Source organism: Lyngbya confervoides BDU141951 (assembly GCF_000817775.3).
Classification (GTDB): Bacteria; Cyanobacteriota; Cyanobacteriia; order Thermosynechococcales; family Thermosynechococcaceae; genus Lyngbya; species Lyngbya confervoides.
In genome coordinates this window covers 1-40,423 of record NZ_JTHE03000058.1, presented here as the reverse complement: position 1 = coordinate 40,423, position 40,423 = coordinate 1, and the positions used below count along the sequence as shown (strand labels likewise).

The following is a 40,423-nucleotide window of genomic DNA, read 5'->3' as shown; positions in this document are numbered from 1 at the left end:
TCGCAAATTCGAATGAATTCCAGGGCTGATTCCACCATACCCTCGGGAGTATCTCCATAGGTAAAGAGCATGCGCTCCGCCAGGGACCCATGGTTGACCCCAATACGCATGGATTTGTTTTGATCCCGCAGTGAAAGAACTAAGGGCTCTAGGGTGGAGCGAATTTGTGCCCCAATTTCCTCAAACTCGCTTTGGCTGTATTCGGTGCGATCGCTTTGGGCCTTCTCAAATACATACAGCCCAGGATTAATGCGCACCTTGTCCACATGCTTAGCCACCTCTAGGGCAATCTTCATGCCGTTGTGATGCACATCGGCTACCAACGGGACCGCCTGATAGGTCTGGGCGAGTTTGGCTTTGATTTGGGCGAGGGCCTTGGCATGGGCCATGCTGGGCACGGTAACGCGCACAATTTCGCAGCCGATTTCGTGAAGGCGGCGGATAGCGGCCACTGAACCGTCAATATCCAGGGTATCTTCGTTGATCATCGACTGAACCACCACCGGGTGGCCGCCACCGATGGTGATACTGCCTACGGGGACTGGACGAGTTTTCCGCCGAGGCAGGCTGGTTTCAGTGTGAGTCAGTGGATTCGGAAGACCTGTCGTTCCGGGGTTTGAGATCGTCTGCATAGTCAGTAAGGTCAGGGTTTGACGGTATCCAAAATCATACTGCATTATCCTGATGGGATCTGGGCGGGATCTGCGATCCACCCAGGCCAGGGGATCGGCGCAACGCTGGGCTACTCCTGGCTAACAATGCCGGACCACTGCACTTTTTTTAGGCCATCTCGCCGGTAGGAGAAAAATTGGTGGGGGGCTTGGTAGGTGCAGTGGGGGGCAATGGAAATCTGCCCTGCATCCAGGCCTAATAACTCTAGCTGCAGGGCATTGACCCGGCGCACATCTAGCTTGACCCGTCCTGGCTGATCATCGACGCCTAGGGGAGAGTTTTCCATGGCCAGCAGTGCGGCAGTGAGCGAGGCTGTCCTGGATGCGGCAGGCCCGGCGACCCAGTCTTGAATAGAGCGCGCTACCGTTTCGGCCACCTCCTGGGTGACCTGATAGACTCGGCCCTCAATCGCCGGTCCCATGGCCACAAGCAAATGTTCCAGCTGACTTCCCTGGTCCAGCAGACGAGCGATCGCCTCTGGGACAATGCGGGCTGCGGTTCCGCGCCAACCGGCATGTACGGCGGCCACCCGGCCCGTTCGGGCATCGGCAATCAGGACAGGCGTGCAGTCCGCGGAGCAAACCCAGAGGGACTGATGCTGAGCATCGCTGTAGACCCCATCGGCATCGGGGTAGGAAAAATCCTCAGGAACCCGCTGGGCTTTGACCTGGCTGGCACTGAGCACCGTATTACCATGCACCTGCTTAACCCGCAGCACCTCGGCGGTGGGGTGGACCTTCTCCACCAGTTCATGGGGGGTCTGGGGCCAGGCCTGGCGTGTAAAAAATCCATGGGGCCAGCGATCTAGCAGATCACAGGTGAGAAACTGGGTGCCGTTGCGAGTTCGCCATTGCCATTGATGCATTGCGCCTTGAGACCGTCCCGGAAAGAGTATGATTTCCCATACTCTAGCTTGCTTCGCCTGCGGGGAGAGGGAAACATGGGAAAAGAAATCCAGGGGACGGGGAAACAGGCATGGGCGCAAATTTAGAGTTTGACCGCCAACGCTTCAGCCAGTTGCTGCCAACGGCATCTGCAAGTCGATCGATCTATTGCTATCCCACGGTGGATTCCACCAATCGTATCCTCTGGGATCACCTACAAGCGGGCGCCGCGACCGGAACAGTGGTCCTGGCGCAGCAGCAAACAGCAGGACGGGGGCAGTGGGGACGCCCCTGGGTGTCTGCCCCAGGCGGACTCTACTGTTCCTTGGCGATCGCACCTCAGCTGCCAGTGGCCAAGGGGGGACGCATCACCCTGGCCAGCGCCTGGGGGGTTGCGCGCCAGTTGAGGAGCCTGGGGGTTCCGGTGGCGCTGAAATGGCCCAACGATCTTTACCTGCACAGCCGCAAACTGGGCGGAATTTTGACCGAAACTGCAGTTCGGCGAGGAGTGATTCACCAAGCCGTCATTGGAATCGGAGTCAACTGGACCAACCCGGTGCCCCCCAACGCCATCGCCTTGGGAACGGTGAGCAGGGCGGTGGGGGGATTGGAACACCTAGCGGCGCTGGTGATTCTGGGCCTGGAAGAGGGCTGTGACGCGATCGCCTCTCCCCAAGGGTGGTCGGAGGTCTTGCAGGACTACCCACGCTGGCTGGGAACGCCCCTCTCTCCCGAGATAGATTTAGATCAATTGTGAGTCCGCAGACCGCGACTTGATCCCCTGGATTGGGCACTGTATTGAAAGTGACTCGATGCTGTCCCTGGTTATCTGCTATGTTGCTAAAAATGTGGGTTTGCTCCGAGATCGGCTGGCCTACCGTGTGAGCCTAGGATGTGTCGTTAAAAAGCTTAGCCGTGAATGCCAAACGGCTGAAACTCAATTGCTGAACTAGTGTTTGCGGGGAATTTTTTCGGATGCAACCAAATTGCAAAACTGTGCCTCTTCAAATGAAACGTTGGGTGGCCCTTGGCCTGTTAACCAATCTGGGGGTTTCCATGGGCCTGATGTCCTGGAGGCCCCTTCCGGCCCTGGGTGAAGAGCAACCGGGGGAGTCCTCTGCCCACCTGCTGATTGAATCAAGGGAGGCCCCCCCCCTGCCCACGGCGTCTGTCTTTGAGCCCATCATTGAGCAGTCCAACTGGGATGAAAAGTTTTTGTCAGCCGAGCCGGACCCTGGGCCAGAAGCCGAGACGCCTGCCGTAACCGACGAGTATGGGCCAGACCCTGCGCCGGTCTATGAAGGGCCAGCCTACACAGAGCCAGCCTACACAGAGCCAGCAGCCCTACCCGCTGCGCCCCCTCCATTAGACTCCAGGGTGGAACCGTCCGTGGCTCCTGCCCTGAACCTGCCCCGAGGCTGCGCAGCCCAGCTTGACCCGACGGCGACCTCCTCGGTCTGTGCGGCGCCACCTGCGGTGGCTGACCTGGCGCCAGCTTCGGCCCCATCGCCCAGCCAGAGCGCCCAGGAGAAGCCTCCGGTCCCAGTATCACCGGCGCGGATGACGACGCCTCCGGCACGCCGTTTAGCCGCGCCAGTGGCTGCCTCGACGCCTCCGGCGCGGCAAGTGAGCCTTGCCCCGCCAAGGGAAGTGGGATCTGTGGGGACCTCGAATCACAGATACGTGCCGTCTCCTCCGGTCCTGCTAGCTGATCGGGGAGGCAATCCCGCTGGCACCACGGTACCGGGAACTGTGTCCTTGCCAATCTCTGCTCCCTCTCCAGGGCTAACCAGCTGGAAACTGCAGAACTATAAGCTTAAGCCCCTCACTGGCAGCAACCCCTTGCAGTGGATTTTAAATGGGAAATCCATGCTCTTTCCCCTTCCGATGCCGGTCGTGGTCAGTTCTGCCTTTGGGTGGCGTCTACACCCTATTCAGCAACATTGGCATCTGCACTCTGGCATTGATTTAGCTGCGCCCCAGGGCACTCCAGTGATTGCGGCCTTTGATGGCACCGTGGCCATCGCCGATTACCTGGGCGGCTATGGCCTCTCAGTGCTCCTAGACCATGATCAGGGACAGCGTCAAACTCGCTATGCTCACCTTTCGGAGCTGTTGGTGAAGCCAGGTCAGCGGGTGAAGCGTGGTGATGTCCTGGGGACGGTGGGCAGCACCGGCAATTCCACCGGGCCGCATTTGCACTTTGAACTGTTGCAGCGCACCGCGGACGGGATGCAGGTGGTCGACCCTACAGCGGATCTTCAGATCGCGCTCACCAATCTCATTCAAAGCATGCAGCAAGCGGCGATCGCCACACTGCCCCCCGCGTTTCCTGTCCCAGCATCGGCTTCTGCATCCTCTGCGGCGGCGTCCTCTGCGGCAGCATCCTCTCCAGGGACATCCTCCCAGAGGGGACGATCTCCGTCGGTTGCACTGCCCAAGATCCCGACGATGACGGCATTGCGCCCGAGTCCAATGGAGCATCTCGATGTGCGGATGGAACCTTAACGGGTGAGGTCCACCGGCAGCAGGCTTGGTTCTAGAACTGCCTAGGGGTGGATTCTGGCGAAGCGTCCACCGATTGCGATACCCAGTAAAGGGGCTACAGAGGGGGGCCGCCCAGGGCTAACCCTCTGTAGCGGTCATCCCAATCCCTGATTTATCTTGTTTGGATAAGGGTATTAGCGATAGGCAGCCATGCGACAGCGAAAACGTTCGATTAACTCCCTTGCGATCGCCATCTTCGTAGGGATGCTGATTATTTTCGGGGCCACCCGAAATTTTTTGACGCCCACCTATCGGCCCTCCTCGCCCGCCATTGAACAACTGGCCATGGCCACCACTATGACCCCAAAAGCTCAACAGCTTTTCTACGGGCAAGATCCTAAAATTGAACCCAAAGCGCAATTTCATCAGCTTTGCCGGAGGTCGGGCCGAGCGGCTGAGGCCAGGATTATTTTGGGGTGCTATACCAACGATGGCTATCGAGGACAGATTGTGATCCAGTCCGTAACCGACCCACGTCTGCAAGGCACGATGGAAGTGGTGGCCGCCCATGAAATGCTCCATGCGGCCTATCAAAATCTCAGTCTCTTTGAGCGCGATCGCCTAGCGCCCAAACTGAAGCAGGCGGCTAGGCGGGTGCAGGACCCTCTCCTGGCAGGGATCTTAGCAGACTACGCGAAGGGTGACCCCGCCATCTATCTCAACGAATTGCATTCCCATTTGGGCAGTGAACTCGGGAATCTGGATAATCCTGACCTTGAACGGCACTACCAACAATATTTTCGCGATCGCCAGCGTGTGGTAGCCTTTGCCCGACAATCCAGCCAAACTCTCTCCCAACTGGATACAGAGGCCGATCTTCTGGTTCAGGAAATTGATCGCCTAGAAGCCGACCTCAAAGCCACAAAAGCTGACCTTCAGCGATCGGCAGAGGCCTTAGATGCCAGTCAGGATCGCCTGAATACCCTTAAAGCCGATTTGAATCGGCTGAAAAGCGAAACCGAACTCGCCCTGGCCCAAGGGGACCCCAGCTTAATCTCTCAATTTGAACAGGCGAGGGTAAACCTCAATGAAGCGGTTGTTCGGCACAATGACAATGTGCGCAGCCACCAGGCCCAGGTGGCGGCCTTTAATCAGGAGGTTGACACCTATCAGAATAAAGTGGCCGCCTATAATCAACTCGCTCGGGAAAGGCGATCCATCTTACAACCGCTCCAGGCGGATCAGCCCGAGGAATCGGCAAACCCCAGCGAACCTTGAGGATAATCCCTTACGCTTTTCTGGAATTTAGGGAACTGGAATTTAGGGAACTGGAAGACTATCCACCAGATCGGCAATGATGTCTCGGGCGGCATGTCCCCGCGCCGGAATCATCCGGTGCGCCAGGACGTAGGGGGCCAGAAACTTGACATCGTCTGGCAACGCATAGTCTCGCCCACAGAGCAGCGCAATGGCTTGGGTGGTGCGCTGGAGGGTCACCACCCCCCGTGGGCTGATGCCCAGCTTCACCCCAGCATGGTCACGGGTAGCCCGGGCCAGATTCAGCATATATTTCTGCACCGGTGGGGCCACACGCACCTGCTGCGTGGCCTGCTGAAGCGATCGCACATCCTGAAGTGAAATACAGGGGTCCAGCTGACTTAAATCTCGCTTGTCCTGGGCTCGTTGCAGCATCTGCAATTCCTGCTCAGCAGTGGGGTAGCCCAGGCTCAGAGCCACAGCAAACCGATCGAGCTGCGCTTCGGGGAGCACAAAGGTTCCCTGATACTCAATGGGGTTTTGGGTGGCAATGACGAAAAACGGCTGGGGAACAGGATGGGTAACCCGATCGAGGGTGACCTGGAATTCCTCCATCACCTCCAAGAGGGCGGACTGGGTTCGCGGGGTTGAGCGATTAATCTCATCCGCTAGGAGCACATTGGCAAAGATGGGACCTGGCACAAACTCAAACTGGGCCTCCTGGGGATTCCAGATGTTCGTTCCCGTTAGATCGCCTGGCATGAGATCGGGCGTGCATTGAACCCGATGAAACCGGCCCTGGACAGAGCGAGCCAGAGATTTCGCCAGCAGGGTTTTTCCCACGCCGGGAACATCTTCCAAGAGCGCATGGCCCCCAGACAAAAGCGCTGCCAAAACCAAGCGGACTGCCTCTTCTTTACCGACGATCGCCTGGTTCATATTCTCCAGGAGTCGGACCAGGGGAGCGCTCAGGGACGTTTCTTGTAATAGCATCCGATTTCACACTGAGGTTAGTTGGGCACGGGCCGTGTCGCAATCTCGCTGAATTTGAGCCTGGAGTTCCGCCAGGGAGGAAAACTTCTGCTCCGGACGCAAAAACTGCTGGAGAGACACAGTTAGAGTTTGCCCATAAAGATCCCCGGACCAATCGAGCAGGTGAACTTCAATGGAGTGATGTTGGCCGTTCACCGTGGGGCGATCGCCTAAATTCATCACCCCCCCATACCGCTGCGGATCTTGACCCAGCTGCACCGAGACCCGGTAGACCCCGTATCGGGGTAAAAATTTGTTCCCTGGCACCTCGACATTGGCCGTGGGAAACCCCAGGGTTCGCCCCAGGGCCTCGCCATGCACAACGGTGCCGGTGAGGGCATAGGATCGCCCCAAGAGTTGGTTAGCACGCGTCAGATCTCCAGTTTCCAGGGCCGTGCGAATTAAAGAGCTACTCACGGGCTCACCAGCGAGCCGATGGGGATCTGCCACATGGACCTGTATTCCAAAGCGTTGCCCCAATTCCACCAACAGGTCTGGATTTCCACTGCGATCGCGACCAAAGTGGAAATTAAAGCCAACGCTCAGCTGCTGCACCCGCAACCGGGTGATCAAGATATCGCGCACAAAGGCTTCCGGGGTCAACGAGGCAATGCGTTGATTAAAGGGCAGCAACACCAGTTGAGCTACCCCGAGGGCCTGCAGCAGCGTCGCTTTTTCCTGCACGGGCGTGAGCAGCTGCCGCATCTGCCCAGAAAAATATTCGTGGGGGTGGGGGTCAAACGCCACAACAGTGGGATAGATATTCTCCGCACTGGCCGACTGAATGGCCTGGATAACCCGTTGATGCCCTAGATGGAGACCATCAAAATTCCCTAGGGCAGCAGCCGTTGGCTGTAAAACTTGGTTCAATGATGAAGTGACCCACACGCTTCACATTTTTACACAATTTGCCCACTGTCGCATGGTCAATCTCCCGAACAGATTGGTGGGAAGGGGAGCAGTGATTTAAGCTGAAGTGAATTTCCAATGTTCACCTCTTCAAGTTTGCGGGCGTTATGGTCATCTTGCGTCGAACTCTTACCTTGCTACTCGTCGGTGTCTTGATCCTCGCCCTAGGCGGATGCAGCCTCAAGCAGTCGGAGGGAAAAATTCCCACGCGGGTGATTAGCACCCTAAGCGACCCAAAAACGTTTAATACGGTCACCAGTCAGGAAGTTAACCCCGTGTTTGGCTTTGTGGAGGAAGGACTAATTACCTCCGATGGGGACGGCAATATTCAGCCAGCCCTGGCTGAATCCTGGGAATTTGCGGATGAGGGCAAGCGGATTACCTTTACCCTGCGCGAAGGCTTGCGGTGGTCCGATGGTCATCCCTTGACCGTCGATGACGTTCTGTTTACCTATAACGATATCTATCTGAATGAAGCCATTCCGGCTGACTTTCGGGATCTGCTGCGCATTGGACCGGAGGGCAAACTCCCCACCGTCAAAAAGATCGATGAGCGCCGGGTAGAATTTAGTATTCCTGAACCCTTTGCCCCCTTTTTACGCTATACCGGCATTGGACTGATGCCGAAGCACAAGCTTGAAAAAGCAGTAAAAACCAAGGATGGGAAGGGTAATCCGGAGTTTTTGTCCCTGTGGGGGGTGGGGACCGATCCCCGCGAGATTGTCGTTCCTGGCCCCTTTCAACTGGATCGCTATCTGACGGGGGAGCGCGTCATCTTGAAAAAAAATCCCTACTATTGGCGCAAAGATGATCAGGGGCGATCCCAACCCTATATTGACCGGATTGCCATTCAAATTGTGGAAAATCAGGACACTGGCCTACTCCAGTTTCGCACCGGGGGCCTCGATTCTACCGCGGTGGCCCCGAGCTACTATTCCCTGCTCAAGCGCGAAGAGGAAGAACGCAACTTCAAAATTTATAACGGTGGGCTTGCCCTCAGTTCCTCCTTCATCTCCTTTAATCTCAATACGGGCATTCGCAACGGCAAACCGCTGGTGGACCCCGTTAAGGCCGCCTGGTTTAACAATCCGGAGTTTCGCAAAGCGATCGCCTACGGCATTGATCGCAAGAAGATGCTGGTAAATATTTACCAGGGGCTAGGAGAACCGCAGTATTCCTATATTCCCGTTCAAAGCCCTTACTATTTGTCCCCAGAAGATGGCTTACCAACCTACGATTACGATCTCGATCGGGCGAAATCCCTGTTGCAGCAGGCGGGTTTTACCTACAATGGGCAAAATCAGCTCCAGGATGGCAGCGGCAACCAGGTGCGATTTACCCTGTATACCAATGCCGGAAACCAAATCCGGGAGGCCATGGGGGCGCAGATTAAGCAGGATTTGGCAAAATTAGGGATTCAGGTAGACTTTGCCCCCATTGCCTTCAATACGCTCGTGCAAAAGCTCTCTGAAACTCTGGAGTGGGATGCCTACCTGCTCGGGTTTAGCGGGGGAGGCGTGGAACCCCACAGCAGTGCTAACGTGATTCTTTCGGATGGGGGACTGCATACCTTTAACCAGAAGCCGCGTCCCGGTCAGGCTCCCTTAGAAAACCGTGAAGTGCGCGATTGGGAGCGGGAAATTGATCGGATCTGGATTGAGGCCTCTCAGGAAATTGACGAGGCCAAGCGGCGGGATCTCTATGGCCAGGTCCAAACCATCTTGCAAGAGCAGCTTCCCTTTATCTTTATGATTAATCCACTGGTGTTTGAGGCGATTCGCAATCGAGTTCAAGGGGTGGAATTTACGGCCCTCGGCGGATCCACCTGGAATATCTATGAACAGTCCCTGGTGGAGTAGCCCATGAATCCTAGGCGATCGCTGGGGTGGACAGGATGCCTGGCCTTGTTTCTGCTGGGCGGACTCTGGGGCTGTCGGTCCTGGCTGAACACCACCCGACCCCCAGGATCACAGCTGGTGCTAGCTACCCTCAGCGATCCCAAAACCTTTAACTATGCCCTGAATCAAGAGTTTCCCAACGTTTTCCTGTTCACCTACGCAGGCCTTACGGGTCAAAATGGAGCCACCGGTGAAATTGAGCCTGCTCTGGCTGAATCCTGGCAAATATCTGAGGATCGAACCCGAATCACCTTTGTCCTGCGTCAGGGGTTGAAATGGTCTGATGGAACCCCTCTGACCGCAGCAGATGTGGTATTTACCTACGAGTCCATCGTGTTTAACCCGCGCATCCCCACCGACATGGGGGACAGCCTGCGGATTGGGCCACAGCGCCAGTTTCCCACCGTGCGTCAGCTAGACGACCATCGGGTTGAGTTTACAACCTCTGAACCCTTTGCGCCCTTCCTCCGCACCACCGTTGGTCCGCCTGAGGGCGTCGCCATTTTGCCCAAACATCGGCTCTCGAAGGCTGTGAATACCTTGGACCCCAACGGAAATCCTCAATTTATCTCCACCTGGGGCACCGACACCAATCCCCAGGAGATTGTGGGGAACGGCCCCTATGTCATCCAGCACTATGACCCCGGTCAGCGGGTGGTCTTTCGGCGCAATCCTCACTATTGGCGACGAGATGATCAGGGCACTCCGCTTCCCTATATTGATCGAGTCATCTGGCAGATCATGGAGAGCACCGACACTCAGCTACTCAGCTTCCGGGCCCAGGACCTGGATGTGATGGGAGACTCGCGGCCCCTACGTCCGGAATATTACTCCCTCCTCAAGGCCGAAGAAAAGATCCGTAATCATCGCATGCTGGTGGGTGGCCCCTGGTCCGGCACAACTTTTTTGGCCTTTAACCTGAACCAGGGACGCACAGCCCAGGGAAGGCCCCTCGTCGATCCGGTGAAGTCAGCCTGGTTTCAAGATCGTCGCTTTCGCCAAGCGATCGCCCACGGGATTAACCGACCGAAAATGCTCAATAATCTATTTCAGGGGATTGGAGTGGTTCAAAACTCTCCCATTTCGGTGCAAAGTCCCTACTATCGATCCCCCGAGCAGGGCCTGAAGGCCTACGATTACAACCTGGAAACAGCAAAGTCGCTGCTGCAAGCGGCTGGCTTTACCCCTGATGATCAGGGACGATTGCGCGATAGGTCCGGCAATCGGGTCCGGTTTAGCCTCTTAACAAACAGCGGCAACAAGCTGCGCGAAGCAATGGGCGCTCAGGTCAAGCAGGATCTGAGTGAACTTGGCATTCAGGTTGATTTTGCGCCCATTGCCTTTAACGCTCTGGTCAACAAGATTACGGTGACGCGGGACTGGGAAACCCACATCCTGGGATTTTCCGGGGGCCTTGAGCCGCATAACGGTGCCAACCTGTGGACCAGTCAGGGTGGATCTCACCTATTTAATTTGGCGCAGCAGCCGGGTCAACCGCCGCTGGCCGGCTGGGTGGCCACGCCCTGGGAACAGCGGATTGATCAGCTGTTTGTCGCCGGGGCACAAACCTTTGAGGAATCTCAACGCCGTCAGATTTATGGCGAATTTCAAGCCATTGTGCAGGAACAGGTGCCCATGGTGTATCTGGTGAACGAAATGGCCCTGATGGTGGCGCGCGATCGCGTCCAAGGCCTTGAATATTCTGGATTGCCCACCTGGGGCCTTTGGAATATTGCCCAATTGCGCGTCACCGAGGCGCGACCTACGGGAAAACGGCCCTAGATCCAGCAGCGCGGCAAGCGATCTCTAAACCCGCACACGATCTCGTAGGAAATGGTTTGAAGCAGATGCGCCCAGTCCTCCACCCGAATCCCTTGATCTCCATCGCGTCCAATGAGCGTGACCTCATCCCCCACCTGCACCTGCGGCACCTGAGTGACGTCAATCATCAGCTGATCCATGGTGACATTGCCAATTTGAGGGACTCGCTGACCCTGGACCAACACCTGCATCCGGTTGGAGAGCGATCGCGGAACCCCATCGCCATAGCCAATTCCCACCACGGCTAAAAGGGTAGGGCGATCCGTGACAAAGGTGTGCCCATAACTAACCCCCGTAGCCGTGGGCAGCAGCTTGACCTGCTTGATTTTGGCCTTCACCGCCATAACCGGTCGCAGGTGGAGGGCCGGATAGAAGCTGGGATGAGGATAGAGACCGTAGAGAGCCAGGCCAACGCGCACCCAGTCAAAGTGGTAAACCTGCCCCAGCATTACCCCGGCGGAGTTGGCCAGGTGAAAAGACACATGCTGCATCCCGCAAACCTTGAGCTTCTGGGCCAACTCCTGGAAGCGAGCCAGTTGAAGGGCTGTAAATTCAGAGTGGGGGTCATCTGCGGTGGCCAGATGCGAATAGACCCCCACAATCTCCAGATTGGCAAGCCCCTGAACAAATTTGACAAAGGCCTCGCCCTGCTGCCAGATTGGGCCAAGACGTGACATGCCCGTATCAATATTGAGGTGCACCTGCAGAGGACGCGGCATCTGGCGTGAAAAGTTAAGGGCCTGCTCCGGAGAACAAAGGGTGGGCTGCAGTCGCCACTGGGCAATGGCGGTGATTTCCTCAGGGCGGTAGGTGGCTCCCAGGACTAAAATGGGAGCGGTAATGCCAGACTGGCGCAGCTGAATGCCTTCGGGAATGGTGGCCACCGCCAGAGCCGCCACCCCCTGGGACAGGGCCAGTCGCGCCACGGCGATCGCCCCATGGCCATAGGCATCGGCCTTGACCACAGCTATGAGCTTGGTCCCAGGGGCAAGCTTTGCCTGGACCTGCTGGATGTTGTGGAGCAGGGCCGAGCGATCCAGGGCGATCCAGGCCCGTTCTTGGGCCAACGCCTCCAGCTTTTGCTTTCCTTTGGCATCACTCATAATGGGCCAGGTAGGCTGCATGACCCAGGTCCGCAAGTTTCGCCTGTTTGTCTTGCACCTTCTGAGCCAGGGACTGGCGATAGCCCAGGACGGCCTCCAGCAATGCGGGCCGCTGCGCCGCTAAGATTTGGATCGCCAGGAGCCCGGCATTTTGAGCATTGCCAATGGCGACAGTGGCGACGGGAATACCCGCTGGCATTTGCACAATGGAATAGAGCGAATCTAGGCCTTGTAAACTCCGGCTTTTAACGGGCACCCCAATCACGGGCAGCGGCGAGATGGCCGCAACCATACCGGGTAAGTGGGCCGATCCTCCCGCTCCGGCAATGATAACTTTGATCCCCAGTCGGTGGGCCTGCTCGGCAAATTCCACCATTCGGTGGGGGGTGCGATGGGCTGAAATGATTTCCACATGACAGGGCAGATCAAAGGCTTCACACACTTGAATGGCAGCCTCCATGGTGGGCAGATCAGAATCGCTCCCCATGATGATGGCAATCTCAGGGACGACGGTCATAGCACGCTTTTCTCCAATGATGCACTCAGGGATATTTCCCCATCATGCAGGATGAGCATCCCTGAATCAAAGATGTCGTTTTGTTGCGGTATACAAAGGCGACAAACCTAATTGTTTAAAATATTTCTCAAAGCATCTTATTTCTTAAGTAGGGCGACGCTCTTGTTTTGATAGCTTGAATACAAGCTATTGAGCATCTCTTGTCAGCTTTGGCAGGAGATGTTTTGCAAGCATACCCGATGAAGGGGGGTGCTGTTCGCTATTCCTGTCGGACTTCGGAGAAGATATCCATGATTTCGCCGCAAAAATATCGCTTTTCCTGCACCCTGACCTTTGGTGATATCTATGGTCAGGTGATGGTGTGGCTAATTGTGATTTTTGTGAGTCTGGCCGCGGCGATCGCCATGTATCAAAATCCAGTCTATGCCTTTCTCACCGGCGGATTAATCCTGGTTTTATCCCTGCCTTTTCTGCTGTTTGCCTTTGTGACGACCCTTCTCAACAATATTGAGATGATGCCCCTCGATGCCACCGCGCAGCCGGTGTCTTCTGCCACCAATGCCAAGCAGCAGGGTCCAGAACTGGTTCAGCCTGGTTAGGTCCGCTCCCGGTTGAATCTCTATCTCGCCCTGACCTCACGATCGCAGGGGACGGCCCTTGGCGACCGGCGTCTGATTCACCCCCCGGCTGGGGAACGCTAGGGGTAGCTGCTGAAGTTTGTTAACCTAGTCTTAACTAACCTGGACCCCTGCGTTTACCTTTTTGTTGAACCCAGGTCTTTGTTAGAGCGGGCTGTTCTTCAGCCTAACGGCTCTTGTTGTGAGTTGGGCATCCATGGTGCTTTTTTCCCCATTCCGCGTCAGGGTCAGAGATGCGGATCATTTGTTGCGTTTGCTAATTCTCTGGGAATGCCTTCTGGCGGGGGTGTATTTGCTGACCACCCTGACAGGCATGACAGGACCTATCCAGCAGCTTTTTGATTTGGACCGCGAAAAGACCATTCCCGCCCTTTTTTCCGCCTTGCAACTCCTGGGGATTGGGGTGGCCTTTTGGTTTTCCGGCCTCTGGTCCCAAAGTTACCGCGTTTCATATGCTGGTTTTTTGAAGTTTGCGGGATTGGGCTTTGTGTTTTTGGCTCTGGATGAAGCTGCCGCCATTCACGAGCGCATTGGCAAGTACCTCCGTCATTTTGACTGGATTCCCCGCCTGAGCGGTGCCCATGGAGGAGTCTGGATCTGGGTGTATCTCTCACTAGCCCTGGTCATTCTGGTGATCACCCACCGTCGCATCCTGGCCCTTTGGCGAGAGCATCCCAAAATTGTGCTGCTGCTGGCGGCAGGCCTTGGGATTTTCCTGCTGGGGGCCGTGGGAATGGAAATTCTGAGCTATTTGTTCTTCCGCCAGGCCGAACAGTCATGGCTTTACATCCTGCAGGTAGCCCTCGAAGAACTTTTGGAAATGATTGGCGCAAGCGTGGTGCTCTACGCTGTGGGTGTCTTAATGATTCGTCTGCGAAATCCACATTACCGCGCCAGGCAGCCCCTAAGGAACTGATTTCGCCGGGGAGAGCCAGTTCAAGAAGGGCTGGGAAAACTGAGACAGGCTAAGCGGGTGAATAGGGGCCTGGTTGGCCAAGGCGTGATCCTGGGGACGGTTGTACCCCCATGTGGCAAGGAATAAGGCCACATGGTGCAGTTCTGGTGTATCTTGAACCGCCCGCAGCGCAGCCAGACGATCTTCGATGAACCAGATGGGCTGGGGCAACTGAAGTTGCTTCAGGGTGTCCGGCTTGGGTCGCTGACAATCCTTGCCAAAGATGCCCCCGTCCAGGTTGATGCCTTCACGGATCAAGAGCTGCTGGACGAAGCGACTTTCTTTGGTGGTGATAATCACCACCGGCATTGCCTCCGCTAGACACTGCCGCAGACGCGGGACGATGCCGGGATAAAATTCATGGTGATCCAGCCAGCCCTCCAGATCCGACTGAATCCAGCGATCGCGGGTTCGATCCACAGCCTGACCTAACTCAGCGGGATGAAGATGCTCTTGAGCCACCAGCCGGTCTCGCACAGCAGGCCATTGGGCAAAAATTTCGGCATCGGACATCCCTCGCTGTACCGCTCGAAGAACCAGGGGCATCTCCCAGCCTACCTCCACCACGGGCCGAAGGCGATAAAACCGCTGCTCTAAATCCTCTAGAGCAGGGTCCCCCCCCCAGAACTGCTGATAAACGGACCAGGCAGTGGCAAAATACTCCCGCAAGCCGTTACACAGAACTCCATCGAAGTCGAAGGCTAAGGACTGGGGAAGTGACGTCATGGATTTTACCTAAAACTGGGGCGGGAGGATTCGAACCTCCGAATGGCGGAACCAAAATCCGCTGCCTTACCGCTTGGCGACGCCCCAACGCGCCGAATTGCACTCAAGCTTTGCTATCTTAGCAGCTTAAATCCAGGATCTGTCAAGGGGAGCACCTCAAATTTGTCCTGGATGTTGTGCAAATCGATCGAGGGCGAGTTTAGCAGCTCCAATCATACCGGCTCGATTGCCCAGGGCAGCCTGTAAAATCTGCAGATTCTCGCGGCTGCTCCAGAGAACACGCTGTTCGAATTCTTGGCGCAGAGTGGGATAAAATCGCTCAAAACTCGCAGAAACGCCACCGCCTAAAATGATGGCTTCGGGAGAGAAGGCATAGGTGAGGCTGGCTAAACCAATGCCCAGGTTGCGGCCGTAGTCTGCCCAGAATTGCAGAGCCGCTGGGTCTCCGGCATCAGCCCGTTGGGCCAGCACCGCCGGCGAAAATCCGGTCTGGCGCACAATCGCAGTGGCCGAGAAATACTGCTCTAGGGACCCGCGATTGCCGCTATTGCAGGGGGGGCCTTCGGGATTAAAGATTGTCAGGCCTAGGTCGCCTGCGGCCCCTCGCTTACCCACATAGAGCGTTTTATCGAAAATAATGGCTCCGCCAACGCCGGTCCCCAGGGTCAAGAGCAAAAAATCCGAGAAGGGAATTCCTGCCCCTAGCCAGGCCTCACCTAGCCCCGCACAGTTGGCGTCATTGGCCAGGGTGGTTGGATAATGAACGGCCTGCTCCAGTAGATCGGCCAAGGGCACCTCCACCCAGCCTTCCAGATTAATGGCAATGCGAGCCACTCGTGCTGCGGCATCGGCTGGGCCGGGCATCCCCACCCCCAATCCAATGGCCTGATGATGCGGGTCAACCTGGGGAATCGCCGCTGCGATCGCGGTCACCACCGCCTGGGGATAGGCCGGATGCGGAGTGGCGAGGGTCCCGTGGGCCAAGCAGTGGCCATGGCAATCAAAGCGGCCCAGCTTGATGGCGGTGCCCCCAATATCCAGTCCTAAAACTTGAGCCTCGTTCACGCGATGAACTGTATGATTCAAAATTATTCAATCTGCTCTAAAAGCGCCACAGCGTAGGAAACAATGGCGCGCTCTTCTCCCACGGGGCCTAGCTGTTCGTTGGTGGTTGCCTTAATGCCAATCTGGGTCGGATTGAGTTGGAGAACCTCCGCTAGGCGATCGCGCATGGCAGCAATGTGGGGTTTGAGCTTGGGGCGCTCCGCAACCACGACCGAATCAATGTTCCCCACCTGCCACCCCTGGGCGTGAAGGAGATCGTTGACCTGGGCAAGCAGGTCTAAGCTGTTAGCCCCAGCCCACTTGGGGTCACTGGGGGGAAAATAATGACCAATATCGCCCAGGCTCAGAGCCCCGAGCAGCGCATCCATAATTGCATGGGTTAAAACATCGGCATCGCTGTGTCCCAAAAGTCCCAGGCAATGGTCAATCTGAACCCCCCCTAAAATCAGAGGGCGACCTGCAACAAGCTGGTGAAGGTCATAGCCGTTACCGATCCGGATTGCGCTCATGGTCGATTCCAGGTTGTGTAGGGATGCTGTACCAAATAGGAATTGTAGTATCGATTGTCCCCGGAGACTTCCTGGTCAACCCAACTGGGAAGATCAACAGGCTGGGCCGGATCCGATAGCTCCACTTCGGCTAGAATGAGCCCTTGATTCGGGCCTAAAAACTCATCAACTTCCCAAATTAAGCCCGCAAAGGGAATCCGGTAACGGTTTTTTTCAATAATTTGGTCGCGACACCAGTGACGGAGCATCTGCCGCGCATCCTCTCCAGGAATTTCATACTCATATTCCGGGCGGGTGAGATTGACCACGGGCCCCTTCACTGTGAGATATCCCACCTCTCCAACCAGACGAATCCGAACCGTAACGGCTGGAGAACGGGTGAGATAGCCCTGGCGGTAGCGAACTCCTGAGGCTTGGTGCTTCCACGCATCGCCCGCTACTAAAAACTTTCGCTCGATTTCAATACCCATGTGAAGTGGACTGCGACCTAGGCGTCCCTAGGGGGCCGTCTGAGCCTTCAGCAGAGAGCTGACCGTGGCCAACATTTCCTTTCCTTCAAAGGGTTTGGTAATGTAAGCATCGCTGCCCTGGCGCTTGCCCCAGTGCTTATCAAAGTCTTCTCCCTTTGTGGTGCACATAATCACGGGCACCTGGGTAGTGGTGGGATTGTTTTTCACCCAGCGACAAAATTCATACCCATTCATGTTGGGCATGACAATATCCGTAATGACAAGGTCTGGGACGATATTGCTATCGCTCAGCAACTGCTTGGCGATCGCGCCATCTTCCGCCTCCAGCGTTTTCATGCCATGGGACTTAAGCAGTTCAACAATCATGGCTCGAATTGTAGGACTATCGTCAACCACCAACACCGTTGTCATGTCAATTTACCTTAACTGAGGCTATCCTGCTGTTTTAAACACTTTACGCGAAGCACCGACAGAGTTCAGACTTCAAATCTACCCTGACATTAATTATTCTGCCCCAATCCTCTCCCAAATATGAATGGCTTTGACGCATGATTCTCAAAAATATGTTCCGTGGAACTGCGCTAGCTTGCGGGTGCTTGGGAACGGCACTGGGCTGTCCCTGGGCCTATTGTAGCCAACACTTTGGGAAGTGAACCAGGGCAATGGCCATCGCGGGACTTCAAGGGGCAAGACGAAGAAACTTTTTTTTGCCAACCTGCAGGACTTTACCCGTAAGACCGCTTTTGTCAGGGGCGACCCAGTTGGCATCTAGTATTTTCTCTCCATTGAGTCGCACCGCTCCCCCCTGAATCTGACGGCGGGCCTCGCTACTGCTGCTACACAGTCCACTGGCGCTTAACAGGTAAAAGAGTTTGGCTGGAAACTCAATGCTATCTAAGGAAAATTCAGGAATGAGATCGCTGTGACGGGTCTGTCCCTGGGTCACCATCGCCTCCACCGAGGCCTGGGTCTGTTGGGCAGTTTGCGCTCCCCAATATTGGGAGACGATATCGCGGGCTAATAACTTTTGACACTCGCGCGGATTGATCGGGAGGGCATCGAGGTCTTGGTGGGTTAACAGCTCAAAATACTGGGGGAGAATTGCATCGGGGATTTTTTCCAGCTTGGAGTACATCGAAACGGGATCTTCCGTCAGTCCAACGTAATTATTTAAAGACTTGGACATTTTCTGCACACCATCGGTTCCCGGTAAAATCGGCATCAACAGTCCAAACTGTGGGGACTGACCAAAGTGACGTTGTAGATCTCGACCCACGGCAAAGTTAAATTTTTGATCGGTGCCGCCTAGCTCGATGTCTGCTTGCACCGCCACCGAATCGTAGCCCTGCATCAAGGGATAGAGAAACTCATGTAAAAAAATGGGAGTTCCCCGTCCATAGCGATCTGCAAATCCCTCCTTGGCTAACATCTGCCCCACCGTCATGGTGGCGAGAAGATCCAGAATCTCCGAGAGATTAAGCTGGCTAAGCCATTGGGAGTTATAGCGAATTTCTAAGCGACCTGGGGTATCAAAGTCGAGAATGGGACGAATTTGGTCAAGGTAGGTTTGCACGTTGGTTCGAACTTCGGCCTCTGTGAGCTGGCGCCGCACCTCGGCCTTGCCGGTGGGATCGCCAATTCTGGCAGTGAAGTCCCCTATGATCAGCACAGCGGTGTGCCCTTGGTCTTGAAAGGCTCGGAGCTTGCGGATCGGGATGCTATGTCCCAGGTGGACCTCAGACCCAGTGGGGTCAATCCCAAACTTGACCCGCAAGGGACGCTGGGTAGTCGCCAGGGCGATCGCGAGATTTTCCTCAGGACGGTCGCTCTCCGCATTGTGGGGAAAAATCTCGGTGACACCTCGATCAAGGAGGTCCGGCAGAGTGTTCATGGTGGCGTTTCGGCGACGGTAAACGATGGAACAAAATAGAATGGAGACCTGCAAACAAGATTGCAATCCCCGCGCTGGGCCGCAGATCTTCTTCAGCCCTATCTACTGTACTAGACCCCTGGAGCCAATCCAGACCTAACCTAGCCGCCCTCATCTAGGCCGACAAATCCTGGCCCAACCTGCAGGTTGGGCAGAGATCGGCAAGATATAGGTTTTTTCCTCTGGTCCTAGCGTTGGAGAACCTTCTTCGCAAGGGCCCAGTCCCCGGCGACCTAGACGTGGATCCTCAGATCATCTAAGCTATGCTAAATCTAAACGGCTCAGTGATTAAATGATCGAGGAAAACAGCGGCGGTTAATTCTAGGATAGGCTTACCTATAAGAAAGGCTCAAAGAACGTCAAGGATCCGTCTAGATCCAAAGCAAATGTCTTAGACCCTTACCCGTGCGTTGAATGAACTCTGTTGATCGGTAGGCATAGGGAAAATTTGCACAGTGTCCTCAAGAACGCTTCGCCATCAGTCTGAAAAAAGTTATCGCAAGCCGATGGGCTTTTTCTCCGGGGTTTTAAAGGCCACAGGCTCAACCATATTGATCACCTCAATGTTGGGGAGCACAGCGGTGGCCGGAGCCCTGGTGGGGTTGGCCATTAGCTTTCGAGATTTGCCGAATGTTCGCAGCCTGAAGGGGTATATTCCCAGCGAAACCACCTACATCTACGACGTCAATGGCAAAGTTCTGGCTAGCTTTCATGGGGAAGAAAATCGTGAAGTTGTCACCCTCGATCAAGTCTCGCCAGAGATGAAGTTGGCCGTCCTGGCCATGGAGGATAGCAACTTTTACCAGCACAACGGGGTGAACCCGATTGGCATCGCGCGCGCTGCCATCATTAACTTCAGCCAAGGGGAGACCGCTCAGGGCGCTTCCACCCTGACTATGCAGCTCGCCAAAAATCTGTTTCTTTCTCCAAAACAGGTTCTCTCTCGCAAGGTTTCGGAAGCGGTCCTGGCCATGCGCATGGAGAAAATGTTTTCTAAAGATGAAATTTTAGAGATGTACCTCAACCAGGTGTACTGGGGACACAACACCTACGGGGTACAAACCGCAGCCAAAAGCTACTTTAAAAAGTCGGCGGCAGATTTAAATCTTGCAGAGGCCGCGATGATGGCCGGCATTATCCAGGCCCCGGAAGCCTACAGTCCATTTCTGGATTTCCCAGAGGCTAAAACCCGTCAGGGCTTAGTCCTCGATCGAATGGTGCGCCTGGGCTGGGCGAGCGCAGCCGAAGCCGAAGCGGCTAAGCAGGAGCCTCTAACACTGGGAAACATCACCTCTTTTCAGCGCAGTCGATCGCCCTACGTGACTAACACGGTGGTCAAGGAACTAGAAAAGCGATTTGGCCGCGATTCTCTAAACCGCGGCGGGATGCGGGTGCAGTCTACCGTTGACTATCGGATGCAGGAGGCTGCAGAGGAAACGATTCAGTATTGGCACAGTCATTCCCTTCGCTACTACGCCGACCAAATGGCGCTGGTGGCGGTGGACCCCAGAACCCACTACATCAAGGCGATTGTGGGCGGGGTGGATCGCGACAAGAGTGAGTTCAACCGGGCCACCCAAGCGATGCGTCAGCCCGGATCGTCTTTTAAGCCGTTTGTCTATTACACGGCCTTTGCCTCGGGGCGCTACGACCCTAGTACGGTGGTGAACGATAATCCCGTCAGCTTTGATGATGGGAGTGCAGAACGCTATGTGCCCCAAAACTACGATCGCACCTTTGGTGGTTCGATGACCATTCGAACCGCCCTGTCTCAGTCTCGGAATATTCCGCCGATTGTAATTGGTCAAAAAATCGGGCTGGAGAAGGTCATTGACGTCTGCCGGGTTCTGGGGATTGAAAGCCCCATTGCACCGGTCATTTCTCTGCCCCTGGGGTCTGTAGACTTAACCCCCCTAGAAATCACCTCTGCCTATGCCACCTTTGCCAACAATGGCTGGCAGTCGGAAACCACCTCGATTGTGCAGGTTACCGATAGCAGCGGTCATATCTTGCTAGATAATAAGCCCAAGCCGCGGCTTGTTCTAGATCCTTGGGCGGCAGCCTCCCTGAATGTGACCTTAACCAGCGTTGTAGAGGGGGGCACGGGAAAAGCGGCCGATTTTGGACGTCAAGCGGCGGGGAAAACGGGAACGACGTCCTCTGAACGGGACGTGTGGTTTGTGGGCTACGTGCCTCAACTGGCCGCAGCCGTATGGGCCGGAAACGATGACTATACCCGGATGGGAGGTGGAGCTACAGGGGGTGGTCTTGTGGCGCCCGTCTGGCGAGACTTTATGCAGCAGGCGCTTCGAGATGAACCGGTGGAGTATTTCACCTCTCCCTCCAAGTTTTCCCAACCGCGACCCCAGTAATTCCGGCCTATGCCTCGCCAAATGAGCCAGAGCTATCCACTGGCAGATCTGCCGGGAATATCAGCGGACGTGCTGCACCTTCTCTGTGATCGGGGTCTGGTGACCACCCTTGATCTTTTGCATGAAGCATCCTCTCGGTCAGCCCAGCAGCAACTGGCGAGGTCGCTACAGCTACGAGATCAGGAAATTATGAAGCCAGTGGCCATGGCCGATCTGGCAAGGGTGCCGGCCATTGGGACTCGCTACTGCGGCCTCGTCCTACACTGTGGAGTTTATTCCGTCCAACAGTTGGCCCAAGCTCATCCTGGCCAGCTACATCGCCATGTGCTGCGGTTTCAGGTTGCCCTGCTACAGCAAAAGGACCACTGCCCGACCCTGGTCCATGTGATGCAGTGGATTCAGCAGGCGAAGCAATTGCAGCCGATCTGACACCTTGGCCTTGGACAGGCGCGCGTCTAGGACCCATAAGGTCTGCCTATGAGGTTCTTGGGAAATTATCATCACAGACGTAACGCCTTGGGACTGCGGGAATCAGAGTGCTGCGGGAATGTAACGAAATCGCAGCGTCTTGAAACAGTTTGTTGTGAACCGATAGACTGCTTATACCCTTGATCTGCGCATCAATGGGCATACGTTAACGCAAGGATTGCATTATGGCTGTACGTAAGAGTGCTGCATCTGAGTCGTCTGAGGTCCATGCTCAGACTGAGTCCAAGGCTCCGGCCAGGGAGACGGATGCGAAGAAAGACCGTAAAAGTAACACCGGAGAAGTGGTGTTATACGAGCAAGGACGGATGGTGTCTTACGCCCCAGAACCCCTGCCCGCCAATCGGCCGATTTATCCGAGTAATTCGGCCCTGGTTCCCTCAGAAAGCCTTCCCAATGGTCGACCGATTCTTGCCGGATCGGCGCAGGTTGCCAGTTTAGATCACCTCCCCCACCATCGCCCTGTGCTGCGCAGCCAGCTGGACATTGTGGCCATGCACGGCGATCGCCCGGTGGTGAGCTTGCATTTGCCCCTCAAGCCCTCTGACTCGCTTCCCAATAATCGCCCCATTGCGACGGCCCCGCTGTTGGAAGAGTATAACCTCATGGGATTTTTAGACTAGGGAATTGACGAACTTCTGCCAAGCCCCGATGTGGGCCTAGCGGGCGGCTAACCTCAGGGATGGAAGCGTTTTTTGCGCTGTCGCTGTCGTCGCCGAAACCGATGGCTCAGGTGATATCCCAAGCCATAGGCCAGTAGGCTTATTAAGCTCCCCATCACCAGGGAGCCCATCAAAAGCGCGCTGGCAACATCGGACCCGATGCTCATCCATTGGGTAATATCTTGTTGGGGTAAGGGCTGATGCTCAATGCCCAGGATCTGCTGGCCCACATGGTAGTTCAGGGCAAAGAGGGGAACGTAGGTGAGGGGATTACTAATCCAGGTGGCCGCCATAGCAGCCACCCGATTCCCCTTAATGGCGATCGCCAGGCAAACCCCGACAATCATTTGAAACCCAAAGATGGGAAACATCCCGGCAAAGGCTCCGGCGGCCAGTCCCCGAGCCACTGCGTCTGCCCCTCCCCGCAGACGAAGAAAGCGTAAATACCAGTAGCGGAACCGTCTTCGCCCCCGGTGCAGCAGTGCTTGCGTTGAGGCCGGTGTTCTGAGCGCTGAGGAGGATCGAAAGCAGCGTTGAAGAACGGAGCGAGGCATAGGGACCAGAGCGCCTAGATAGAGTGAATCGCAGAGGAGGCGGTGTGAAGGCCGAGGCCAACCGCCCTTGACATCAGCCCTGTGGCCCCAGGTCCACGGCAGGGTGAACCGCACCGGGTAGGCCAAACTGGAAGACGTCGCTAAAATTGGAGAAAAGTGCTTTTCCATTATAAAGAGTGTCATTGGCCTGACTCCAGTGAGGCCAACGCACCGATGGCTTGGGAGGAGGGGCAATGGGCCAACATATCACCGGCTATCTGCAGGGGCCGCAATCGGCGCAAATTTTTTATCAAGCTTGGCGACCCGCCCGATCTCCAGATGCAGTGGTGGCGATTGCCCACGGTCTGGGGGGACACAGTGGTCAGTTTCGAAGCGTGGGGGAGGCCTGGGTTAGGGAAAACCTAGCTGTTTTTTGCCATGACTTCCGAGGACATGGCCTTTCTAAGGGGCAAAGAGCCTATATTCGGTGCTGGGAAGAATATGTGTCAGATTTAGCCTTATTGCTGGGTGAAGTTTCCGCCCAATATCCCAACTCTCCTTGCTTTCTTTGGGGACATAGCCTCGGGGGTGTCATTGCGCTAGATGCGGTTCTCCAGGGAAGGCTGCCGGTGCGCGGACTGATTTTAACCGCGCCGGCGATCGGTCAAACTGGAATTCCAGCGGCGAAGCTTTGGCTGGGTCGCATCCTTTCGGCTGTTCTCCCGCGCTTTAGTTTAAATGTGGGTCTTGAGCCACGATCTTGCTCCCGAGATCCCGCCGTGGTCCAGCAGTATGAAACGGACCCCCTACACCACACGCTGGGGACCGCCCGCCTGTCTACGGAATATTTAAAGGCGGTTGAGCGCATTCACCAGCAGGCACCTCGCCTGCAAACCCCTCTCCTACTGTTGCATGGGGGAGGCGATCGCATCACCAGCCCCCGCAGTTCTCAACAGTTTTATGACCAGCTAACGGTCAGCGATCGCCTAATGATTCGCTACCCCCATGCCTTCCATGAACTGCATTTAGATATTAATCGCGCCCAGGTTTTGGCCGACATTCTAGACTGGATTCGCTCCCACTTGCTAACTCCAAAAACCGTTACATGAATCAGGGATGGACCTATGTCAACTTAGTCAAGCCAGCTGAGGCAGGGCTATCGGTGCTGGAGTTTTATACCCAACGATACCGCCATTCCTCTCGCCAGGACTGGGCGGATCGCATTGCCAGGGGACACATTACCCTCAATGATCAGCCCACCACGGCTGAGTCTCGGCTGCAAACCGGGCAGACCCTGGCCTATTGGCGATCGCCCTGGCCAGAACCGCAAGTGCCCCTCACCTTTAGCACCCTGTACGAAGATGACCTGCTCTGGGTCGTGAACAAGCCCAGCGGTTTACCGGTGCTGCCGGGGGGCGAGTTTTTAGAGCATACATTGCTCGGTCAGATCCGCCTGCGATATCCTCCTCCCCTGCCCTATCCTGTACATCGGCTGGGTCGAGGCACCTCTGGAATCGTGCTTCTGGCTCGGACTGCCGCCGCCCGATCCGAACTCTGTCGCCAGATGCGCGATCGGCACATTCAGAAAACCTATCGCGCCCTAGTCGGACCTGGACCCATTCCTGAAACCTTTCAGATCAATCAGCCCATTGGACGGCTGCCCTATCCCCAACTCGGATTTCTCTATGCAGCCACGGCCACTGGAAAGCCTGCTCAAACCCAGGGCACAGTCATAGAGCGTCGTTCCAGATCCACCCTGCTAGAGGTGAACATTCTGACGGGGCGGCCGCACCAAATTCGGATTCATCTGGCAAGTCTGGGATTTCCGCTCCTGGGTGACCCGATCTACGGGAAAGGAGGCCTGCCCAAGATTCTAAATCCCCCAACAACTCGCCTGCCCTGCGGCCCTGGAGAAACGGGTGCGAAACCCAGCGACCTAGGCTACTGGCTCCATGCCTATCAGCTGGGATTTTGCCACCCTGGCTCCCGCAAAGACCTGCATTTAACCTGTGCGCCACCCCCCATCCTGGAACAATCCTAGGTTTCGCTGGTGGCTTTTTTGCGAAGCTTTGCCAGCGATCGCAGCAGGGGCGGTGCAGCAAACCAGGCGCCCACCCCGCCTAAAATTAACACCCCAAACTGCCCGACCCATCGCAGCAGTTGCTCAAGGGGCACAATTTCGCCAGCAAAAAAGGCCAAACTCACCATCGTGGCTGACCAGAGGGCTGCGCCAACAACGTTATAAAACATAAACTTTCCGAAGGGCATCTCCACAATTCCCGCCATTGGACCGGCAAAAATTCGCAGCAGGGTGACAAAACGCCCAAAAAAGACGGCCTGGCTGGCATTATTGCGAAAGCGATCCTTAAGCTCTTCCAGACGCGTTTCCTCTACCTTAAAAAACCGGACAATTTTCAGCAGCAGCGGCCATCCCCCATAGATGCCGAGGCCATAGCCGATGGTATTGCCGATAATCGCTCCAGAACTTGCGCTCAGGATGACACCCTCCAGGTTTAAATCGCCCCGACCGGCCATAAACCCACCCACCAGGACGATGGCCTCCCCCGGAAGGGGCAACCCTAAGTTTTCCAATAAAATCCCTAAGAAAACCGCACCGTAACCGTACTGCTTGGCAAGTGTCTCCAGCATTTCTAAAGACACCCAATCAACGTGAAATCCCATTCAATTCGGCAGGGTAATTTTTACACTTCTTAAATGTTGACGCGAAATCTCACTGAATGTCAATTTTTATACTGAACTTAAGCAGATCTTAAAAAACGGGGGGGCACGATTTGCCCTGGCAAAGGCGCTGGTTCCTGGGTCATTGCCCTAGAGACCGATGGTATACTTGCGCCATTCCTGGTGAGATCCGTTGCGTAAATACTTGCTCAACTCAAAATAGAGGCTGCTATAGGGACGGCGAGGATTGGTTCGCAAAAGCAGCTGGGCTTCCTTAGGCGTCCGATTTCCCTTTTTGACATTGCAGCGCACGCAAGCCGCCACAATATTTTCCCAGGTATCTTTTCCCCCACGGGAGCGCGGCAGAACATGATCCAGGGTCAGATCATCGCCATGGTAGCCGCAGTATTGACAGGTATGCTCGTCCCGCTGGAGAACGTGGCGGCGTGTTAACGGAATTTCCGTGTAGGGCACTCGGATATATTGCCGCAGACGAATGACCGTGGGCAGGGGAAAATTAGGCGAGAGCATTTTCCCATTGTGCTCGACTTGCTCCGCTTTCTCCTTTAGTAGTAACACCACGGCTCGCTTCCAGCTCGTGATATTGAGCGGCTCGTAGGAGGCATTGAGAACCAGGACTTTCCCCATTGCAGCTATCGTTCGGGAATTTCTCAGATGCTAACACAGCTTTGAAAGGTCCGTTTTTAGAGTCAACGCTTCGTCATACACCAAGTCAGACACCAAAAGCGAGAACGCGAGGGGCGGCACCACAGTCCTGTGCTCTTGCTGCGAACAAGCCTCCCCCCAAACCCTTTTTGCAATCGGCTAGTGAACCTGACCTCGGCCCCCCCAATTGCAATGCCAACCAATTAGAAAGGGCCGGAGGATCAGTCCCCAAATCATTCCTGGGCAGACAGACGACAATTATCCCTCAAATTCGCCATCAGCCTTGGCCTTCAGGTAGGCGTCAATTGCGTCGGAGGCAATATCTGCCAGGGTTCGTCCCTGGGTGTGGGCACTCTCCTTCAGCTGCCGGAAAACATCCTCCCGCAGGTTCACCCGGTAGCGCACCCGCCCCTTGTCACTGCGCTTGGTGCGGCTCAACTGGTTGAGGGCATTAAGCATGCTCGGGTCATAATGGGCAGAAAATTCGAGCAGACCGTCTTTGCCAATGCGGTAACAGAAATCACCAAAGCTTTCGGGCCTCTTTCCTTTGATCCGAGCTTGCTTAAAATAGACAAACAGGGGTTCAAGCACCGTTTCCAGTTGGGCCGCTTCTGCCTTTTCCATAAAGGGAAAGGCCAAACGCGTTTGATTGGGACTGCCGCCTAACCACAGTTGGTAGCAGCCGGGCGTTTGCCCCACAAACCCCAGCTCCGCCATGTAGGGACGTGCGCAGCCGTTGGGACAACCGGTCATGCGCGTGACGAAATGCTCATTTTCCAACCCCACTTTTTGGAGCAAGGCCTTAATACGATCGAGTACGCTTGGAAGGACTCGCTCAGATTCAGTGATGGCTAGGCCACAGGTGGGCAGGGCCGGACAGGCCATGGCAAATCGGTTCAGGGGGTCGACATCGTCAATGGACTTCACGCCATGTCGATTCAGGAGTGCTTGCAGGCTCAGACGGTCCTGAGGCTGAATGTCGCTTAGGATAATGTCCTGGCTGCCGGTGAGGTACAGCGGCAGGCGATACTGCTCGACGATGGTTTTCAGGGCGGATTTGAGCTGGAAGTTCCCCTCATCCTTGACCCGGCCATTTTCGACGGAAATACCGAGAAAGAGCTTGCCGTCGCCCTGTTCATGCCAGCCAAGATAGTCCAGATATTCAAACTGGGGAAGGGGTTTGAAAGGCTGAATAGGCTTGCCAAAGTATTCCTCCACCTTTTGCTTGAACTTGGCAATTCCCCAGTCGTGGACGAGGTACTTCATGCGCGCATACCGTCGCTGGGTGCGATCGCCGTAGTCCCGCTGAGTGGCCACAATGGCCTTAACAACGTCGTAGATATCGTCGCGGTCAACGTAGCCTAAATGGTCCGCCACTCGCGCAAAGGTGTCTTCTTTATTGTGGGTACGCCCCATGCCCCCCCCAACGGTAATATTAAAGCCCTTGAGCTTGTCATCGGGGGTGGTAATGACAATCAAACCCAGATCTTGGGTATAGAGATCAATGGAATTATCCCCAGGCACCGTGACTGCAATCTTAAATTTACGGGGCATGTAATGCTCTCCGTAAATGGGTTCCTCGGACTGCTCAATGTTGGTGCCATGGGTGTTCTTCAGGCGAGCAGCCTTAATCTCTGGATGCTCCTCCGCAGAAATCGCCTTTTCACCATCGAGCCAGATTTCGTAATAAGCCCCGGTTTGGGGCGTGAGCAGGTCCGCAATGCGATTGGCGTAGTCTTTCGCAATCTCATAGGCAGGGCGATGGCGTAGGGGGGCTGGCGGGGTCATCACATTTCGATTGAGATCCCCACAGGCCCCAAGAGTAGATCCCATATTCCGAATAATAGCGGCCAGGGTCGCTTTGAGATTAGACTTGAGGATGCCGTGGAGCTGAAAAGCCTGGCGAGTGGTGGCTCTTAAGGTCCCGTTACCATAGGTGTCAGCAAGATGATCTAAGGTTAAGTAAAGCTCCGGCGGAATAAATCCCCCTGGGCAGCGGGTCCGCAACATCATGGAGTAGTCTTTTTCTTGACCCTTGACGCGATTGTCCCGGTTGTCCTGCTGATAGGATCCGTGGAACTTCAGGATTTGAACCGCATCCCCGCTGAAATGATGGGTCTCTAACCGTAACTCTTCTTGCAGGGGAGATCTCAAATAGTGACTGCGCTGCTTAAGACCTTCAAGCTTAGAACGGGTCGGCGAGGAACTCTTGGTGGGAAGGGAACTAACCATGTAGCGCTAAGATTTTGAATGCTGGGAGGACAAGAAACACCCCCATCCCGATCGGAATAGTGGATATTTACTCAAAATCTTAGCACCTTCCGGTGCTATTGGATCCCTCAAGGGACGCACTGACCCAAAGGCCGCTAACCCATGGGGCACTGTTCTAGCATGGAGAATCTGTTAAAAAATAACGACGAAACTGTCAGTCACGCTGAGACTTTTTCTCGTTTTCTAGATCAATCTTCCAGCATTTATTTAAGTGCTCAAGTCGATATTGATTCAAAAATCTTTTAGGGCTCAAGACAAGAGGATTTTGTGAATCAAATAAAGGTTGATTTAAGTATTTCCACAGGGGAAAATGCTGTTTGTTATGGTTAAACATGATCGCTGCAAATGACGCTTTGAATCGGAAGACGCACTATCTTTAGACTACCCAGATTTCCCGCGGGGTGGCATAGATTTAACCATCCTTCAAGATCCAGTTTGCAAAACTGCATAAATCCTGGAACTGGCCCAGAGCGCTGCGGAGAGGGCAGCCGGGTCACAGCCCGGATTCAGCTCCAGCTGGACATCGGTTCCGGAGAACCTGCCCTCCACAACGGATGGAGAAGGGCCGGCAAGACGCTGCATGGATGGAGGGGGCAGCGGAACGTGCTTGGAGAAACGGTCAAGGATTGATGAGAATCAGCCCCGCCCTTTGATACCATCAAAGTAACCCCAGTATTGACGCACCAACCCGCAACTTTTCTGGTGGACGCTCTTATTGTCCTCAACCAAGATTTCCATGTCTCTATTTGACTGGTTTGCCAACCGCGAAAAAGCAAATAATCCCCAGCCGGTTCCCCAAGAGCGCGAAATTAAGGATGGCCTGTGGACCAAGTGCGATGCCTGCGGTGCCATGACCTACACCAAGGATTTACGCGCCAATCAGATGGTTTGTCTGGAATGCCAGCATCATATGCAGGTATTTAGCGATGAGCGGATTCGTCAACTCTCAGATCCAGGGACTTGGTCAGCCCTGGATGATAATTTAATGGCCTGCGATCCCTTAGCCTTTCATGATCGCAAGGCCTATTGCGATCGCATTGTGGAATATCAGGCCAAGACCGGACTAACCGATGCGGTGCAGACCGGGTTATGCCAACTAGAGCAGGCAGATTTGGCGCTGGGGGTCATGGACTTTCGCTTTATGGGGGGCAGCATGGGGTCTGTGGTGGGAGAGCGATTGACCCGCCTGATTGAAACTGCAACGGCCCGATCATTTCCGCTCGTGATTGTCTGCGCCTCGGGGGGAGCTCGGATGCAAGAAGGCATGCTAAGCCTCATGCAGATGGCTAAAACCTCAGCCGCCCTAGAGCATCACCGGGCGAGGCGATTGCTATTTATCCCCGTCCTGACCCACCCCACCACCGGAGGCGTAACGGCTAGTTTTGCCATGCTCGGCGATATTATTCTTGCTGAACCCAAGGCCACTATTGGCTTTGCAGGACGGCGAGTCGTAGAGCAAACCCTGCGAGAGAAGCTGCCGGAAAACTTTCAAACCTCAGAGTATCTGCTTGAACATGGCTTTGTGGATGCTATTGTGCCGCGAACGCAATTAAAGATAACCCTGGGGCGCTTAATTCGCCTTCACCAGGCGGTCCTCCCGGCCTAATCAAGGAGGGTGGACTTCAAGACGTGGACTTCAAGAAAATTAACAACTTAGTAGATCAGGGGATTCTGGGCTTTTTATGGTTCCTCACCGGGCAGCAGGAGAACTGTGCTGGGCACCCCGCAGCCTGGTAAAATTGCCTCACCGCCAAGGATTGGCAGTCTGGGGACAATTACTGGTGGGGAGTTGGAGGATGTGCTTGTCATTCAATGGGCATATCTTCCCTAGGCCGTCCTCCAGGTAAAGCCGTCCCAATTTATAAGATGATCATGTTTGGGTTGAGAGCCTGATAATTGAGCAACATTGTGAAAAGGAGAACTATGCTGAAACGGTATGTTGGGCTGGTGGTGGCCGCAGCTTTCTTTGTGTTTCAACTCTTCGGTGGGAGCGCCTATGGGTTGGAGCTAGACGATGCAACTCGCACCGTGCCCCTCAATGATCAAGGGGATACAATAACCCTGACTCGGACGCAGGCAGAGGAGGGTGCTCGCCTGTTTGGGAAGGTTTGTGCCTCCTGCCATGCCCTCGGGGTGACCAAGACAAATCCAGCCTTTGACCTTTCGACAGAAACGCTATCCCTGGCAAATCCTCGTCGCGATACGGTAGAAGGCCTGGTGGATTACATGAAAGATCCCACCACCTACGACGGCGAAATTTCCATTGCCGAAATTCACCCCAGTAAAAAAAGCGCAGATATCTATCCAGCCATGCGCAACTTAACCGAAGATAATTTGTCCAATATTGCGGGACATATTTTGATTCAGCCCAAGGTGATGGGGGATAAATGGGGCGGTGGCAAGATCTATTTCTAAACGCCCAACGCTGTCCCTTAATGCTTAGGGCCCTGGCTGTCCTAATTTCGCTGTGGTTGACTGCCTGAGCCAATGATCGTTGGCCAGGCAGTTTCCTGTTTTACCTGAAACAGTCAGCCGTAATGGGCCACTGAACAGGGTTGATAAACTGGTAGGCAATGGTTCAAGGGTGAGATCTGAAGCGTTGCAATCTAGTCAAGGGTGCTTTGAATTCCGGAAGAGTAGTGCTGTGAAAAACATTGTTGCGATCGCGTTTGTTTTGGTATTTGTGATTCTGGGATTGGGTCATCCTGCCGATGCTGCTGGAGATCCCGATACCGGCATGAAAATATTTACGGCGAATTGCGCTGCCTGCCACGCGGGTGGCAATAACCTGGTGATTTCCAGCAAGAATTTGCGCAAAAAAACCTTAGAAAGCTACGGCATGTATTCAGCTGAGGCCATTCAGTACCAGATCATCCATGGGAAGAATGCCATGCCGGCCTTTGGGTCTCGGCTGTCTGGAACGGATGTGGAAAATGTGGCAGCCTACGTGCTCCAGCAAGCCGATCTGGGGTGGCCCTAAGCGGGGAGCGACAGGTTCGAGTACCCACTAGATCCTCAGTAGGTGCTGTGCCTCGCGGGTCGTTTGGGCAATGGTGGCGCTGATATCCTCAGCCGTTGGGGGCGGCAAGGTTGGCAAATGACTGCACCACAGCAGATATTCCAGATTTCCGGCAGGTCCTGAAATGGGCGAATAGGTGAGACCCTGGTATTGCCAGCCGAGGGATTGAGCCCCGTGGAGGACCTGGCAAATTGCCTGGGCGTGATCGTCGGGGTCGCGGACTACGCCGTGTTTGCCCACCCGATCTTTACCGACCTCGAATTGGGGCTTGACCAGCAAAACCATCTCCTTCGGACTGCTGAGTAATTCCCAAAACGCTGGCAGCACCTTGGTCAACGAAATAAACGAGACATCCATGACACCCAGGGTTGCCCAAGCCGCAGTGGGGCCGTAGAGAGTTGCAGGGGTCAGGTGACGCAGATTAGTCCGCTCCTTGAGGACGACGCGGGGATCTTGACGCAATTTCCAGGCCACTTGCCCATAGCCCACATCAACGCCATAAACCTGCTGGGCTCCCGCCTGGAGCAGGCAGTCCGTAAATCCTCCGGTGGAGATGCCGCCGTCTAAACAAATGCGGTTATCCACGGAAATGGGAAAGGTTTGCAGGGCCTTCAAGAGCTTTTCTGCCCCCCGAGAGACGTAGGGCGATCGCGCCTTCAGATGGATCGGCAGCTCAGGGGCCACCAAAGTTCCCGGTTTATCGATGACTTGGTGATTGACTTGAACAGCCCCGGCGCGGATATAGCGTTGGGCGGTTTGCCGAGACTCACACAGGCCTAGATCCACGATTAGCTTATCAAGACGTTGTTTTTTAGGAGACATGGGAGACGGAGGGATCTCTGGGGGCGGAGGGATCAGGGTCTTTCTATCCTAAAGGGTCGATGGCCCCACGGCTGATTTCAGCAAGACTGATTGCACTAAGATAGCTATAGCGATCGCTCCCTCGGCCTATGTAGCTAAAGACGAGAGCTGAGATTCCCTACCGCGACTCACCTCCATGCCCATCATTGAGACCGAACAACTGAGTAAGGTCTATCCTGTCTCTTTAAAAGAACCGGGCCTCAAAGGAACCCTCTCCCATTTTTTTCACCGCAAGCGCCGCTGGATTGAGGCGGTACGATCAGTGTCTTTTCAAATTGAACCTGGAGAAGTGGTGGGCTTCCTCGGACCCAACGGGGCTGGCAAAACGACCACCTTAAAGATGTTGACAGGCCTGATTCATCCTTCCCAAGGGGAAGTCAAGGTGGTAGGCCACACTCCCTTTCAGCGACGCGCTGACTTTCTTCATCAAATCACCCTGGTGATGGGTCAAAAGCAGCAGCTCTTATGGGATTTACCCGCCATGGATTCCCTGCGGATCAATGCGGCGGTCTATGGGTTAGATCACGCCACCTGGACTCATCGGGTGGCACAGCTGAGCGAAATGCTGGAAATTCAGGGGAAATTAAATCAGCCCGTACGCAAACTTTCCCTGGGGGAGCGTATGAAGGCGGAACTGCTGGCAGCCCTTCTCCATCAACCCCAGGTGCTGTTCTTGGACGAACCGACCCTGGGACTAGACGTGAATGCGCAGGTGAGCGTCCGCAATTTCCTGCGCGACTATAATCAGCGCTTTAACGCCACAATTCTCTTGACCAGCCACTATATGGCTGACATCACGGCCCTGTGCGATCGCGTGCTCCTGATTCACTGCGGAGAGCTCATCTATGATGGTGAACTCTCTGGGCTGCTCGATCGGTTTGCCCCCTATCGAGAGGTGGCCGTAGAGCTGGCCCAGCCGCAGTCTGAACAGAGGCTAGAGCGCTACGGTGAGGTGGAGGAAATCAACGGCTGTCAAGCCCGCTTGATTGTGCGACGGGAGACTCTGACGCAAACCGTATCGCAGCTGCTCGCTGACTTCAAGATTTTAGATTTAACCGTGAGCGATCCACCCATTGAAGAAATTATTGGTCGTGTTTTCCGATCTGGAGCGGTGCTGGGATGATGCAAAAAATTCGGGTTTTTCTGTCCGTGTACTATGCCTACATGGTGGAGTATCGGGCTGAACTACTGCTGTGGGTGCTGGCTAATTCTCTGCCGATTATTATGATGGGTGTCTGGATTGAGGCCGCCACAGCCACCCCCTTGACCCTTAGCCCAGTCCAGTTTGCTCGTTATTTTATCAGCGTGTTCTTGGTGCGTCAGTTTACCGTCGTTTGGGTGGCCTGGGATTTTGAGAAAGAGGTCGTGGAAGGTCGGCTCTCGCCGCGGCTGCTCCAACCCCTCGATCCAGTCTGGCACCACGTGGCGGGACATGTGGCAGAGCGATTTGCGCGGCTACCCTTCTCCGTTGCCCTCATCGGTCTGTTTTTTCTGCTTTATCCGGAAGCCGCCTGGATTCCCAGTTGGATCGATCTGTTCGGCTTTGTGCTGGTCTTAGCCTTAGCCTTTGCGCTGCGCTTTTTAATCCAATACACCTTTGCAATTTGCGCCTTTTGGACCGAGCGAGCCACCTCTATCGAGCGAGTATGGCTGCTGTTTTACACCTTTTTAGCTGGAATGGTGGCGCCCCTGGACGTGTTTCCTGAATCAGTGCGCCAGGTGGTGCAGTGGACCCCCTTTCCGAGTCTGGTTTATTTTCCGGCCAGTCTTTTAGTCGGACTGCCCGTCGCGGTGGGGCAATCCCTGGGGGTGATGCTGGGCTGGATTGCGATTTTCTGGGGGATTAATCGCTGGCTCTGGCGGCGAGGATTGCGTCAATATTCCGGCATGGGAGCCTAGGTCGTCAACATGCGGCTTACGGCGGCGGGCGGGGCAAAGGCTTTTTCTGCCGCAGGACGAGGGATTCTGGAGGCACTCAACACAAGCATCCCCCGACCCACTCCCCTCAATGCACTCAGAAAAAAGACACTCAGAAAAAATTGGCATCTCGTGCTGAGATGCCAACTCTCCATCAAAAATTAAGCCACAATCAAGGGACCCTCAATCACAAAAGGAGGGGCCACTCGTTGCGTCTAAGGAGTCTAAGGGGGGTATCAAGTTAGACGCCATTTAGGATTGATTTAAGTCTGCCAGAATATCCTGGGCGTGTGTTTCCGTATTGACACTATCGTAGACCTTGCTAATGGTGCCTGAACCGTCAATGACGTAGGTGACTCGTCTGGCATAGCCGCCACCATCCACATCGTAGGCCTTCATAATAGACTGATCGGTGTCCGCTAACAGGGGAAAGGGAAGGTTGAATTTGGAGCTAAAGGCTTGATGAGAGGCTTGATCATCCCCGCTAACGCCGAGCACGACTATGTCTTTTCCCTGGTAGAGTGCGTAGTTATCGCGGAAACTACAGGCTTCCTTGGTGCACCCAGGGGTGTCATCCTTGGGATAAAAGTAAAGAACAACCGTTTTTCCACTGAAGTTGGATAAAGAAACGCTATTCCCCTGGGTATCCTTAACGGTAAAAGCTGGAGCCGTTGTCCCAACTGATAATGTCATGCTTTGTTCTCCTGAAAATGTAAACTTATCCCCTGAATATGATAAACGCAGAGCAAACGTGACTCAGCGTTCCTTGTTGTTTCAGGGTTGAGGTTGGTGTGGAAAAAGCTAGAACCGCCACTGGGCTGCAGAAAGTTGGTAAATATGAAATCCTTTACCCGCTAGGTCAAGGTTCCACCAGTGTGGTCTATTTAGCCAAAGACCCCTTTATTAATCGAAAGGTCGCGCTGAAGCTGTTTAACGAGTCACTCCTGCGACAGGCGGTTTCTAAAAAACTCGCTCAGCGAATCTTTGCCAATGAAGCGGCTCTCGTGGGACAGTTTCAACATCCCCATATTGTGGAAGTTTACGATGCAATTCTGGACAGCAGTCAAGGATTTCTCGTAATGGAATATGTCCCAGGTGGAACCCTAGAGCCGTTTTGTGAAGTATCCCGCCTGCTGCCCATTACGCAAACGGTGGAGATCATCTTTAAGTGCGTCCGGGCCCTTGAGTATGCCTATCAGCGCGGGGTGATTCATCGAGATATTAAACCGGCTAACATCCTGCGAACCACAACGGGCGATATCAAGGTGAGCGACTTTGGATCAGCGGTTTCTGATCAGATGGAGGAAACGCAATTAAGCGGGGTTGGATCGCCAGCCTACATGGCTCCGGAGCAGCTGCGTGAGGATTTGCTGTCTCAACAGTCTGATATTTACTCTTTGGGGCTAGTTATGTATCAGCTTTTGACGGGACATTACCCCTATTCTGCGGCTTCTAACGTTGAGCTGGCCTATCAAATTTTGCATCGGGACCCTCCCCCGCCCAGTCTTTACCGGTCGGAGATTCCCACGGCAATTGATCAGCTTGTGATGCGGGCGATCGCAAAGGATCCAGCGCAGCGCTATTGCCAATGGCAGGACATGGGAGAGGCGCTCCTGGCCCTGAGCAGTCTCTCGGCTCCAGTTCCCACGATTACTGAAACCAAAAAATTTAAGGCGATTCAGGATTTATCCTTCTTTCAAAACTTTGATGAGATTCTCATCTGGGAAGTATTACGCATTACCACCTGGCATCAATATCCCCAAGGGACACGGATTATTCGCGAGGGGGATATTGGCGATTCCTTTTTTATCATTACCCAGGGAGAGGTGGAGGTGCTGCGTGGCGATCGCCTTTTGACCCAGCTGCGAGCCGGAGATTGTTTTGGCGAAATGCTCTATTTTCAGGACACCAGCGCGGTGCGGACCACCTCGGTTTGCGTGAAGTCAGATACGACGGTTATTGAGATTCAGGCCAATCGCCTCAATCGATCCTCCGATGCCTGTCAGGTGGAGTTTAATAAAGCCTTCTTAAAGATCTTGGATAAAAAAATTGCCCGACTGGTGGCGCTAGTCGCGGATGATTAAATGCCCGTACTGAGGCGACTGGGATAGGGAATGCGCTGGTGATGAAACTGAAGCCAGACCTCCACAAACACCTGCTCCAGGACCTTTAAGTCATCCCGGGTGAGGGAGGATTGACTCAGCTGCTGATCGGTCCAGCGGGCTTTGAAAATTTTATTAACCGTGCGATGAGCCAGATCAGGCTGCTGATCTTTCAAAGATCGCAGCGCCGCCTCGCAGGCGTCGGCAAGCATCACAATTCCAGTTTCTCGACTTTGGGGAATGGGGCCATCGTAGCGAAAATCCGACTCCAGAACGGTCAGATCAGGATCAAGACGCTGCTGGGCCTGGTGATAAAAGTAGGCCACCAGAATGGTGCCTTGATGCTCGGGAATAAAGGCGGTGACGGCGGAGGGCAGGCGATATTTTCGGGCCATCACCAGTCCTTCGGAAACATGCTTCTTAATGATGTCGGCACTTTGCCAGGGATCGTCGAGGGCCTCGTGGAGATTTTCGCAGCCAAACTGATTTTCAATAAAGGCTTCGGGTCGGTGCATCTTGCCAATGTCATGGTAGAGCGTGCCAGTTCGAACCAGCTCCACGTTACAGCCCAGGGCGCGGGCTCCGGCCTCTGCCAGGGTAGCCACGAACAGCGTGTGCTGAAAGGTTCCCGGCGTTTCCATCGCTAACCGCTTCAGAAGCGGACGGTTGGGGTTTGCCAGCTCCGCAAGCCGAATCGGGGTCACCAGGTCAAACAAATTTTCCAGGTAGGGGCTCATCCCCAGGGCCGCAATGCTCCAAATTAGCCCGAGGATGCCCTGACGAACTGCGGCCCCCAGCAGGCCGTATCCCAACCCGCCCAGAATGCTCAGGAAAATAAAGTAAAGAAAGCCTTGCAAAATTGCAACAATGAGTCCCAGCAGGGCTAGCTCCTCACGCGATCGCGGCTGACGGGCTAGAACGCTGCCCACAAAGCTGCCAATGGCGATCGCCAACAGCTGTGCAAAGCCTGTGTCCAAGCCCAGGGCAGTGACGGCAGCAATGAGTACAACGGTGGTCCCTCCCAGCACAGATCCGTAAAAGCTACCCACCAGAAGACCCACCGCCGGAAGGCTGGTAAATTCTAGCTGGCTGAGGCTGACCACCAATGGCGAACTGGCGCTCAGCAGAATCAAAAGCAGGTAGTCTCGATGACTCAGGGGACGATTCAGGCGGCGATGGACGCTATGGAACAGGGCGATCGCCACCAGGACCCCGGCCAAAGTAATCCCCAATCCTTCCCAATTAATGCCTCGCTGACTGAGACCGTACTGCTCCAGGGTTTGAAATTGTTTGGGCGTAATGACGGCATGCTTGCGAACAATCACCTCGTTGGGCTGCACCGTGACCTTAACCTCCTCCACCGAGGCAACCAGCTGATCGAGCTTGATTTGGGTGGTCACCGGGTCTGCTTCAAGATTGGGCTTTAACAGGGGTCCTAGAATAGATTCGCCTAAGGCCCTGACGGGAGGAGAAGTCTGGTCCAGATTCGCGTTAATGGTCTCGGTTAAGTTTTGATTGGGCCAACCAGGGGGAATCCCTTGGGTGAGAATGCGGCGCAGGGCCAGGCGAAAGCTGGGCTTGACCTTAGACCAATCCTCATTGGTGAGGTTGAGTACCCGTCGCTTGGCTTTGGGATCCAGGTAAGAGCTGGGGGTGTTGGTTGCAGTTTGATACTGACGATGGGCCTGCTGAATAGCCGTGAGGGCCGCCTCGGCGGAGAGGCGATTGGAGGTTTTGAGCCTTTGGATCTGGGTCCAGGCCTGCTCGGACAGAAGCAGCGTTGGAGGCTGACTGCTCGGTAGCGTGGTCCGACGGAGCAGATCGACGAGAGATTGGAGATCTCGAGAGCTCATTGCCCGCAGCTCTGTCTGTACCGCCAGGGAAAGCTGACCGGTCGGCCAGTAAGGTAAGGGCCCCCCCAGCTGTCGCAAGGTAGAAGCTTCGGTGAGCACATCGGTCAGCTGAGTCTGAATGCTCTGGGTGGTACCGGGTTTTTCGCGGTACTGCACCGCAGCCGTACGACGAACCTGCTCGCGCTTTAGGTCCGTTTGAATTTGGTCAACAAAGGTTTTCCTTTGGGGCGCTCGAATGGTGGTGGGTGCCCGAGTGCCGGTTACCAGCTTGGGTTCATCGTAAAATTTGCTGCCAAAAACACTGGTCAGGGCAATGACCGCAAGACTCAGAATTACTGGCACATACCTTTTAGCACTGCGACGGGTAATGTGCAGATTGGGTCGAATGGTCAAAGAAATCAGCCAGTCTCGCCAGGCTTGCGGCGAAGGAAGATGAAGACGCTTCATTGGGCGATCGCCGACGAATTCAGCGCCTAGAGGAATGGAACTTGAGAGAGTCGAGGGTTACGAAGGCTCATGGGGCTACGGATAAAAAGAGTGATTGACCTTGAACAATATTATAATCGACAGGTTTTGCAGCTAGAACTCACGCCTTGGGGCAGTCTGGGTGGGTTTTTACCCCCTTCATTACAGCGTGGCCCCAGAGGGTCAACTAAAACCAGTCCTGTAGCGAGAGCTGGAGATCGCGGGGCCGCAACTGGCCGGGTGCCGTAATGACCGGTTCCAGGGGCTGGGGGTCCGACGGCGTTTGGCCATGGCCGGCCCAACGGTAGAACAGATAATCGGCGCTGCGACAAAGCTGATCCAGCGGGGAGTCCGCAAGCGGAGGTTGCGGCAGTGCCGATAGCCGAATTTGAGCCAGGAATGGACTGTGGACCAGGCATGGAATGTGGGCCTGACCCACCGAGACACCGGCCAGGGCCCCAGTCAAGAGGGGAACCAGGGGCTGGGCACCAACGGTGCAGGATCGCGCCAGAGCCTGGCTAAACAGATGGGGACTGCTGATCCAGCAGTAGCAGGCTAGAGCGATCGCCCGGTCCAAATCCTCTAGGCCTTGGGCCTGATGGATGAGGGTCTCAGCCGTGCGCAGGTCCGTACGCTGGGTGAGACCTTGGAGAACCGTTTGAAACAGGGTCTTTGCAGGGGGCGACTCCTTAGGCAGTATCGGGGAGAGGAGATCTGCAGGGGAGATCGATTGCCCCAAAAGACGCCGAGAGAGCAGGTAGCTGAAGCGCTGGAGTCCAGATGCACTCACAGAGTAAGCTGCTGCAATCTGCTGAATCCGCTGCTGGCGCCAGACTGGACAATCATGCGTGATCAAGGTCCAGAGGCAAGTTTGTATGACTGGCCACCGTAAATCCTGCCTGGACGGCAGGGATTCATCCCCCTGTGGAAAACCTTGGCAATCCCAAAACTCATAGGCGAGCAGATGGGCCAGGATCTGCAAACTGGCAACGTTCCCGGTTCCAGCGGCCCCAATTCCAGAGGCCCCAATTCCAGAGGCCCCAATTCCAGAAGCCAGGCTCTCCGCGATCGCAGCACCCATTAAAAGTCCACGAAATCTCTGCTGGAGGAGCGGCTGCATCATGGCCTCCCCTTTCTGGTGTTGGGGGATAGACCCGACCCCAGAGACAACCGTTGCCAGTCAAGCTGGCGAGTCGTGTCCTGGTAAGTCCAGCGCAGTAGGCTTGATAGCGGCGTGCCAATGGCCAGGCCCGCCAACCCCATTGCTCGCCGAGGGGCAACCACGGCCAGGGCAATGGCCTGCTCTGGGGTACAGCAGCCCCACTTTACCAGATTGCTCACGCCCGCTAGCAGGGGTCGGGTTGTGCCAGAAAGGGTCCCGTCCGGTAATCGTGCAGTTCCCTGATGGACCTGAATCTGGCGAGTGTCCCAGGGGTAAAGGCCATCGGGTAAGCCTAAAGGAGCCAAAGCATCGCTGACGAGGAAGAGCTGGTGGGGCTGAATGCTCAGCAACAGCTGCAGCATTCGGGGCGCCACATGCTGCCCGTCAGCAATCACCCCACACCAGACTCGCTGATCCAGCAAGGCGGTGGCCAGCAGACCCGGTTCGCGGTGGTGGAGCGGGGGCATGGCGTTGCAGGCGTGGGTAACCATGGTTGCGCCCT

Annotated in this window: 38 protein-coding genes, 1 tRNA gene and 1 pseudogene; 18 read left to right on the top strand and 22 right to left on the bottom strand. The window is 55.1% G+C overall.

Features of this window, described 5'->3' with window-relative positions; all coding sequences use genetic code 11:
- Both QQ91_RS10285 and pgeF read right to left on the bottom strand, forming a co-directional pair.
- Window positions 1–632, bottom strand: a 632-nt coding sequence (locus QQ91_RS10285) for a flavodoxin-dependent (E)-4-hydroxy-3-methylbut-2-enyl-diphosphate synthase (RefSeq protein ID WP_166282122.1), incomplete at its 3' end; no start/stop codon positions are given.
- A gap of 110 nt (window positions 633–742) precedes the next feature.
- Entirely contained in the window at window positions 743–1,537 is a 795-nt protein-coding gene (gene pgeF, locus QQ91_RS10280; RefSeq protein WP_166282110.1) for a peptidoglycan editing factor PgeF, read from the bottom strand.
- Between the two features lie 110 nt (window positions 1,538–1,647).
- Here pgeF and QQ91_RS10275 point away from each other — a divergent pair, with 110 nt between their 5' ends.
- The 3 genes from QQ91_RS10275 (at window position 1,648) to QQ91_RS10265 (ending at window position 5,321) form a co-directional block, all read left to right on the top strand.
- The gene (locus QQ91_RS10275; RefSeq protein ID WP_166282108.1) at window positions 1,648–2,313 is read left to right on the top strand and encodes a biotin--[acetyl-CoA-carboxylase] ligase; all 666 of its coding nucleotides are present in this window, start codon (window positions 1,648–1,650) and stop codon (window positions 2,311–2,313) included.
- A 251-nt stretch (window positions 2,314–2,564) separates the two neighbouring features.
- A complete protein-coding gene (locus QQ91_RS10270) occupies window positions 2,565–4,064 on the top strand; it encodes a M23 family metallopeptidase (protein ID WP_166282106.1) in 1,500 nt (499 codons plus the stop codon).
- Between the two features lie 189 nt (window positions 4,065–4,253).
- On the top strand, window positions 4,254–5,321 hold the full coding sequence (locus QQ91_RS10265) for a hypothetical protein (RefSeq protein WP_166282104.1): 1,068 nt from the start codon (window positions 4,254–4,256) through the stop codon (window positions 5,319–5,321).
- A gap of 42 nt (window positions 5,322–5,363) precedes the next feature.
- Here the strand turns inward: QQ91_RS10265 and QQ91_RS10260 are convergent, their stop codons facing one another.
- Both QQ91_RS10260 and QQ91_RS10255 read right to left on the bottom strand, forming a co-directional pair.
- Window positions 5,364–6,272 carry an AAA family ATPase gene (locus QQ91_RS10260; RefSeq protein WP_250833327.1) on the bottom strand — a complete coding sequence of 303 codons (909 nt, stop codon included), beginning with the start codon at window positions 6,270–6,272 and terminating at the stop codon, window positions 5,364–5,366.
- 27 nt (window positions 6,273–6,299) lie between these two features.
- On the bottom strand, window positions 6,300–7,220 hold the full coding sequence (locus QQ91_RS10255) for a bifunctional riboflavin kinase/FAD synthetase (protein ID WP_166282100.1): 921 nt from the start codon (window positions 7,218–7,220) through the stop codon (window positions 6,300–6,302).
- A gap of 128 nt (window positions 7,221–7,348) precedes the next feature.
- On the opposite strand from QQ91_RS10255, the gene QQ91_RS10250 reads away from it, so the two are divergent.
- Together QQ91_RS10250 and QQ91_RS10245 are read left to right on the top strand one after the other, a co-directional pair.
- On the top strand, window positions 7,349–9,100 hold the full coding sequence (locus tag QQ91_RS10250; protein WP_166282098.1) for an ABC transporter substrate-binding protein: 1,752 nt from the start codon (window positions 7,349–7,351) through the stop codon (window positions 9,098–9,100).
- Between the two features lie 3 nt (window positions 9,101–9,103).
- Window positions 9,104–10,921, top strand: a complete 1,818-nt coding sequence (locus tag QQ91_RS10245) for an ABC transporter substrate-binding protein (protein WP_166282097.1) — start codon at window positions 9,104–9,106, stop codon at window positions 10,919–10,921.
- Here the strand turns inward: QQ91_RS10245 and alr are convergent.
- Both alr and purE read right to left on the bottom strand, forming a co-directional pair.
- Entirely contained in the window at window positions 10,918–12,084 is a 1,167-nt protein-coding gene (gene alr, locus QQ91_RS10240) for an alanine racemase (RefSeq protein WP_236096156.1), read from the bottom strand. The genes QQ91_RS10245 and alr overlap by 4 nt on opposite strands.
- Window positions 12,056–12,580, bottom strand: a complete 525-nt coding sequence (purE, locus tag QQ91_RS10235) for a 5-(carboxyamino)imidazole ribonucleotide mutase (RefSeq protein WP_166282093.1) — start codon at window positions 12,578–12,580, stop codon at window positions 12,056–12,058. The genes alr and purE overlap by 29 nt, the downstream gene beginning before the upstream one ends.
- A gap of 290 nt (window positions 12,581–12,870) precedes the next feature.
- On the opposite strand from purE, the gene QQ91_RS10230 reads away from it, so the two are divergent.
- Complete coding sequence (locus QQ91_RS10230) at window positions 12,871–13,179, top strand: hypothetical protein (protein WP_166282091.1); 309 nt, start codon at window positions 12,871–12,873, stop codon at window positions 13,177–13,179.
- Between the two features lie 235 nt (window positions 13,180–13,414).
- Window positions 13,415–14,134 (top strand): DUF8692 domain-containing protein, encoded by a 720-nt coding sequence (locus tag QQ91_RS10225; protein ID WP_166282089.1) that lies wholly within the window; start codon window positions 13,415–13,417, stop codon window positions 14,132–14,134.
- Here the strand turns inward: QQ91_RS10225 and QQ91_RS10220 are convergent.
- From QQ91_RS10220 to tyrS, 7 genes are all read right to left on the bottom strand, one after another.
- Window positions 14,123–14,899, bottom strand: coding sequence for an HAD family hydrolase (locus tag QQ91_RS10220; RefSeq protein ID WP_166282087.1), 777 nt, complete (start codon window positions 14,897–14,899; stop codon window positions 14,123–14,125). The two genes, QQ91_RS10225 and QQ91_RS10220, sit on opposite strands and share 12 nt — an antisense overlap.
- A 15-nt stretch (window positions 14,900–14,914) precedes the next feature.
- A tRNA-Gln gene (locus tag QQ91_RS10215) sits at window positions 14,915–14,986 on the bottom strand.
- 69 nt (window positions 14,987–15,055) lie between these two features.
- Entirely contained in the window at window positions 15,056–15,985 is a 930-nt protein-coding gene (locus QQ91_RS10210; RefSeq protein WP_201277418.1) for an ROK family protein, read from the bottom strand.
- 2 nt (window positions 15,986–15,987) lie between these two features.
- Entirely contained in the window at window positions 15,988–16,473 is a 486-nt protein-coding gene (gene ispF / locus QQ91_RS10205) for a 2-C-methyl-D-erythritol 2,4-cyclodiphosphate synthase (RefSeq protein ID WP_166282085.1), read from the bottom strand.
- Window positions 16,470–16,943 carry a CYTH domain-containing protein gene (locus tag QQ91_RS10200; RefSeq protein ID WP_166282083.1) on the bottom strand — a complete coding sequence of 158 codons (474 nt, stop codon included), beginning with the start codon at window positions 16,941–16,943 and terminating at the stop codon, window positions 16,470–16,472. Before QQ91_RS10200 ends, ispF begins: the two co-directional genes overlap by 4 nt.
- A 27-nt stretch (window positions 16,944–16,970) precedes the next feature.
- Window positions 16,971–17,354: a response regulator gene (locus QQ91_RS10195; protein ID WP_166282081.1), complete on the bottom strand. Its 384-nt coding sequence runs from the start codon at window positions 17,352–17,354 to the stop codon at window positions 16,971–16,973.
- Between the two features lie 268 nt (window positions 17,355–17,622).
- Entirely contained in the window at window positions 17,623–18,834 is a 1,212-nt protein-coding gene (tyrS, locus tag QQ91_RS10190; RefSeq protein ID WP_166282078.1) for a tyrosine--tRNA ligase, read from the bottom strand.
- 602 nt (window positions 18,835–19,436) lie between these two features.
- Between tyrS and QQ91_RS10185 the strand changes: the two genes are divergently transcribed.
- The 3 genes from QQ91_RS10185 (at window position 19,437) to QQ91_RS10175 (ending at window position 22,354) form a co-directional block, all read left to right on the top strand.
- Window positions 19,437–21,245, top strand: a complete 1,809-nt coding sequence (locus tag QQ91_RS10185; protein WP_250833326.1) for a transglycosylase domain-containing protein — start codon at window positions 19,437–19,439, stop codon at window positions 21,243–21,245.
- Between the two features lie 9 nt (window positions 21,246–21,254).
- A complete protein-coding gene (locus QQ91_RS10180; protein WP_201277417.1) occupies window positions 21,255–21,674 on the top strand; it encodes a DUF4332 domain-containing protein in 420 nt (139 codons plus the stop codon).
- A 224-nt stretch (window positions 21,675–21,898) separates the two neighbouring features.
- Window positions 21,899–22,354, top strand: coding sequence for a hypothetical protein (locus QQ91_RS10175; protein ID WP_236096155.1), 456 nt, complete (start codon window positions 21,899–21,901; stop codon window positions 22,352–22,354).
- Between the two features lie 53 nt (window positions 22,355–22,407).
- Here QQ91_RS10175 and QQ91_RS10170 read toward each other — a convergent pair whose 3' ends face one another.
- Window positions 22,408–23,130, bottom strand: coding sequence for a DUF2062 domain-containing protein (locus QQ91_RS10170; RefSeq protein WP_250833325.1), 723 nt, complete (start codon window positions 23,128–23,130; stop codon window positions 22,408–22,410).
- Window positions 23,131–23,180: 50 nt separating this feature from the next.
- Here QQ91_RS10170 and QQ91_RS10165 point away from each other — a divergent pair, with 50 nt between their 5' ends.
- Complete coding sequence (locus QQ91_RS10165; RefSeq protein ID WP_166282072.1) at window positions 23,181–24,035, top strand: alpha/beta hydrolase; 855 nt, start codon at window positions 23,181–23,183, stop codon at window positions 24,033–24,035.
- Window positions 24,032–24,967, top strand: coding sequence for an RluA family pseudouridine synthase (locus QQ91_RS10160; RefSeq protein ID WP_166282070.1), 936 nt, complete (start codon window positions 24,032–24,034; stop codon window positions 24,965–24,967). The genes QQ91_RS10165 and QQ91_RS10160 overlap by 4 nt, the downstream gene beginning before the upstream one ends.
- On the opposite strand, the gene QQ91_RS10155 is transcribed toward QQ91_RS10160, so the two are convergent.
- The 3 genes from QQ91_RS10155 to sir all read right to left on the bottom strand — a co-directional run bounded on the left by QQ91_RS10155 (window position 24,964) and on the right by sir (window position 28,503).
- Complete coding sequence (locus QQ91_RS10155; RefSeq protein WP_250833324.1) at window positions 24,964–25,575, bottom strand: DedA family protein; 612 nt, start codon at window positions 25,573–25,575, stop codon at window positions 24,964–24,966. The genes QQ91_RS10160 and QQ91_RS10155 overlap by 4 nt on opposite strands.
- Before the next feature lie 180 nt (window positions 25,576–25,755).
- A complete protein-coding gene (locus QQ91_RS10150) occupies window positions 25,756–26,253 on the bottom strand; it encodes an HNH endonuclease (protein WP_166282066.1) in 498 nt (165 codons plus the stop codon).
- Window positions 26,254–26,529: 276 nt separating this feature from the next.
- The gene (gene sir, locus QQ91_RS10145) at window positions 26,530–28,503 is read right to left on the bottom strand and encodes a sulfite reductase, ferredoxin dependent (protein ID WP_166282064.1); all 1,974 of its coding nucleotides are present in this window, start codon (window positions 28,501–28,503) and stop codon (window positions 26,530–26,532) included.
- A gap of 775 nt (window positions 28,504–29,278) precedes the next feature.
- On the opposite strand from sir, the gene accD reads away from it, so the two are divergent.
- From accD to petJ, 3 genes are all read left to right on the top strand, one after another.
- Window positions 29,279–30,148, top strand: a complete 870-nt coding sequence (gene accD / locus QQ91_RS10140; RefSeq protein WP_166282060.1) for an acetyl-CoA carboxylase, carboxyltransferase subunit beta — start codon at window positions 29,279–29,281, stop codon at window positions 30,146–30,148.
- A 317-nt stretch (window positions 30,149–30,465) separates the two neighbouring features.
- The gene (gene psbV / locus QQ91_RS10135) at window positions 30,466–30,957 is read left to right on the top strand and encodes a photosystem II cytochrome c-550 (RefSeq protein WP_166282058.1); all 492 of its coding nucleotides are present in this window, start codon (window positions 30,466–30,468) and stop codon (window positions 30,955–30,957) included.
- Between the two features lie 229 nt (window positions 30,958–31,186).
- Complete coding sequence (gene petJ / locus QQ91_RS10130; RefSeq protein WP_166282056.1) at window positions 31,187–31,522, top strand: cytochrome c6 PetJ; 336 nt, start codon at window positions 31,187–31,189, stop codon at window positions 31,520–31,522.
- A 27-nt stretch (window positions 31,523–31,549) separates the two neighbouring features.
- Here petJ and QQ91_RS10125 read toward each other — a convergent pair whose 3' ends face one another.
- Complete coding sequence (locus tag QQ91_RS10125) at window positions 31,550–32,383, bottom strand: TlyA family RNA methyltransferase (protein ID WP_166282054.1); 834 nt, start codon at window positions 32,381–32,383, stop codon at window positions 31,550–31,552.
- Window positions 32,384–32,558: 175 nt separating this feature from the next.
- Here QQ91_RS10125 and QQ91_RS10120 point away from each other — a divergent pair, with 175 nt between their 5' ends.
- A complete protein-coding gene (locus QQ91_RS10120; protein WP_166282052.1) occupies window positions 32,559–33,545 on the top strand; it encodes an ABC transporter ATP-binding protein in 987 nt (328 codons plus the stop codon).
- Window positions 33,542–34,321 carry an ABC transporter permease gene (locus tag QQ91_RS10115; RefSeq protein ID WP_250833323.1) on the top strand — a complete coding sequence of 260 codons (780 nt, stop codon included), beginning with the start codon at window positions 33,542–33,544 and terminating at the stop codon, window positions 34,319–34,321. Before QQ91_RS10120 ends, QQ91_RS10115 begins: the two co-directional genes overlap by 4 nt.
- A gap of 270 nt (window positions 34,322–34,591) precedes the next feature.
- Here QQ91_RS10115 and QQ91_RS10110 read toward each other — a convergent pair whose 3' ends face one another.
- Entirely contained in the window at window positions 34,592–35,032 is a 441-nt protein-coding gene (locus QQ91_RS10110) for a peroxiredoxin (RefSeq protein ID WP_166282050.1), read from the bottom strand.
- A 98-nt stretch (window positions 35,033–35,130) separates the two neighbouring features.
- On the opposite strand from QQ91_RS10110, the gene QQ91_RS10105 reads away from it, so the two are divergent.
- On the top strand, window positions 35,131–36,423 hold the full coding sequence (locus tag QQ91_RS10105; RefSeq protein ID WP_166282048.1) for a serine/threonine-protein kinase: 1,293 nt from the start codon (window positions 35,131–35,133) through the stop codon (window positions 36,421–36,423).
- Here QQ91_RS10105 and QQ91_RS10100 read toward each other — a convergent pair.
- The 3 genes and pseudogenes from QQ91_RS10100 to QQ91_RS10090 form a co-directional block, all read right to left on the bottom strand.
- The gene (locus QQ91_RS10100; protein WP_201277416.1) at window positions 36,420–38,741 is read right to left on the bottom strand and encodes an HD family phosphohydrolase; all 2,322 of its coding nucleotides are present in this window, start codon (window positions 38,739–38,741) and stop codon (window positions 36,420–36,422) included. The genes QQ91_RS10105 and QQ91_RS10100 overlap by 4 nt on opposite strands.
- 205 nt (window positions 38,742–38,946) lie before the next feature.
- A complete protein-coding gene (locus tag QQ91_RS10095) occupies window positions 38,947–39,882 on the bottom strand; it encodes a hypothetical protein (RefSeq protein ID WP_166282047.1) in 936 nt (311 codons plus the stop codon).
- Window positions 39,879–40,423 (bottom strand): annotated as a pseudogene (locus QQ91_RS10090) (N-acetylglucosamine-6-phosphate deacetylase); the annotation flags it as partial. The pseudogene QQ91_RS10090 and the gene QQ91_RS10095, both read right to left, overlap by 4 nt.

What these genes read in the sequence shown, in the direction of transcription:
- pgeF (WP_166282110.1), bottom strand. Translation starts at nt 1,537, where the DNA reads ATGCATCAATGGCAATGGCGAACTCGCAACGGCACCCAGTTTCTCACC.
- QQ91_RS10275 (WP_166282108.1), top strand. Translation starts at nt 1,648, where the DNA reads ATGGGCGCAAATTTAGAGTTTGACCGCCAACGCTTCAGCCAGTTGCTG.
- QQ91_RS10270 (WP_166282106.1), top strand. Translation starts at nt 2,565, where the DNA reads ATGAAACGTTGGGTGGCCCTTGGCCTGTTAACCAATCTGGGGGTTTCC.
- QQ91_RS10265 (WP_166282104.1), top strand. Translation starts at nt 4,254, where the DNA reads ATGCGACAGCGAAAACGTTCGATTAACTCCCTTGCGATCGCCATCTTC.
- QQ91_RS10250 (WP_166282098.1), top strand. Translation starts at nt 7,349, where the DNA reads ATGGTCATCTTGCGTCGAACTCTTACCTTGCTACTCGTCGGTGTCTTG.
- QQ91_RS10245 (WP_166282097.1), top strand. Translation starts at nt 9,104, where the DNA reads ATGAATCCTAGGCGATCGCTGGGGTGGACAGGATGCCTGGCCTTGTTT.
- alr (WP_236096156.1), bottom strand. Translation starts at nt 12,084, where the DNA reads ATGCAGCCTACCTGGCCCATTATGAGTGATGCCAAAGGAAAGCAAAAG.
- purE (WP_166282093.1), bottom strand. Translation starts at nt 12,580, where the DNA reads ATGACCGTCGTCCCTGAGATTGCCATCATCATGGGGAGCGATTCTGAT.
- QQ91_RS10230 (WP_166282091.1), top strand. Translation starts at nt 12,871, where the DNA reads ATGATTTCGCCGCAAAAATATCGCTTTTCCTGCACCCTGACCTTTGGT.
- QQ91_RS10225 (WP_166282089.1), top strand. Translation starts at nt 13,415, where the DNA reads ATGGTGCTTTTTTCCCCATTCCGCGTCAGGGTCAGAGATGCGGATCAT.
- QQ91_RS10220 (WP_166282087.1), bottom strand. Translation starts at nt 14,899, where the DNA reads ATGACGTCACTTCCCCAGTCCTTAGCCTTCGACTTCGATGGAGTTCTG.
- ispF (WP_166282085.1), bottom strand. Translation starts at nt 16,473, where the DNA reads ATGAGCGCAATCCGGATCGGTAACGGCTATGACCTTCACCAGCTTGTT.
- QQ91_RS10200 (WP_166282083.1), bottom strand. Translation starts at nt 16,943, where the DNA reads ATGGGTATTGAAATCGAGCGAAAGTTTTTAGTAGCGGGCGATGCGTGG.
- QQ91_RS10195 (WP_166282081.1), bottom strand. Translation starts at nt 17,354, where the DNA reads ATGACAACGGTGTTGGTGGTTGACGATAGTCCTACAATTCGAGCCATG.
- tyrS (WP_166282078.1), bottom strand. Translation starts at nt 18,834, where the DNA reads ATGAACACTCTGCCGGACCTCCTTGATCGAGGTGTCACCGAGATTTTT.
- QQ91_RS10185 (WP_250833326.1), top strand. Translation starts at nt 19,437, where the DNA reads ATGTTGGGGAGCACAGCGGTGGCCGGAGCCCTGGTGGGGTTGGCCATT.
- QQ91_RS10180 (WP_201277417.1), top strand. Translation starts at nt 21,255, where the DNA reads ATGCCTCGCCAAATGAGCCAGAGCTATCCACTGGCAGATCTGCCGGGA.
- QQ91_RS10175 (WP_236096155.1), top strand. Translation starts at nt 21,899, where the DNA reads ATGGCTGTACGTAAGAGTGCTGCATCTGAGTCGTCTGAGGTCCATGCT.
- QQ91_RS10170 (WP_250833325.1), bottom strand. Translation starts at nt 23,130, where the DNA reads ATGACACTCTTTATAATGGAAAAGCACTTTTCTCCAATTTTAGCGACG.
- QQ91_RS10165 (WP_166282072.1), top strand. Translation starts at nt 23,181, where the DNA reads ATGGGCCAACATATCACCGGCTATCTGCAGGGGCCGCAATCGGCGCAA.
- QQ91_RS10160 (WP_166282070.1), top strand. Translation starts at nt 24,032, where the DNA reads ATGAATCAGGGATGGACCTATGTCAACTTAGTCAAGCCAGCTGAGGCA.
- QQ91_RS10155 (WP_250833324.1), bottom strand. Translation starts at nt 25,575, where the DNA reads ATGCTGGAGACACTTGCCAAGCAGTACGGTTACGGTGCGGTTTTCTTA.
- QQ91_RS10150 (WP_166282066.1), bottom strand. Translation starts at nt 26,253, where the DNA reads ATGGGGAAAGTCCTGGTTCTCAATGCCTCCTACGAGCCGCTCAATATC.
- sir (WP_166282064.1), bottom strand. Translation starts at nt 28,503, where the DNA reads ATGGTTAGTTCCCTTCCCACCAAGAGTTCCTCGCCGACCCGTTCTAAG.
- accD (WP_166282060.1), top strand. Translation starts at nt 29,279, where the DNA reads ATGTCTCTATTTGACTGGTTTGCCAACCGCGAAAAAGCAAATAATCCC.
- psbV (WP_166282058.1), top strand. Translation starts at nt 30,466, where the DNA reads ATGCTGAAACGGTATGTTGGGCTGGTGGTGGCCGCAGCTTTCTTTGTG.
- QQ91_RS10125 (WP_166282054.1), bottom strand. Translation starts at nt 32,383, where the DNA reads ATGTCTCCTAAAAAACAACGTCTTGATAAGCTAATCGTGGATCTAGGC.
- QQ91_RS10120 (WP_166282052.1), top strand. Translation starts at nt 32,559, where the DNA reads ATGCCCATCATTGAGACCGAACAACTGAGTAAGGTCTATCCTGTCTCT.
- QQ91_RS10115 (WP_250833323.1), top strand. Translation starts at nt 33,542, where the DNA reads ATGATGCAAAAAATTCGGGTTTTTCTGTCCGTGTACTATGCCTACATG.
- QQ91_RS10110 (WP_166282050.1), bottom strand. Translation starts at nt 35,032, where the DNA reads ATGACATTATCAGTTGGGACAACGGCTCCAGCTTTTACCGTTAAGGAT.
- QQ91_RS10100 (WP_201277416.1), bottom strand. Translation starts at nt 38,741, where the DNA reads ATGAAGCGTCTTCATCTTCCTTCGCCGCAAGCCTGGCGAGACTGGCTG.
- QQ91_RS10095 (WP_166282047.1), bottom strand. Translation starts at nt 39,882, where the DNA reads ATGATGCAGCCGCTCCTCCAGCAGAGATTTCGTGGACTTTTAATGGGT.